Raw genomic sequence first — 57,671 nt, 5'->3', positions numbered from 1 at the left:
TTCGGCGCCATCGTTGAGAACGTGGCTATCGACGAGGAGACCCGGGAGCCGGACTACACCGACACCGCCATGACCGAAAACTCCCGCTGCGCCTACCCGCTGGAGCATGTGGAGAAACGGGTCATTGAGAACCGCGCTGGCGAGCCGTCCCACATCATCTTCCTGACCTGCGATATGACCGGCGTACTGCCGCCGGTATCGATCCTCAGCCGGGAAGCCGCCGCCTATCACTTCCTGAGCGGCTACACTGCGCTGGTGGGTTCCACTGAAATGGGCTCCTCCTCCAAGCTCAAGTCGACCTTCTCCACCTGCTTTGGCGCGCCCTTTTTCCCGCGTCCGGCCGGCGTCTACGCCGAGCTGCTGATGAAGCGGATTGACGAGTTCGGCAGCAAGGTTTTCCTGGTCAACACCGGCTGGACCGGCGGGCCCTTCGGTGAGGGCACACGGTTCAACATCCCGACCACTCGTGCCATCATCGCCGCCATCCAGAACGGTGACCTGGACGATGCCGAAACCGAGCACCTGGACACCCTGAATCTGGATGTCCCGAAACACGTGCCGGGTGTTGACAGCAACCTGCTGAATCCGCGTCAGACCTGGGTCAGCGAGGACTACTACGACGGCAAGGCCCAGGAACTGATCACCCAGTTCGTCGAGAACTTCAAGAAGTTTGACGTGGCAGACGCCATCGTCGAGGCCGGACCGAAGCTGAAATAACGCCTTCGGTAACGCCGGATAAAAAGCGCCCTGCGTCACAGCACGGCGCTTTTTTTATTTGCACAATCCGGTGTGAGACACTATAGATTGCTCCTACCGTCGGCCCGAAAGCCGGGCAGACGGCAAAGCAGACAAAGACAAAAACAGAACGAAAACGATAACAGGAGAAGCAGATGCGCAAACCTGAACTTGCCGCCGCGATTGCCGACCGGACGGATCTGACGCGGGAAAAAGCCAGCGAAGTTATCAACGCCTTTACCGACCAGATCTCCGCCGCCGCTGCCAGAGGCGAAGACGTTACCCTGATCGGCTTCGGCACCTTCAATATACGTGAACGTGAAGCCCGCAATGGCCGCAACCCGCAGACCGGCCAGACCATTCAGATTCCCGCCAGCAAGACGGTCGGCTTCAAGGCCGGCAAGGCCCTCAAGGACGCCATCCGCTAGCAACAAAAAAGCCCGCCATCGGCGGGCTTTTTCCTTACTGCACAAGTCCGTGCGGCTGGTTATCCGGCATCCGACCAGGCCACGCCACCCGCAACCAGAGTCAGCTTCATCCGGCCCGGCAGGGAACGGTCGAGCACCGGCCCATGGCGACCTTCAGAAAGCAGGGTCTGGGCGGATGGCAGCCATTGTCCCTCGCATTCAAACACACACAGATCCGCAGGCATGCCCTCGGCAATAGCCGCCCGGCGCTCCACCACCGAAGCCGGCCCCGAACTCAGTGCTTCCAGAAGCCGTGAAAGATCCAGCTCCCCTCGCTGGACCAGCTCCAGCCCCAGTGAGAGCACACTTTCGATGCTCGACAGGCCCGGCTCACTGGCCGCCAGAGGCGCCTGTTTGGCGGCGGAATCATGGGGCTGATGCTGGCTCACGATGGCGTCGATGACGCCCTCCCGGACCCCGGCTACCAGGGCTCGCCGGTCCGTTTCCGAGCGCAGAGGCGGACGTACGTGGAAACGGGAGTCAAAACCGGCCAGGGCCTGATCGGTGAACACCAACTGGTGCATGGCCACATCGGCCGTCACCGCGATTCCCCGCTGCCGGGCCTGGGCCAGCATCTCGACACTACGGGCACAGGACAGCTGGCTCAGATGCAGCCTGACGCCGGTTTCCTCGGCCAGCAGCAGCATTTCCATAACGGCTGCCGTCTCAGCCACTTCCGGAATACCGAGCAGACCCAGGCGGGTCGCCACCTGGCCGTCATGGGCATAGCCGTCCGCCGCCAGGGCCTGGTTCTCAGGACTGAACATCACCGTCAGGCCGAAGGTCTGGGCATAGGCCATGCACCGGCGCAGGGTACGGGCATTGATCACGCCCCGGGAGCCATTGCCGACCGCCACACAGCCCGCCGCCTTCAGTCCGGCCATATCACTGAGCAGTTCGCCCTGCAGCCCGCGGGTGATGGCACCAATGGGCAATACCCTGACCGCGCCGCGGCTGCTGGCCGCTTCACGGATCAGGTGGGTGACCGCACTGGAATCATTCACCGGTGACGTTTCCGGTGAGGCGCAGACGGTGGTGAAACCACCGTGGGCGGCGGCTCGGGTTTCGGAGGCAATGTTGCCCTTCTGACCGTTACCCGGCTCACGCAGATTGCAGCACAGATCGACAAAGCCGGGGGCGACCACACAACCGGTGGCGTCGTACTCGCTGTCGGCCCGGGCGGCCGCATCGCCGACGCCGGCCACCAGGCCACCCCGGATCAGCAGGCCGGGATTGTCACGAAGTTCGCCCTGGCCATCAAACAGGCGGCCACCGGTAATCCTCAGAGTCTGTTCTGTCGCGTTCATTGGGCGGCCTCCCCGGTGTCCGAGAGTTTCTGCTGGCGCTCGGCCGTCTGGCCGCTCATGGCCATGGACATGACCGCCATCCGTATGGCAATGCCGTTGGTCACCTGATTGAGAATCACCGATTGCGGTCCATCCGCCACCGCCGACTCAATCTCAACGCCCCGGTTGATCGGCCCCGGATGCATGACAATGCAGTCCGGTTTGGCCAGCGCCAGCTTTTCCTGGTTCAGGCCATAGAGACGGTAGAATTCCCGTTCGCTGGGCAGCAGCGCCCCCTCCATGCGCTCTTTCTGCAGTCGCAGCATCATCACCACGTCCAGATCTTTCATGCCCCGCGCCATGTCGTATTCAACAGTGCAGCCCAGAGACTCCACATCCGTCGGCAACAGGGTGGCCGGGGCAATCGCCCGGACTTCAGCGGCGCCCAGCTCGTTGAGGGCGCGGATCTGGGAACGGGCAACCCGGGAATGCAGGATGTCGCCGACAATGGCCACCTTCAGCCCCTCAAAACCGCCCTTGTGCTGCCGGATAGTCAGCATGTCCAGCATGGCCTGGGTGGGGTGGGCGTGGCGGCCATCGCCGGCATTGATGATGGCGACACCCGGCGTGACACTCTCGGCAATAAAGTGCTGGGCCCCGCTCTGGGAGTGACGCACCACGAACATGTCACTGGCCATGGCCTCAAGGTTCAGCAGGGTATCGGAGAGCGATTCCCCCTTGGAGGTGGATGACGTGGAGATATCGAGGTTCAGCACATCCGCCGACAGGCGCTTGGCAGCCAGCTCGAAGGTGCTCCGGGTGCGGGTACTGGACTCGAAGAACAGGTTAACCACGGTACGCCCCCGCAACAGCGGGACCTTCTTGATCCGGCGTTCCCCCACCTCGATGAAGGAATCGGCGGTGTCGAGAATGTCGGTCAGCAGTTCGCGGTCAAGACCGTCCAGGGTCAGGAAGTGCCGCAACTGACCATCCCGGGTCAGCTGCAGGTGATTCGGGGAAGGGTCATTCGCGGTCATGGTCTGCCTGTTATCGGTTGGAGAGGATTACTGTCCGGATGACTGGAGTTCGATATGCAGTGGCTCGGGGCCCCGCAGCTTGACTCTCTGGTCACTGCTGAGCGCCAGGGTCCTGCCGGTTACATCCGGCTGAATGGGCAGTTCCCGGGCCCCCAGGTCGATCAGGGTCGCCAGTATGATACTGGCCGGTCGACCGTAATCGAAGATCTCATTCATGGCGGCACGGATGGTGCGCCCGCTCATGATCACGTCGTCGATCAGGATGATGTCCCTGCCCTCGGTGTCGAAAGGCAGGCTCGAAGGTTTGACTTTCGGGTTCAGGCCAATGCGGCTGAAATCATCCCGGTAGAACGAGATATCCAGCTCGCCGAAAGGCTCATCAATGCCCAGGCGTTTGCCGAGGATATCCGCCAGCCAGACGCCACCGGTCCGGATACCAATCAATGCCGGATGAGCCACTCCCCGGTCTTCGAGTAGTTGGCGCAAGCCGTTTTCCAGTTCACCCAGTAACTGGTCGATCTCAAGCAATGCGGTCATCTCAGCCTCATCAGTCAGGTTGGGGAGCCTGCTCCCGGCACCAGGTTTCCAGAATCAATACCGCCGCCCGGTCGTCCACCCCGTGGCGACCAAAGTCACGGCTGCCGCCACTGGCCATGACCTCACCCTTGGCTTCAAAGCTGGTCAGGCGCTCGTCAACCATGTCCACCGGAACATGGTAGCGGCCGTGCAGCCGCTTGCCGAACTTGCGTGCGCGGGCACACATATCGTTCTCGGTATCGTCCATATTCAGCGGCAGACCCACCAGTACCAGGTCCGGCTGCCACTCCGCCAGCAGCCGACCTACGTGGTCCCAGTCCGGAATGCCGTCACGGGCGGGAATCATCGCCACCGGCTGGCCGGTACCCAGCATTTCCTGACCGGACGCGACCCCGATTCGACGGGTGCCGAAATCAAAGGCCAGTAGTCGCCGGTTGCCATTCTTTTCAGGCATGGCCCACCGAATCACTGAGCTGGTTCAGGTCAATGCCCATCAGTCGGAGCACCGCATCGTAGCGTTTGGAGGCCGGCGTGCGGAACAGGATATCGGTGCTGGCCGGACAGGTCAGCCAGGCATTACCCGCCAGTTCTTCCTCCAGCTGCCCCTCACTCCAGCCGGAATACCCCAGCGCCACCAGGAACGACTCGGGGCCTTCGTCCCGGCCAATCCCCTCCAGCACATCCCGGGAGGTCGTCAACAACACATCCTCTGCCACGGGGGCCGTGTTCTGCCAGTACTGTTCCGGGGAATGCAGAACAAATCCGCGCTCGGGCTGGACCGGGCCGCCGGAATACACCGGCAGGTCCATCTCGCCCCCGTGCATGTCCAGCTGTTCGAGTATCTCACCCAGGTGGATGCTCATGGGGTGGTTGATCATCAGGCCCAGGGCTCCCTCGGCGGAGTGCTCGCAGATGTAGATCACGCCGCCGTGAAACTGCGGATCCGCCAGCCAGGGCGAAGCCACCAGGAAATGATGCCTCAGGCTTGAGGGTTCAGTCTTGTTGTCTGTCATCCGGATGTCAGCCCCCGTTTCTGGAATGACCAGGTCCGTATGATCTCCAGTACGTCGATGTTTTCGCGCATGTTGTCCGGGAAAGGCGCAAACGGCGCCGCCATGCGCACAATCTGGATGGCCGCGTCATCCAGCACGGTACTGCCGGATGACTGCAGGATCGCCAGTTCCTTGATTGTGCCATCTTTGCGCAGGGAAACCAGCAACCGGAGGTTGCCGTGAATACCTCCCTGCCTTGCGGCCTGCGGGTAATTGCGGTTGCCCACCCGGGTCACCTTGTCGACCCAGTTCTGGACATACCAGGCATTGCTGGATTTCAGGGTCGACACCGCCGTTACCCGCTTCACCCGCGGGCGCCGGGCATAGGCCTGTTGCTGCTCGGCCAGGCGTGCCTCCAGGGAGGCGATTTCCAGGCTGCGCTCCATCAGGCTTTTCTTCTCGGCGCGGGGCAGCGGTTCCGGATCCGGCTCGACCTGCTCCTGAGGCTGCTCAACCTGCCGGCTGGAGCGGCTCTCGGTCTTTACCACCGTCCTTTCCTGCCGGGGCTCGGGCTCGGTGGTGGTTTGGGGCTGGGGCTGAACCTGGGCCACTTCCGGCTGGTTCAGCTCCGAAGGCTGGGGCGAGGTGATTTCCCTGGCCTCGGACTGGTCACCACTGCCCTGCTGATTGCTCTGGGCCAGGAAATCCGCATCCTCCGGGGCCTGCTTGTCCTCGAACCGGGAAAGGGTGATTTCCATGGTCTGCGCCGCCGGCTGTGGATCCTCCGGGGAAAAAGTGATTCCCAGCCCGACGATGGCATGCAGGGCCAGCGCCATGAACAGCGTGAAGGAGAATCGGTCGAAGTCGCTTACCTGAACAGCCATGGATTATTCCTGGTACCTGCCTACCCCTCAGGCCTGGCCAAGCCGCCGCTCGATGGCATCCATCAGCATGCCGGAGATATCAATTCCGAACGCGGCGTCCAGCTCCCTGACACAGGTAGGACTGGTCACGTTGATTTCCGTCAGGTAGTCACCAATCACATCAAGCCCGACGAACATCAGTCCCTTTTCCTTGATCACCGGCGCCACACGCGCACAGATCTCCCGGTCGCGGTCGGTCAGTTCGCGGCCCTCGCCACGACCACCGGCCGCCAGATTGCCGCGATTCTCTCCCTGGGAGGGAATTCGTGCAAGGGCATAGGGCACAGGTTCGCCCTCAATCAGCAAAATACGCTTGTCCCCGTCGAGAATCTCCGGGATGTATTTCTGGGCCATGGCCTGGTGCGTACCGTAGTTGGTCAGGGTTTCGATGATGACCCCCAGGTTGGCGTCGTTTTCCTTCACCCGGAAAATGGAGTGCCCGCCCATGCCGTCAACCGGCTTCATGATGACATCGCCGTGTTTGGCATAGAATTCCCGGAAGCGCTGGGAGGAACGGGACACCAGCAGCGGCGGGGTCAGGTCCTCGAACTGGGTGGCAAACAGTTTCTCGTTGCAGTCCCGGAGCGTATCGGACGGGTTCACCACCAGCGCGCCCTGGCGTTCGGCCGCCTCAAGAATAAAGGTGGCCATCAGGAATTCCCGGTCAACCGGCGGATCCTTGCGCATCAGGATGACGTCCAGGTCGCCCAGGGCCCGGTCCTGGGAAGGACCGAACCGGTACCAGTCCTCCGGGTCCATATGGACAGTCAGGCTGCGGGTGTGAGCCCGGGCCTGGCCGCCATCCAGGTACATGTCCGGGAGTTCCATGTATTCAATCTCCCAGCCACGGTTCTGGGCCGCCCACAGCATGGCCAGTGAGGTGTCTTTCTTGAAGTGAATGTCAGCGATGGGATCCATCACAATACCGAGGCGGACGGTCATAGAAACTCCTGAATCTGTCGGTCGATGATGCCAGGACGGCGGAAACGAAAACACGAACCGGTGCGCAGAGCGGACCGGTCATTAGCTGCTATGCTGGAATACCAGATAGTATTGTACCGGAGCATCAAATGCATCCGGAGAAGTCCCAGATCAATTTCCCAAGTCGGGGGCACGGATACAATGGCATCAGGTACAGTTTTGTGCTTGAGATCCATTAAGTAGCCACGGCTTATAGAACAACCCGGAGTATTGTGTTAAAACCCGGATTGCAACTAATCACAGTCGCTGGAGCGCAAAGGCAGTTGGACAATGGATGACAACTTCGAAAACCTGAAGATTATGGTGATCGACGACAGCAAAACAATCCGTCGCACCGCAGAAACCCTTCTGAAAAAGGTGGGCTGTGAGGTCATCACTGCCACCGACGGCTTTGACGCTCTGGCCAAGATCGCCGATACCCAGCCGGACATCATTTTTGTCGACATCATGATGCCCCGGCTGGACGGCTACCAGACCTGCGCGCTGATCAAGAACAACGCCTCCTTCAAACGGACGCCGGTGATCATGCTGTCAAGCAAGGACGGCCTGTTCGACAAGGCCAAGGGTCGGATAGTAGGCTCCGATCAGTATCTGACCAAGCCGTTCAGCAAGGATGAGTTGCTCAATACCATCCGCCAGTACATGCCACAGGCTGAACAGTAAACCTGCCGACACCAAGAACCATCGAGGAAAACATGGCCCGCATTCTGATTGTTGACGACTCGCCAACCGAAGTTAAGAAAATCTCCAGCCTTCTGGAAAAACACCAGCACGAAGTCCTGACCGCCGACAATGGCGCGGATGGGGTTGCCAAAGCCCGCTCCGAGACCCCGGACCTGGTGCTGATGGATGTTGTCATGCCGGGCCTCAACGGCTTCCAGGCCACCCGTCAACTGACCCGCGCGCCGGAAACGGCTTCCATCCCGGTTGTCATCGTCACGACCAAGGATCAGGAAACCGACCGGGTATGGGGCACCCGCCAGGGCGCCAAGGGTTATCTGGTCAAGCCCGTCAACGAAGATGACCTGATCAAGACAATCAGCTCCCTGATTGCCTGACAACAACCCGGAGTACGCATGTCTGCCCAGGCCAGTCCGTTTTCGGTACTGAAGGATATTGCCCAGCGCAGCCGGGCTCTGGCGGTCGGCCTGCCGGAGCAGCAGGAAGCCGTCGAACTGTGGAACGGTATCGGTTTTATCCTGGCCGGTGAGCGTTACGTGGCACCCATGGGCGAGGTCACGGAAATCCTGCACGTCCCCCGTTTCACCCACATTCCCGGCGTGCGCTCATTCATGATGGGCGCGGCGAATGTGCGGGGCCGCCTGTTGCCGCTGGTGGATCTGGCCACCTTTTTCGACCTCCCCCTGCCCTCCCGGAGCCAGCGTGAACGACGCGTTCTGGTGGTCGAGGAAGGGGACATTTTCAGTGGCCTGGTCGTCGATACCGTGCTGGGCATGCAGTACTTCGCAACGGAAAGTTTCAGGGCGGATCCCGGAAGGGTGCCCGACCGCGTTCGGCCGTTCGTCAACGGCAGCTATGAGCGCGATGACGAGATCTGGAAAGTGTTCTCCGCCAGGGATCTGGTGATTGATGAGCATTTTCTCGATGTCGCTCAGTGGCAGGGGTGATGACAACAGGCAGTAGCATCCCACTGACCACCAGTAACCCGCTACAACACTAGCCAACTCAGGAATCGAGGCCGGGAGCCAGAAAATGAAAAGCAGAGCCGGAATTAAGGGACAGGGAGGCAACAAGCTGGTTGCCGGCCTGACCGCTGCGCTGATTGCGCTCACCGTCCTGCTCGTTGTCGTGCTGTTCATGATCAACCAGAACAGCCAGAACGATCAGGAATACATCGCCGACACCGCGGAGATGCGTGTCCTTTCGCAGGAAATCGCAAAGAACGCCACGGAAGCGGCCGGGGGTACCGAGTCAGCGTTTGCCCAGCTACGTCGTTCCAGGGATGAGTTCCAGCGACTCTGGAGCAACGTCACCGAGGGCAACCCCGAGACCGGCCTGCCTGCCAGTGAGATGGCCCGGAACAGCGGCGTTCAGGATCGCTGGGAACAGGTTCGTGAGAACGCCGATGTCATTCTCTCCACCCGCGAAGGCGTTCTTGGCCTCCATGACGTGGCTCGTAACCTGAACGAGACCATTCCGCAGCTGCAGGTGGAGTACGAAGACATCGTACAGATCCTGCTGGACAACAATGCCCCGGCCAGCCAGATCGCCCTGGCCCAGCGCCAGTCCCTGCTGGCAGAGCGCATCCTGCGCTCGGTCAACGCGGTTCTTTCCGGTGACGAGGACGCCGTCATCGCCGCCGACCGCTTCGGCCGGGACGCCAGCCTGTTTGGCCGTGTTCTGGAAGGCCAGCTCAATGGCAACCAGGCCATGGGCATCCCCCAGGTGACGGATGAGGCCGCCCTCAACGCCCTGGGATCGGTCAACGAACAATTCCAGTACGTCTCCGAAAACGTCAACGCGATCCTTGAAGCCTCTCCCGACCTCTTCAGGGTGCGTAACGCCGCCGGCGAAATCTTCCAGAACTCCGAAGACCTTCTGGCCCAGCTCTCCGAACTGGCCGAATCCTTCACCGTGCAGGCAGAGACCCGGCTGCTCAGCCCGACCCTGGCCTTCGCCATCCTGGCCATCATGGTCGTGATCGTCATCTTCATCGGTATTACCCTGTACCGGGAAGCCCAGGAACGCCTGGCAGCCACCCAGACCCAGAACGAGCAGAACCAGAATGCGATCCTGCGACTGCTGGACGAACTGGCGGACCTGGCGGATGGTGACCTCACGGCCGAGGCCACGGTTACCGAGGACTTCACAGGCGCCATCGCTGACTCCATCAACTACGCGATCGACCAGATGCGCGGCCTGGTACAGGCCATCCGGGGCACCGCCGTGCGGGTAGCCGGTGCGGCTCAGGAAACACAGTCCACAGCGATGCATCTGGCGGACGCTTCCGAGCACCAGGCGCAGGAAATCGCCGGCGCCTCTGCCGCCGTTAACGAAATGGCGGTTTCCATCGACCAGGTATCCTCCAACGCCGCGGAATCCTCGGCGGTTGCGGAGCGCTCGGTTGCCATCGCCAAGAAAGGCACCGAGGTGGTACAGAACACCATCCGGGGCATGGACAACATCCGTGAGCAGATTCAGGAAACCTCCAAGCGGATCAAACGTCTGGGTGAATCCTCCCAGGAAATCGGCGACATCGTATCCCTGATCAACGACATCGCCGACCAGACCAACATCCTGTCCCTGAACGCGGCGATCCAGGCCTCCATGGCCGGCGACGCGGGCCGGGGCTTCGCGGTGGTTGCGGACGAGGTTCAGCGACTGGCGGAACGTTCCTCCGCGGCTACCAAGCAGATTGAAGCGCTGGTTAAGACGATCCAGTCGGATACCAACGAAGCCGTTATCTCCATGGAACACACCACCGCCGAGGTGGTCCGTGGTGCCCGACTGGCCCAGGATGCGGGTATCGCCCTTGAGGAAATCGAGAACGTATCCACCAGTCTGGCGGAACTGATCCAGAACATCTCCAACGCCGCCCGTCAGCAGTCGTCGTCTGCGGCGCACATTTCCAACACGATGAACGTCATCCAGGAAATCACCTCCCAGACTTCCTCTGGCACCAACGCCACCGCGAAGTCCATCGGTAACCTGGCTGAAATGGCATCTGAACTGCGGTCCTCTGTAGCCGGCTTCACCCTGCCCGACGAGGACATTACGGACCAGGACGAAGAGGCAGACAGCAACGTTCCGGTGGTCAGTTGACCACCGGGCCCGGGCAGATAGCGGTCTATGTCGCAAACGTATGATCAACTGCCAGCGGCTGGAAGCTTCTGGTCCATGCGCCGGCTGCCGGACATGGATGAGGCCCAGTTCAGCCAGTGGCAGAACCTGCTGGAACACCGTACCGGGATAACCCTGACGACAGAGAGGCGATCCTTTCTGGAGACCAACCTGGGAATCCGTATGCGGGAAATCGGCTGCGGCAGCTACCAGGACTACTACAACCAGATCGTCTCCGGGCCGGGGGCCATTCGGGAATGGACGATCCTGGTGGATCGCCTGACCGTGCAGGAGACACGCTTTTTCCGGGATGCTGATGCCTTCCGGCTGGTTGCCGATTACGTTCTGACCCGACCCCGGGAACAGCTTCGCAAAGGCCCTCTTGAAGCCTGGAGTGTCGGCTGCTCAACAGGGGAGGAGCCCTATACGCTGGCCATGATCCTGAACGAATGCATGGCACAGCTCGCGTTGAAGCCTCTGTTTGGCGTGACTGGCTCGGACATTAGCCAACCGGTGCTGGACAAGGCCCGCAGAGGTCGCTTCAGCCAACGCAAGCTGCAGGGCATGGATCCCGACCGCCAGGCCCGGTACTTCAGCCAGACGGACCAGAATACTGTGGAAATTGTGAGAGGCATCCGCGACCGGGTGTGCTTTGCCAGACTTAATGTACTGGATCTGGACCGGGCGCCTATGCACGGCATGAACATCATTTTCTGCCAGAACCTGCTGATCTACTTTCGCCGCTGGCGTCGGCGCGAGATCGTCAGGAAGCTTGCAGGTTACCTGGCTCCCGGGGGCTTACTGGTGCTCGGCCAGGGCGAACTGACCGACTGGCAGCCCCCTGAGCTGCAGCGGGTACCCTCGGAACATGTGCTGGCGTGGATCAAACGCAGCACCGACGAAGAATAACCGGAGTGGTTATGGGCAATCACCATGACAGCATCGCCCTCGACTGGGTTCGGGGAGAGATACAGGACACGCTGACCGAAGCCAGGCATGCGCTGGAGGCCTATGCCGGCAACCGCGATGACGCCGCACGCCTGCGCTTCTGCCTGAACTACCTGCACCAGGTTCATGGCACCCTGCAAATGGTGGAGCTCTATGGCGCTGCCCTGCTTAGCGAGGAAATGGAAGCACTGACCCGAGCCATTCTCGAAGACGCCGTCAGCAATACTGACGAGGCCGTCAACGTGCTGATGCAGGCCATCCTGCAACTGCCCCAGTACCTTGAGCACCTGGACAGCACCCGGGATGACTTCCCCATGGTACTGCTGCCTTTGCTCAACGATCTGCGGGCCGCCAGGGGCGAACCCCTGCTATCCGACACCTCGCTGTTCAAACCCGACCTGGCGCCATCCCAGGTAGCCGTCAGCACCCGCTCGCTGGAACGATTTAAGGGTCCGAAGGTGGCTGGCCACCTGCGCAAACTGCGCCAGATGTACCAGTTTGCCCTGGTGGGCGTGGTGCGCGAGGAAAACCTCGCTGAACACTTTGATTACATCCAGAAGGTTGTGGAGCGTCTGGTTCGCCTGTGTGGTGACAGCCCCAGAGGCGAACTCTGGAAAGCCGCCGGCGCTTTTGTCGAGACCCTGCAGGCCGGACTCAACCCGGTCAACAGCGCCGCCAAGTCGCTACTCCGGGAACTGGATTCCGAAATCCGCCTGCTAAAAGATCAGCAGGCCGCGGCACTGGAACAGCCACTGCCGGAAGCTTTGTTCAAACACCTGCTGTATTACGTAGCCCGCGCCCGGGACCTCGACACTCCCGGGGTAAAAGCCCTGCGCGAGGCCTATCAGTTGGACAGTGCCCTGCCCTCTGATGAAGATGTGGACTCGGCCCGCACCCGCGCCTCCAGTCCCAGCCGTGACGCGATCCATTCAGTGGTCAGCGCCCTGAACGAGGAACTGGCCGGGCTCAAGGACCAGTTGGACCTGTTTGTCCGGGCCCAGAGCCGGGAGAACAGCGAACTGGAAGAGCTGTTGCCAGGCATGCGCCAGGTTGCCAACACCCTGGCGGTACTGGGACTGGGCATTCCCCGCAAGGTGGTCACCGAACAGGTAGAACTGGTTGAAAAACTGTCCGCACAGGCCGACGGCGTGGATGACGGCACGCTAATGGATATCGCTGGCGCCCTGCTGTACGTGGAGGCCAGCCTGGCCGGTCTGGACAGCGAACGGCACCATGAGGAAACGCCGGCACAGCCGGACAACGAAGACTCCATCGATTTTGGATCCCATGAACTGGGAGAAGCCAGCGCCGCCCTGATCCGCGAATCCCGCAACACCCTTGAACAGGTCAAATCGGCGATCATCAACTTCATCGCCTCTCAATGGGACGTCCGGGAGATCGATCACGTCCCCAGCCTGCTACACAGCATCCGAGGCGGCCTGACCCTGGTACCACTTAACCAGGTGGCCAGCATGCTGGCCTCGGCCGAACGCTATGTCGTGGACGTACTGCTCGAAGGCAAGCAGGTACCGGACTGGAAACAGCTGGACACCCTGGCGGACGCTGTCACCAGTATTGAGTATTACCTGGAGCGGCTGGCTGAAGGCATCAGTAACAACGAAGCGATTCTTCGGGTAGCCGAAGACAGCCTGGCCAGTCTCGGCTTTCCGGTTGGCGCAGAGCCCACCTGGCAGGCGACGGCCGAGCAAGAGCCCGAGGACGACGGGGAACCGGCCACGGAATCCCCCGAAACCGGCGACGCGGTGCAGGGCTCCGACGAAGAACTTCTGGACGACGAAATCCTTGAAGTCTTCATCGAAGAGGCGGGAGAGGTTCTGGAAACCATCCACGAATATTATCCACGACTGAGACAGGACCATGAGGACGAGGAGGCCCTGACGGAAGTCCGGCGGGCCTTCCATACCCTCAAAGGCAGCGGCCGCCTGGTCGGTGCCATCAGCATCGGTGAGATGGCCTGGTCCGTGGAAAATCTGCTCAACCGGGTGATTGATCGCAGCGTCAAGCCAACCGACGACATGTTCACTCTGATTGATGAAGTGAACGACCGCATTCCGTCGCTGATCGAGGAGTTCCGCACCGGCCACGGGGACGGCGATGTTGAGCACCTTATTGCCCGGGCCGAGGCCCTCGCCACCACCCGGAAGACGGAAGCTCCAGAGACCGCCGGCGAAGAGGCACCCCCACTCGCCGAGGTCGTAGAAGAAGCCGAGCCCGGGACCGATGCAGAGCCAGCAGCAGACACAGTCGATACCGCTCCAGCGGATGGCAGTGACGATCTGATCGACGACGATATTCTGGAAATCTTCATCGAGGAAGCGGGCGAAGTCCTCGAGACCATCCGTGAATACCTGCCAATGCTGCTGCGCCGCCATGATGATCGCAGTGCACTGGCAGAAGTCCGCCGCGCCTTCCATACCCTCAAGGGCAGCGGCCGCATGGTCGGTGCCAGTACTATTGGCGAGCTCGCCTGGGCCATTGAGAACATGCTGAACCGGGTCATCGACGGCAGCATTTTCATGAATGATGACATCGCCGGCCTGCTTGAAGAGGTCACCGCCGAGATTCCGGGCCTGGTGACCGACTTCGAGAACCGCCGCGCAGCCGGTATTGATACCGCGCCTCTGGAGGCCCGGGCCAATGCGCTGGCCGACGGGGAAATCCCCGACGCCACCCTGATGCCAGAGGCCGAACCAGGCACTGCAACGCCGGAAGACTCCGGAGTAACAGCGGACGCTGTTGAAGAAACCAACACCGACGAGGAAGAAGAGATTGATCCGGTGCTGCTCGAAATCTTCGAGACAGAAACCGAGACCCATCTTCAGACCATCGACGCGTTTCTCCAGGAAGCCGGTGACCGCTCATCCACCGCCTATACCGATGAGCTGTCACGGGCCCTGCACACGCTCAAGGGCAGTGCCAACACGGCGGGCATTACGCCCATTGCGACAGTCATCACGCCCCTGGAACACTTCGTCAAGGAAGCCCGTGCCCAGAACAAACGGGCCGACCAGGATGTCCTGCAACTGATTTCCGACGCCCGCAGTTTCCTGACCCGCGGCCTGGCCCAGTTGAACGACAACCCCCGGGCGCCGCTGGACGGCACCGACGAATTCCTCGAACGCCTGGAGACGGTGAAGCAGACAACCCTGCACACCCGGCAACAGGCCGAACAGCCCACCAGTTCCACACCGGACTCGTCCCAGCTTGTACAGCTGTTCCTGGGCGAAGGCCTGGATATCGTGCTGGATGCGGAATCCATTCTCGAGGAATGGTCCGAACAGCCCGAGAAGCGGGAGTCCGTCGACAAACTGCACAGTGAGCTTGAGCAACTCTCCCGGGGCGCCTCCGAAGCCAACCTCAAGGACGTCGCCGAGCTTGCGGACGCCCTGGACGCGGCCTACACAGCCGTGGCCAAAGCCGGAATCACACCGGATCAGGGTTTCTTCGACACCGTCCATTCCGGCCACGAACAACTGATCAATCTGATGGACCAGGTTGCCGCCGGGCTGGCAACCGAACCCAGCGAATCACTTATCCGGAATCTGGAAAACCTGGCGGACAGCATTCGCCAGGACGGATCCGCAAGTGACACTGACGCCCCTGCTGCAGGGACAACCCCCGAAGATGAGGCACCCACGCCGGAAGAACCCGAAGCCGCCGGCCAGGAAGAACTGGACGACGAACTGCTCGAAATCTTCCTGGAAGAAGCCCGGGAACTGATCGACAGCACCGGCGAAGCCCTGCAGGCCTGGAGCGATAACACGGGCAATACCGACAGCCTGCGCATGCTCCAGCGCGACCTGCATACCCTCAAAGGCGGTGCCCGGCTGGCAGGTATCCCCGCGGTTGGGGACTTCTCCCATGAGCTGGAGAATCTGTTCGAGGGGCTTGCCGAGCAGAAATTTACCGCCAGTGATGACCTCTCGGACCTGCTGTTCCGCTGCCACGATCGGCTGGCCGGCATGGTCGACGCCCTGGAATCCGGTGAGCCACCACGACCGGCCCCCGACCTGATCGCCGAGATCCAGGCCTTTGTCAAAGGCACAGGTGCACAGCCGGAGGCCGCAGAACCTCTGCCCGAGGCTGAGGTCGAGGAAACACCCGAGACCACCGAAACAGTATCCACGGCGCCCAGCGAACCGACCGAAGACGAATCGGAACTGGACCCGGAACTGGTCGGCATCTTCCTGGAAGAAGCCTACGATCTGATCAACTCCACCGGCAGTGCCCTGCACGCCTGGAGTGAGGATCCCTCCAACCGGGAGGTTGCCGCCGAACTGCAGCGCGATGTGCACACCCTCAAAGGGGGTGCCCGCATGGCCGGCGCAGACGCCATCGGGGATCTTTCCCACAAACTCGAAGACCTGTTCGAGAAAGTGGCCGGCGGCCAGTTGAAGGCCGATGCCGGCATGCTCGAACTGCTCTTTGCCTGCCATGACCGGCTGGCGGAAATGGTCGAGCAGGTCGCCACCCAGAAACCCTGCCCGCCCGCCGACGAACTGGTCAGCCAGGTGGAAGCCATTATCAAGGGCGAGGTGGCCGAATCCTCCGGGGCAGAACCCGCCCCGGCTGAGCCTGAGGCGCCGGCAGAAGCACCAGCCGATGACGATGACGCGCTGTCCGAGATGTTCCTGGACGAAGCCCGGGAGATTCACGACAACCTGGCAGCCATACTGGAGCACTGGCGCGAAGAGCCGGAGGAGCTTGCCCTCCTGACCCAACTGCTCCAGGAACTCCAGACCCTGAAAAGCGGCGCCCGGCTGGCGGATGTCGATCCCCTCGCGGATCTGGCCGGTGCCTGGGCCCAGGCCCTGGACCAGGTGGTGGCCGGCGAACGCCAGCCGGGGCCGGTGCAGACCCTCAGCGATCAAGCCAGCCAGGCCCTCAAGGGCATGCTGGATACGCTGGCCGAGGGCGGCAAGCCCGCCCCGGTACCGGAAATGATCGCCGCATTCGGCGAAACCCCGGCGTCCGGAGAAGAAAGCGATAAAGCCGGGGCCGAAACGCCCCGTCAGGATACCGAGGCGCCGGCGCCAACACCGGCACCCCAGACCGAGGCATCTGCCGGCACCGGCAAAAAGCCGAAAGCACGGAAAACCGGGAAGGCCGCAGATCACCAGCGCGCCAGCCAGGAAACCATCCGGGTCTCCGCGCCCCTGCTCGACGAACTGGTCAACCTCGCAGGCGAAACCAGTATCACCCGGGGCCGCCTGGAACAGCAGACCAGCGACTTCAGCTACACCCTGGACGAAATGGCCGCCACCATCGAGCGTCTGCGTGAGCAGCTCCGCCGGATGGAAATCGAGACCGAGGCCCAGATCCTGTTCCGGGCCGAACAGGAACACGGCCCGGGCTACATCGACGACTTCGATCCGCTGGAGATGGACCGCTATTCCTCCATCCAGCAGTTGTCCCGGGCGTTGACCGAATCCACCTCGGATCTGGCCGACCTGCGTGAAACCCTGTCGGACCGGGTCCGAGATACCGATACCCTGCTGGTCCAGCAGTCGCGCATCAACACGGAACTCCAGGAAGGTCTGATGAAGACCCGGATGGTGCCGTTTACCTCGATGGTGCCGCGACTGAGGCGGATTGTCCGGCAGATCAGCGGTGAGGTTGGCAAAAAGGTCAACTTCGATATCCGTAACGCCGAAGGCGAAATGGACCGCAACATCCTCGAACGCATGGTGGCGCCGCTGGAGCATATGCTGCGTAATGCGGTGGACCACGGCATTGAGGCCCCGGAAGAACGTCAGGCCTCCAGCAAGCCCGATACCGGCAGCCTCACCCTGTCACTCTCCCGTGAAGGCGGTGATGTGGTGCTGCGGATGACCGATGACGGACGAGGCATTCCCGCCGGGGTCATCCGGGACAAGGCCATACATCAGGGCCTGATGAACGCCGATGAAGATCTGTCCCGCCGGGAAATCCTGCAGTTTATCCTGCAACCCGGCTTCTCCACGGCCAAGAAAGTCACCCAGATTTCCGGGCGTGGCGTGGGCATGGACGTAGTTGCCAGCGAGATCAAGGAACTCGGTGGCAGCCTGGATATCGATTCCACCGAGGGTCAGGGCAGCACCTTTACCGTCCGGCTGCCGTTTACCGTATCGGTGAACCGCGCCCTGATGGTGGCCACCGGTGAGGATTTCTACGCCATCCCGCTGAACACCATTGAGGGCATTGTCCGGGTCAGCACCTACGAGCTGGAAGAGTATTACAAACCGGACGCTCCGCTTTACGAGTACGCCGGCCAGCAGTACCGCCTCCAGTATCTGGGCGCACTGCTCAACAGTGATCACCAGCCCAAGCTGCAGGGGCAGGCGCTGCCGTTGCCGGTGATTCTGGTGCGGGGTACCGAAGAACCGGTGGCCCTGCAGGTTGACCAACTGATGGGCAGCCGGGAAATCGTGGTGAAATCCCTCGGCCCGCAGTTCAACTCCGTGCGGGGCGTCTCCGGTGCCACCATTCTCGGGGACGGTAACGTGGTGGTGATTCTCGATCTGCCGGCCATGATCCGCTCCGACATGCTGTCCGAGCGCCAGCGCCTGGCCAATCTTGAGAAAGGTCGTGACTCCGCCCGTTACCGCGAGCAGGTTACCCGGGTGATGGTGGTGGATGACTCCGTCACCGTGCGCAAAGTGACCTCCCGGCTGCTGGAACGTAATGGCATGGATGTGCTGACCGCCAAAGACGGTGTCGACGCAGTCGCCCAGCTACAGGACCATCGGCCGGACGTCATCCTTCTGGACATCGAAATGCCACGCATGGACGGCTTCGAAGTCGCCAGCTTTATCCGTCACGATGACACTCTCAGGGAGACCCCCATCTGCATGATCACGTCGCGGACGGGCGAAAAACACAGGGAAAGGGCGTTGGCTATCGGAGTCAATGAATACCTTGGCAAGCCATTCCAGGAAACCGAGCTGCTCGACACCATCCGGCGGCTCACCGGAGAAGGGTAATGGCCAGTGCTCCGGGCGTCGGAATCGTCGCCGATGCGGTCCTCCAGCGTCACCGGCTGCAGTCGGCGGCAGGCAAATTCGGCGTCGAGGTGAGTTTTTCCGGGGACCCGGAGCGACTGTTAGGGTACCCCGGGTTTCCCGAAGCCTGCCTGTGGCTGGTTACCCTGCGGGACGAATCCGATCACTCGCAGCTGTTTGATCACCTGCTTGAGAACACCGAGGCGCCGGTACTGTTCGGCGTCGACCAGGCCCCCGCACCCGGAGGCATTGATTACTCCCGCTGGGAACGCCGCCTGCTGGGCAAACTGGAGCAGCAACTGGGTCAGCTTGAACAGCTGGACAGCGCCTCGGATATCGAGGAACTGGCGGACATGGACCGGTCCGTGGAAGCCCCCCTCGAGCTGTCGAGCTGGATCACCCCGGCTGCCGCGGACAGCCCTGCCCGGGAAGTCTGGGTGTTGGGTGCCTCCCTCGGAGGCCCGGCTGCGGTGAAGACCTTTCTGGACAACCTGCCCGCCGGATTACCGGTCGGATTTGTCTATGCCCAGCACATCGACAGCCATTTCACCCAGGTGCTCACCCGCATTCTGGGAAGACATGCCCATTATCAGTTGAAAGCCGCCGAGGAAGGCACCGTCATCTGCAACGGTGATGTGGTGCTGATGCCGGTGGAACAGGAGTGGTCGTTTACCAGTGACGGCAAACTGACCCGCACCGGTCGGCCCTGGCCGGGCCCCTATGGCCCCTCCATCGACCAGGTTCTGCTGAATGTCGCCGAACACTATCAGGATCACTGCCACGCCGTGATCTTTTCAGGCATGGGTAATGATGGCGCCATCGCCGCCCCAATGATCAACAGCCATGGCAGCCGGATCTGGGTCCAGGAAAGTTCAAGCTGCGGCAACAGCTCCATGCCTGAATCCGTCGCGGCCACCGGTTGCGCCGGTTTCAGTGGCACCCCTGAGCAACTGGCCGGCGAACTGGTCAGGACCATCGAGAATCACTGCCTGCTCCGTAACAGACAACAACGGGATTCCGCCTGAGGACATCAACCATGAACGAGAACAGCCAAGCCCTCCAATGCGTCATGATCCCCGTGACCGGTCGCCAGCTGTTGCTGCCCAACGTCTCCATTGCCGAGGTGGTGGACTTTGACAGCGCGGACGCCGGCGCCAACACGCCGGACTGGCTGGTGGGCCATCTCGACTGGCGGGGACTCCGGCTGCCGGTCGTCTCCTACGATGCTGCCAATGGCGGGCAACTCGTTGTTCCCGGGGATAACCGGGGCCGCATCATTGTGCTCAATACCATCGGCCCGAATCACACTCGCGCACCGTTCATGGCCCTGGTGACCCAGGGGATTCCCAGCCAGGCCCGCCTGGAAGAGGAGCAGATGCGCCAGCTTGACGGCGAAAACGGTCCGGCCGACCTGATGCAGGTGGAAGTGGACGGAGACACCGCCTGGATTCCCAACCTCGAATACCTTGAATCACTGGCCCTGGAAGGCACAGAAACCGCCAGCTGATCCCCGGCTGGCCAGGCACCACAGGTGTTCCGTTCAGCAACAAATGTTATAATGTTGCAAACTTTGTCGGAACCCGAGTCATGCCTGAACGAGCCCTGCCCTACCGCCCCCACAACCATGACGTGTGTGTCAGTCAGGCCCTGGCAGATGCCCGCGATATCTGCCGGGACCATAATGCCCGCCTGACCGCCATCCGGGAGCGGGTACTGGAACTGATCTGGCAGTCCCACAAACCCCTGGGCGCCTATGACATCCTCGCCCGGCTGGGCGACGAGGGCCACAATGCAGCGCCACCGACGGTCTACCGGGCGCTGGATTTTCTGCTCCAGTATGGACTGGTTCACCGGATTGCCTCGCTTAATGCCTTTGTCGGCTGCCCCCATGCCGGGGAGCATCACCGGGGTGCCTTCCTGATCTGCCGCCAGTGCGGTACCGCTCTGGAACTGGACGCTCCGGCCCTGTCCGATGCCATAGAGTCCGCGGCCCGGGCGCAGTCGTTCCTGCCAGAAGACATCACCCTCGAGGTCTCCGGACTCTGCCCGGTCTGCCAGGAGGCCGCGCGCGATGACTGACCCTCTGGTTCAGCTTGAGCAACTGACCATCCGCTTTGATGATCGCGTGGCCGTGGACCACGTCAATCTGACCGTCAGCCGGGGCGACATCGTGACCATCATCGGCCCCAACGGCGCCGGCAAGACGACGCTGATCAAGGCCATCCTGGGCCTTCAAAAAGCCACCACCGGGCGCATCCGGGTAACTCCCGGGCTCGTCGTCGGCTATGTGCCCCAGCATCTGTCTCTGGAAACCACGCTGCCGCTGAGTGTCCGACGCTTTATGGCGCTCACTGGGCGCAATGCCACCGACTGCGAAAAGGCACTGGAACGTACCGGTGTCCGTCACCTTCTCAATGCCTCCATCCACCATCTTTCCGGCGGTGAGCGCCAGCGCCTGCTGCTGGCCCGGGCGCTGGCCAGACAACCGGATCTGCTGGTGCTGGATGAGCCGGCCCAGGGTGTCGACATCAACGGTCAGGCGGCACTGTACGAACTGATCCGGGAGTTGCGGGACGAACTCCACTGCGGTGTGATCATGATCTCCCATGATCTGCACCTGGTGATGGCCGCCACCGACCACGTCATCTGTCTGAACCAGCATGTCTGCTGCAGCGGCTATCCGGCGGATATTTCCACCGATCCGGCGTTTGTCGAAACCTTTGGCCAGCGGGTGGCCGAGTCACTGGCGGTATACCATCACCATCACAATCACCGGCATAACCTGCATGGCGATGTGGTGCCCGCCGGTAGCCATCAAGGGGGCTGCCAGCATGACCATGGTTGACGCCATCCTGGGTGATTTTTTCTGGCGGGCGCTGCTTGGCGGGCTGGGAGTCGCGGTCGTCGCCGGTCCGCTGGGCTGTTTCGTGGTCTGGCGCCGCATGGCCTACTTCGGCGATACCCTCGCCCATTCCGCGCTGCTGGGTATTGCCCTCAGTTTCCTGATCAGCCTGCCACTGAACCTGGCCGTGATTGTCACCTGTGTCGGTATCGCGCTCCTGCTGGTGCTGCTGTCGCGCACCCGGGTGCTGGCCACCGACACATTGCTGGGTATTCTCGCCCACAGCACCCTGGCCATTGGTCTCGTGGCCATCAGTTTCATGCCGGACGTCCGGGTGGACCTGACCGGGCTTCTGTTCGGCGATCTGCTGGCGATGACCCGCAATGACCTGCTCTGGATTTACGGTGGTGCAGTCGTGGTTCTGACCCTGCTGATCGTACTCTGGCGGGGCCTGCTGATGAGCACCATCCATGAAGAACTGGCCCGGGTGGAAGGCGTGCCGGTGGAGCGCCTGCGTCTGGCCTTGATGCTGATGTTCTCGCTGGTGATCGCCGTGGCCATGAAAATCGTTGGCGTACTGCTGATCACGGCCCTGCTGGTGATTCCGGCAGCAACCGCCCGCCGGCTGGCCCGTAACCCGGAGCATATGGTGGGGCTGGCCATCATGTTCGGATTCATAGCGGTGTCAGGAGGGCTGGCAATGTCGTGGTATCTGGACACGCCGGCGGGGCCATCGGTGGTTGTCACCGCCTTTCTGGCGTTCCTGCTGGTGTACGCCGGCGCCCGCAACCGCCACGACTGACACCAGCGCCGGGCAGGCCGGTCTGGCTTCTACAGGGGCTGGATCTGTTCCGCCAGCCGGCCGGTTTCCAGCAGCTCCATGAACTCATCACCCAGCCGGTCACTTTCGGCCACGGCTTTGCGCCAGGCCCGCTCGCGGGCATCGTCCTGGTCCAGATAGATCCGGAAATCTTTCCGGTCGGGCAGTTTGCGGTCCGGCAGCCGGTCAATGTACTCCCGGGAGGGAGACACCAGCAGCACATCCTGCAGACGCCGGGCATCCCCGTTGCGCCACTTCAGGGCCTTGTCGAACCAGCCGGGCACCACCCGGTCGGTAAAGTGCGGGTACAGGATAATGCCCGGCTGATGCCAGGGCAGGTCCAGGTGATAATCCAGCAGTCCGCCGTCCCGGTAGACTCCGCCCGGAGCCCCCGGAATATCACGGACCCCGACCATGACCAGCGGTATGGAGGCTGAGGCCAGCAAGGAAGGGATCAGGTTGTCGCGGGTCAGCTCGATGGTGTGGCTTGGGAAGTCCAGCAACTCGGACACAGGCGCACCGGCCCGGACATCGGTCACAATCCCCCGCTCCATGAAACGCCCGAGGAAACGCCGGTTCATCAGGTTGGCACTGATGGCCCCCATCAGCCCCAGCCCGAGCCGGCCGCGGGTGTCATGCTGGAGCAGTCCCAGGCTCCGGATAACCACCACGCTGAGACGATACCAGGGGTGATTCAGCAGCGTGTCCTCGCGGCCCCCGAGCAGTTCCTGCAGAAACAGCTCACTGCGCCGGCTGATCTCGGCGGCATCGACATCCCGGTCAAAGCGCTGGATCGTGTAAAGTTCCGCCAGTTTCGCCAGTTGCGATTTCGGGTCATCACCGGAAGCAACGGCGGCAAAGCGCCAGCTGCCAATGGACGAGCCGATCAGCGCCCGTTGCTGTTGCACCCGGGGCAGCCAGTCACCAAAAATGGCCTTGTCCAGACCGCTGATGCCCAGAGCCTTGGGGCCACCAGCCGCGCCGGGAATCACGTGAACATCATCCGGTGTCAGGTTCTTTTCCTGCAGCCGTTGCAGGGCGCGCTGGCCAGCCCGGATGGTCAACGCCGGTGCACTGGTATGGATGGCAGTCATTCACTATCCTCTAATCTGAAGCCAGCAGTTTATCGAACCCGGTGGATGGCGCCAAACCTCATGGGGTCTCAACAGCCCCGGCTTAGGGATGGACAAACGGTCCCAGGCATCAGTAGCGGGGCAGAATTCACAGACCGTGCTAGACTCGGTTGCCTATAATTCCAACAACAATGTCATGGACGTGCCAACCAGCAGGAGCAAGGTGTGAATCTCTTTATTTCGCCGGATGCCCTGGCGACCAACCCCACCAAGGCGGTGCTGGGTTTCAGGCGCCAGCTGGTGTATCACCTGCATATCTGGGCCCTGATTGCGGTCGCACCACTCATTGTTATCCAGTGGCACCAACACCACATCCTGCTCTCAGGCATGCTCGCTCTGTTCTGCCTGAACGCTGTCCTGGTCATCGCCTTTCTGCGCTTCAAGGGTTCCTATTTTCTCCATGGCTGGCTGTTCCCACTGCTCGCCGCCATCTGCGCTACCTATTCCACCTATATCAACGGCTATGCCGGTCTGTACTGGGCCTATCCGGCGTCTATTGCCCTGTTCTTCCTGCTCCCCCTGCGCCAGGCCATTGTCTTCAGCGTTATCTTCATCGGGGCCATGGCTCTGGTGTCATCGATGAAGTTCGCGGTCGCGGATTTCTGGCGAATCTGCTTTTCCCTGGGGCTGAGTTGCCTGTTTGCCATGACTTTCGCCTGGCTGGTGGGGAAGCTGCAACGGGAACTGACCCGGCTGGCGACCACCGATCCTCTGACCGGCTGTTTGAACCGATCGCAGATGGCCGACGTAATGAATCATCACATAACGCTTAGGGAACGCTATGAACGGGTGTCGAGCCTGGTGTTGATCGATCTGGATTACTTCAAGAGCATCAACGACCAATGGGGCCATCTGGCGGGTGACCGGGTGCTCAAGGATATGGCGCTCAGGCTGCGGGCCAGGCTGCGGGACAGTGACCAGCTGTTTCGCATCGGGGGCGAGGAGTTCATGCTGGTACTACCGGAAACCCGGCAGAAAGATGCCGACAGACTGGCCCACCAGCTACTCGACACCATCAGTGCCCGCCCCTTCCTGGATGATCTGCGGGTCACCGCCAGCGCCAGTGTCGCCGAGGTGGAGCCCGGAGACAGCTGGTCAAGCTGGCTGAATCGAGCGGACCAGGCACTTTATGAGGCCAAAGCCGCAGGGCGGGACCAGGTGATCAATGTTCCGAGACAACCGGCCATGGCGAAAACACCCGAATTCCCTTAAGCTTCGCCTTTTGCCAGCTACAGCTACACACGATCGGAAGCCACTATGTCACGACCGCTAGAAGACCTCGCCAGCCATTTTCGTGCCGTTATTGAAGGCCTCGGCGAGGACCCTGACCGTGAGGGCCTGCAGGACACGCCCATGCGTGCCGCCAAAGCCATGCAGTTCCTGACTCACGGCTATCACCAGAATCTGGACGAACTCGTCAATAACGCCGTCTTCGAGTCCACCATGGACGAGATGGTGGTGGTTCAGGACATCGAGCTTTACAGCATGTGTGAGCACCATATGCTGCCGTTTATCGGCAAATGCCACATCGCCTATCTGCCCCAGGGCAAGGTGCTGGGCCTGTCCAAATTCGCCCGTATCGTGGACATGTACGCCCGCCGGCTGCAGATCCAGGAAAATCTGACCCGCCAGATCGCCGAAGCCATTGAAAGCGTCACCGGCGCCAACGGCGTGGCCGTGGTCATCGAAGCCCAGCATATGTGCATGATGATGCGGGGCGTGGAAAAACAGAACTCCCGCATGAAAACCTCCATGATGCTGGGTACCTTCCGCAAGTCCCAGGCCACGCGTACCGAGTTCCTCAATCTCATCCGCAGCAATCACTGATCCCCTTTATCCCCGACCAGGGAGGCTTCATGGCAAACGTTACCGGAGACAGTCTGGCCCGTGTCCGCATCAAGAATCTGTTGCTCAGGGCCTACATCGGCATCAAGGAAGAGGAAATCAACAACCAGCAGAATGTCGTGATCAATGTTGAGCTCACCTACGATGCCAGCGAGGCCATTGACCGTAATGAGATTTCTGCTGCACTCAACTACCGGACCATCACCAAGCAGATCATTGCCCACGTGGACGGCAACCGGTTTGCCCTGCTGGAGCGGCTGACCCATGAGGTACTCGATATCGTGATGTCCCACCAGGCGGTACGCTGGGCACAGGTCGAGATCGACAAACCCCACGCCCTGCGCTATGCCGAATCGGTTTCGGTGTGCCTGGAAGACCAACGCTGATCCCGGGAGGCCAGCATGCTGAACAACGAGCCGGATCAGATCCGGGATATCCTTGAGGGTGTGCGCACCATTGCCCTGGTCGGTGCCAGTGAGAAAACCAATCGCCCCTCTCACGAAGTCATGGCGTATCTGCAGAACCAGGGCTATCGCGTCATCCCGGTCAATCCCCGGCTCGCCGGTCAGCAGTTGCTGGGCGAAACGGTGGTTGCCGATCTGAACGCCCTGCCCGAACCGGTGGACATGGCAGACCTGTTTCTTGCCCCGGAACGCACCGACCCGGTGATTGACCAGGCCATTGATCTGCAGATCCCCGTTCTCTGGCTGCAACTGGGCGTCATCAACCCGGCCGGTGCCGAGCGCGCGGGTAACGCCGGACTCAAGGTCGTCATGGACCGCTGCCCGAAACAGGAAATTCCACGCCTGAACATCCAGACACCCCGGCAGACCGGATAATGGGCGCCCATCGCTGCTCCGGCATTACGGTTTCTACGTACCTCTGTTAACAATCCGACCACTCTGACATACTTGCCTGATAACAATCAGAAGAATGAAAGAGCCGTACACCGCGGAGCACAGTGTGGAAAAACCCCAAGCGACCATAAGAGTGATCGTGCGTCTGATGATGAGCCCGGTGTTTCCGGTGGTCATTTTTCTGGTTTTTCTCACCATTGCCACCGCACTACGCAGCGGCCTGGTGCAGCAGAACACCCGGCAGATCCAGGCCAACCTGCAGGACGAAGCCCGTGCGCTTGTGGACAATCTCGAGCGGGAATTCATGGTCCACACCCTGGCTATCGGCAGACTGGCCGCCCGCCTGGAATCCAATCCGGAACTTCCCGAATCAGAATGGCGCTCGGATGCCAGCAACTACCTGAGAGATTTTGGCGTCTATCAGGCCATTGAGTGGATCGACCGGAATTACATTGTTCGATGGCTCGAACCCCTGACCGGCAATCAGGACGCTCTGGGCTACAACGTCGCCTTCAATGATCAACGCCGACAGGCCCTCGAACAATCCGCCGCCAACGGCCACCCGGACATCTCCGGCATCATCGGTCTGCGCCAGGGCGGTACTGGCATGGTGATCTATCACCCGGTAGGTACCGGTGAAAACAACAACGGTTTCATGGCCGGCGTGTTCAAGATGGATGTTCTGGCCCAGCAGCTTCTGACCAACCGGGTTCTGGAAAACTTCCAGATCGTCATCCACCACGGCCAGCGGGCGGTCCATCAGCTCAACGCCGATGTCGATATCAACAACGCGTTCAGTTATACCGAGCCGGTGGAACTGCCGACACTGGACTGGCGCCTCACCCTTCGTCCCAGCGAAGTCTGGGTCAGCACCCAACGCAGTGGCTGGCCCAACCTGACCTTTGCCAGTCTGTTGATGATGGGGCTGCTCACCAGCCTGACCACCGTTCTGGTGCAGCTGATTCTCAAGCGCAACCAGGCTTTGCTGAAAACCCGCTTCGAGCTGGAGCAGGAAATCGATCAGCGCCATGCCATGCAGGTGGACCTTGAGCGGCTGGAATCCACCGACACCCTGACCGGCCTGGCCAACCGCCGGTTTTTCATGGAAGACCTGACCCATACGCTGAACATCGCGGATCGCCAGATGCGTCAGGTGGGGCTGATCATGATGGATCTTGACCGCTTCCAGATGCTCAACGATTCCCTGGGCCACCAGTTTGGCGATGAGCTCCTGATCAAGGTATCGGAACGTTTGAACGGGCTGTCCAACGAGCGGGTTCTGGTTGCCTATTCCGGCGGTGACGAGTTCATGGTGTGCCAGCAGCAGGTGGACGACATCGACGATGTGATTCACCTGCTGGGCCTGGTCAAGCAGTGCTTTGACCGCCCGTTTGAGGTCCAGGGCGAGGCCCACAGCATCACCGCCACCATGGGTGTTGCCGTCTATCCCCAGAGCGGCCTGGACGCGGACACCCTGATGCGTAACGCTGACATCGCACTTTACCGCGCCAAGGAACAGGGCCGTAACACCTATCAGTTCTACACCGAGGGCATGCAGGACCGTGAGGTCATGCGCCTGGAGCTCGACAAGGATCTGAGCAAGGCCCTGGCCAACGACGAATTTGTGCTGTTCTTCCAGCCGCAACTGGATCTGGAAAGCGGGGATGTCACCAGCGTCGAAGCGCTGATTCGTTGGCAGCACCCGCGCCGGGGCCTGCTGTCACCCGTCGAATTCATTCCCCTGGCCGAAGAAAGCGGGCGCATCACTGATATCGGGCGCTGGGTCATACTCGCCGCCTGTCGGCAACTGGGCCGCTGGAAAAACGGCCAGTGCCGGAACCTGCGCATCGCCATCAACCTGTCCGGCCTGGAACTGAACGACGATTCCCTGGTGGATCATGTCCGCAATGCCCTGCGCTCCGAACAGGTGGATCCGTCCAAGCTGGAAGTTGAGCTGACCGAGGAAATCTTCATCCAGAACATTGAACACAACCTCAACCAGCTGTCCAAACTTCGACAGCTGGGTGTGCAGTTGGCCATTGATGACTTCGGCGTGGGCTACTCGTCCCTGGGTTACCTGCGGGATTTCCCGGTCGACCTGCTGAAAATCGACCGCTCGTTCATCACCGACGTCACCGAAAGGCACGACGACGCCGTCATCACCCGCGCAGTGATCAACCTGGCCCACAACCTGGGTATCCGGGTCATCGCCGAGGGCGTGGAAACCGAGGAGCAGTTACAGTTCCTCAGGGACCATCGCTGTAACATGGCCCAGGGCTATCTGATCAGCCGGCCGGTGCCAGCCCGGGATCTCGAGAAGGCCCTCGCCAAAGGCATTCTTTCCACCGGACTGCCGGCGGACCTGTGATTGCAATTGGTGTAACCTGTCCCCAGACTCTTCTCTGAATAGAATACGTCCGGCGAGTGCCTGTTATGTCTGCAAAGTATCTGACTCCGGATCAGGATGCCCGGCTCCGGCGCTGGGAGCGCTGGAACCGGAACTACTTCCTGTTCGCTTTTGTGGCACTGATCATTGTACTGGTGTTCAGCAGCCAGCTTGGCCTGTCCTCCGGCAATGACTGGGGTGGCCTCGGCGTCCTGATTGCCCTTCTCATCACGCCGATCATCGTCCTGCAGCTGCGCCTGAAGTGTCCGGCCTGTGGCACCTCCATCGGCTGGCAGGCAAAACTGATGGCGCCCGACCAGTGCAAGTCGTGCGGTGCCTTCCTACGGGCCAAAAACACGTCTTCCTGAAAAACCTTTGACCTATGAGTAACTCATAGGTTCTATTCTTTCTAAACTGGTGGTTTGGGAGATTGCCGCGCAGGTGTGGGTAATGCTTCCGAAAACCGCTGCAAGTACGTCCATGTACGCTTGCTTTCAGCCATCCATGGCTTCAAGCATTTTCGGAAGCATTACCCACGTCTGCGCTCCGCAACATCTGAGTTACCTCTGATCCACCCAACGACTTGTTTGGGAATTCGAGATTATGAAAGTCAAAGACATCGCCACCGCAGCCGACGTGACCCCGGATACCGTCCGGTTCTACACGCGGGAAGGTCTGCTGCAGCCCACTCGCAACCCGGACAACAATTACCAGCAGTACGACGCCGAAGACCTGCGCCGGCTGCGGTTTGCCAGAAAGGCCCGGCAACTGGGTTTTTCGCTGGTGGAGGTGCGGCAGATTCTGGACCAGGCGGACGAGCATCATTCCCCCTGCCCGATGGTCCGGGATGTATTCCAGAAACGCCTGGCGGCGGTCGAAGAGGAAATAGCCCAACTGCAGCAACTGCGCGAACGCATGATTTCCGCCCTGTCGGCCTGGCAGGACATGCCCGACGGCATGCCGGACGGACACAACATCTGCCGGCTGATTGAACGCTGGGACGAATCCGCCACCGACAGACACGGTAAGGAGCTAAGCCATGAGTAACGAAACACAGGAACTGACACCCCGGCTGAGCATTTCCGGGGCCTCCTGCCAGGGCTGTGCCAAGAAAATCCGTAATGCCCTGGAGCCGTTAACCGGCAGCACCGAGAAGGTCGAGGTGGACCTGGAGGCACAGACAGTCGCACTTCCGGAAGATGTGGATATCGACGAGGCAGCCCGCATCGTGACAGACACCGGCTATCCGGCAGAACCACTGGAACAGGAGCAGGCCGACAGTTGCTGCTTGGCCAAAGCGTCCTGCTGCAGTAGCCAGTCCGGGCCGAAGGAAACCGGCCAGAAACAGCACAGCAGCAACCCGGACCATCAGGACGCACCGACCAAAGCCGTTTCCGGCGGTGACAGTGATCAGATCACCCTCTCCGTCACCGGCGCCACCTGTGCATCCTGCGTCAACACCATCGAAAAGGCATTGATGTCGGTTTCCGGGGTCAGTCACGCCCACATGAACCTGGCAGACAACACCGCCACGGCCAGTGGCAACGCCGATCCCCAGGCGCTGGTGGATGCGGTGGAAAGTGCCGGCTACGGCGCCAGCGTTATTGAGGATGAAGACGCGGCGGACGAACGCCGCCAGGAGCAGGACCGCCGGCAATATCGAACCCTGCTGGCCAAAATGGCGGTCAGCCTGGGTCTCGGTCTGGGGCTGATGATCTGGGGTATGGGGTTTGATTCCATCCTCGTGTCAGAAGCCAACCAGGGCACCTGGCTCGGCCTTGGCCTGCTGACACTGGTCGTCATGATGGCCACTGGCGGCCACTTCTACGTGGGTGCCTGGAAAGCATTTCGTCACCATAACGCCAACATGGATACGCTTATCGCCTTGGGCACCGGCACCGCCTGGGTGTATTCCATGGCGGTTTCGGCGTTTCCTGGCGCGTTGCCGGAGATGGCCCGACACGTCTATTTCGAGGCGTCGGCCATGATCATCGGTCTGATCAACCTCGGCCAGGCTCTGGAGCTGCGGGCCAAGGGCAAGACCTCGGAGGCGGTGCGGCGTCTGCTTGACCTGCGCGCCAAGACCGCCCGGGTGATCCGCGAGGGCGAGGAACAGGACATTCCCGTCGAGGACGTTCAGAAAGGCGATCACATCCGGGTTCGTCCCGGGGAAAAACTGCCGGTGGATGGTGTCATTCTCGAAGGCAGTACCCGCATTGACGAGAGCATGCTGACCGGCGAGCCCATGCCCGTCAGCAAAGGCGAAGAGGACGAGGTGTCCGCCGGCACCCTGAACACCCATGGTTCGATCGTGTACGAGGCCACCCGGGTGGGCAGCGAGACGGCACTGGCCCAGATCATCAAACTGGTCAAGAAAGCCCAGGGCTCCAAACCTGCCATCGGGCGCCTGGCCGACCGGATCTCCTCGGTGTTCGTGCCTACCGTCATCCTGATTGCCATTGCCGCGGCGCTGGTCTGGTACAACGTCGGTCCGGAACCGGCCGTGGTCCATATGATGGTGGCAGCCACCACGGTGCTGATCATTGCCTGCCCCTGTGCATTGGGCCTGGCAACCCCCATGTCAGTGATGGTCGGGGTGGGCAAGGCTGCCGAATACGGCGCCCTGATCCGCCAGGGCGATGCCCTGCAGACCGCCGGCAAGCTGGACCTGGTGATCCTGGATAAAACCGGCACCATCACCGAAGGGCATCCCACGGTGACCCGGGTGCATGCCGCAGACGAGGATGAACATCACCTGCTGGCACTGGCCGCCGGGATTGAACAGCATTCCGAACACCCCTTGGCCGAAGCGGTTCTGGCGAAGGCCAGTGAGGCCGGCGTCAGCCCGTTGGCCGTGAGTGGTTTCGAAGCACTCAATGGCAAGGGTGTACAGGGCGAATACGAGAGCCAGACGCTGCGCCTTGGTAATCGCCGGTGGCTGGAACACGAGGGCCTGTCGGCCTCAGGACTGGACCAGGCCGCTGACACCATTACCGGCGAGGCCGGCACACCACTGTTCCTGGCGCTGGGCGACAAGGTACTGGGCGTGATTGGCGTTGCCGATGCCATCAAACCGGACTCCCAGGCCGCGATCCGGCGCCTGCATGAAGCCGGGATACGGGTCATGATGGTGACCGGCGACGTGGATGCGACCGCGCGGGCCATCTCGGAGAAAGCCGGCATTGATGATTACCGGGCCGAAGTTCTGCCACAGGACAAGGCGGAAGTGGTCAGTGAAATGCGCGGCCAGGGCTACACAGTGGCCATGGTCGGCGACGGCATCAACGATGCCCCGGCCCTGGCGGCGGCCGATGTTGGCTTCGCCATCGGGACCGGCACCGATGTAGCCATTGAAAGCGCCGCCATCACGCTGATGCGCGGCTCCCTGCACGGCGTGCCCGACGCCATAGAAATTTCCCGGGCGACGGTCAAGAACATTCATCAGAACCTGTTCGGCGCCTTCATTTACAACAGCCTTGGCATCCCGATCGCCGCCGGTGTGCTCTATCCGCTGTGGGGCGTTCTGATGAGCCCGATCCTGGCCGGCGCCGCCATGTCACTGTCTTCGGTCACGGTGGTGACCAATGCCAACCGGTTGCGACTGTTCCGAACCAGTCAGCAACCGCAAGCCGCTGAACAGAAGGAGTGAAACCAATGCTGGATTTTCTGGTCAATGCCGGAGGAATTGCGCTGATGGCCGCCACCATCTGGTGGTTCTGGCTGTCAGGCTCCGACACGCCGTCAAACGAACAGCACCAACACCATCACTGAGGTCAACATCATGAACCGACACACCCTGGCCCTTGGCCTCACCGCCGCCCTCGGCTTCAGCACCACCGCCCTGGCCGGCGGTGCGGCCCAGAGCATCCATGTCTACAAGTCGCCGACTTGTGGCTGCTGCGAGGCCTGGATTGAGCACATGGAAGACAATGGTTTTGACGTCACTGCCACCGACAGCAACAACATGGGGCGGGTCAAGGCGGAGGCGGGGCTGTTTCCCGGGCTGGGCAGCTGCCACACCGCCTTTGTCGGCGACTATGTGATTGAAGGCCATGTGCCGGCCCAGGACGTGAAACGCCTGCTCAGTGAGGCCCCGGAAGCCACCGGTCTGAGTGCGCCCGGTATGCCCCTGGGTTCACCCGGCATGGAAATGGGCGGCCGCAAGGATCATTACAAGGTCATTCTGTTTAACGATCAGGGCCAGACCCGGGTGTTTTCCCAATACAATTAATCGGTATGGGGGTTACTCAAAAGCCCCCTATTCCGCAGCGGGGGCTTTCCGGATGGGCTATTATTGAGGTGATTGTCCGGAAACTTCCCGAAAAGGTCAGGATTTGAGTCTCAAAACCCGTATTCTCGCGCTGCTTGCCGCGTTGATCGTTGTCGCCGGTTCGGCGTCCCTGCTTGCCTACCGCGAGCTGTCCGCCGGTATCATCGAGCGCTGGGGCAAGCATGTCGCAGAGATACAGGTCCGCTACGACAGCGCCCGCCTCCTGCAGTCACTGGAACGCGAAATTGGCCTGGCCCGCCAGATGGCGAAATCCTCGGCCCTGGTGCAATGGGCCCGAACCCCAGACAGCCCCGGGCTGGAGGCGGCGGCCATTCGCCAGATGGAGAGTTTCCGCACCAACTTCCGCGACAACAGCTACTTTGTCGCCCTGAAGAACAACGGGCATTACTACTACAACAACGCCGCCAACGAGTTCGCCGGCAATCAGTTCCGCTACGTGCTGGATCCGGAAAAGCCCGAGGATGCCTGGTTTTACCGACTGATTGACGAAGGCCGGGACTTCCATCTGAACGTCAATCCGGATACCGAGTTGGGCGTCACCAAGCTCTGGATCGACGTCCTGATGCGCGACCAGAACAGCAACATTGTCGGCATGGTCGGCACCGGCCTGAACCTGGATGACTTTCTGCAGGACATCGTGGACATCGGCCAGGAAGGCATCACCACCCTGTTTGTCGACTACAACGGCGCCATCCAGCTCTACCGCGATCGCAACTACATCGATTTTGCCACCATCATAAAACCCGAAGGCCAGAAGAACACGGTCGACCTCCTGTTCGATAACCCGCAGGACAAACGGCAGATCCTGGGCATGCTGCAGATGCTGAAACAGCGCGATGGTGAAACCGGCGCCGTGGAGAGCGGATTTGTCACCGTCGATGGTCGCGAACACCTGGCCGGCGTGGCCTTCCTGCCGGCCATTGGCTGGTTTGAAATCACCCTGCTGGATCTCAATACCCTGCTGCCGGTCAGTTACCTGTGGCCACTACTGGCGGTGTTCATCATCAGCCTTCTGATCACCCTGGCGCTGTTCCACCACGTCATCCAGTCCCGCATCCTGCGGCCGGTCATCAGTCTGGAGAGTGCGGTACACCGGGTCCGTGAAGGCCGTTTCGACCTGCCCTACCTGCCCAAGCCCGACAATGAAATCGGCCGGCTGGTGGACCACTTCGAGAAAATGGCCGGAACCGTGCAGGACACCACCCGGGAACTGGAAGCAAAGGTCGCCAGCCGGACCGAAGAGCTGCACCGGCTGGCCCGGGTGGATGCCCTGACCGGCCTGAAGAACCGGCGCGGTCTGGACGAGTTGATGGCCGAAGAAATCCAGCGCGCCCATCGTGAGCAGAAAGGCTTCGGCCTTATCTGGCTGGACGTGGACCACTTCAAGGCCATCAACGACAACTTCGGCCATCAGACCGGCGACGACATCCTGTGTCGGGTCGCCCTCTGGCTGAAAGCCTCGGTCCGCCCTTACGATCACCCCGGGCGCTGGGGTGGCGACGAATTTGTTGTGGTGCTCTCACCCTGCGAGGCCGAGGATCTGGAACAGATCGCTCACCGGATTCGCACCGATGTGGAACGGGAAAGCAGTCAGACCGGCACCCCGGTCACCGTCAGCGTTGGCGGCTACTACAGCCTGCCCGGCGACAGCATCGAAACCCTGCTGCGCAAGGCCGACCAGGCCCTCTATACGGCCAAGCGGGAGGGCCGGAACCGGGTCGTCATCCAGAAGCCGGATGCCGCCGAAGCCGACACGGTCTGATGGGTCTGACTCATACCGGCATAACCGGTATACTCCGCCCATAATCCATTTGTCAGTCAGGTTATCACTCCATGCTCAATGCCGACGCCCTGAACCAGTTGCGCCAGCTCAAAACCGACATCAAGGAGAACAAGGTGGTCTTTGCCGGCACCGTCAAAGCCACCAACGGGCGCTTCGGTTTTGTGGCCCTGGACGAAGGCCGGGACGTGTTCCTGCCGCCCGAGGAAATGCAGAAAGTCCTGCCGGGTGATCGCGTCAATGTCACCGAACACGAGGCCGACAAGGGCAAAACCCAGGGCGTGGTGGATGAGTTGCTGGAAACCCACCTGACCACCTTCGTGGGCCGATACCTGGTCAAGGGCAAGGGCCACTTCGTGGTGCCGGAAACGCCGGGTATTAACCGCTGGATTTTCATCCCGCCCAGAGAGCGCAAAAACGCCGAGGCCGGTGATTTCATCTATTGCCAGATTCATCGCCACCCGATCAAGGACGGCAAGGGCCAGGCCCGCGTTCTTCGGGTCATCGGCAAGGAAGGCGAGCCCGGCATCGAACGCGCTTTTACCCTGGCCAACTTCGATCTGGCGGACACCTGGCCGGACGAAGTCACCCAGCAGGCCGACAGCCTGAGCGAAGACACACTCGCGGCCCATACCGACCAGCGCGAAGACCGCAGCGAGCAGCCCTACGTCACCATCGACAGCCCGGGCACCCAGGACATGGACGACGCCCTGATGGCCACGCCCAATGCCACCGGCTGGCAGTTATCCATCGCCATTGCCGACCCGACAACGGTTGTCGAGCCGGGCAGCCCCGCCGAGGAAGAGGCGTTCAACCGGGCCACTGCCATCTATTTTCCGGGCGAACCCCTGCCCATGCTGCCGGAGGCCATCAGCACCCGCCTGTGCTCACTGATGCCCAACGCCCGGCGGCTGGCCCTGGTGTGCGACCTGCAGGTGAACAACGATGGCAGCCTGGGCGAATACAGCTTCCACCGGGCGGTTATCCAGTCCCAGAGCAAACTCAGTTACGACCTGGTGGCCCACCTCATCGAAGGGCGTGAAGACGACGACATCAAGGCCCTGCCGGATGCCGTGGCCAACAGCCTGGATCAGTTGCACCAGGCCGCCACGGCCCTGCGCAAATGGCGCTCCGAACATGCCCTGCTCAGCCCGGACCGGCCGGAATTCCGGCTGCGCCTGGATGAGAACAAGCGCGTGCGCCTGATCGAGCCGGCCACCCAGAATGAAGCCCACCGACTGGTCGAGGAATGCATGGTGGCCGCCAACCGCTGTGCCGCTGACTTCCTCCACCAGCAGGGCGAAGGGCTGTTTATCCAGCACCCGGGGCTGCGGGACGACCGTACTGAGAACATCCGCAAGCTGCTTGAGGGTTATGCCCCGCACCTGGCTGAAGTGGATACCGGTTCGGCCGAGGGCTTCCGCAAGCTGATGCTCGAGAGTGGCGAGGTGGAGGCCGACGTGCCGGTGAAGTCGATCCTGTCCCGGCAACTGGCCCGGGCGGAGCTGGCCTTTGAGCCGGCCCCGCACCAGGGCATGGGGCTGGCCAGCTACACCACGTTCACCTCGCCGCTCCGGAAGTTTGCCGATTTCTACGTGCACCGGCTGATCAAGGCGGCACTGTGGGACGAGCCGATGAAGGCCCTGAACAGCCAGCAACTGGAGACGCTCCAGTCCAGCCAGATCCGGGCCCGACAAGCCGCCAACACCCTGGAGAACTGGCTCAAGAGCGACTTCGCCAAGGGCCTGCCCGGGGATCCGATGGAAGGCAGCATCAGCCGCACCATGCCCACCGGTTTCTACGTCAGGCTGGACAGCAACGGGCTGGAAGGCTTCGTCAGTTGCCGGGACCTGGACGGCAAATACAGTTTTGATCCGGTCACCCTGCGCCTGGTTCACAACAAGAACGGTCGCATCTTCCAGCTGGAACAGCGCGTCACCGTCAGCTTTGACGGCGTGGACGACGAGCGCCGGCAGATCCGCTTCAAGCTGATTGAAGGTGGACAAGCGCCGTCTGAACCGCAGGAAAACAGCCAGAACGACTAACCGGCACTGAAGATCCGGCTCAATATATCGTACAATTCATTCATGAATCCGATCGATATATTGAGTCTCGACCTACGGGCACTGGCAACGTTCGTTACCGTGCTGGATGAAGGCAGCGTGTCCCGGGCCGCCGTGCGGCTCGGTGTCAGCCAGTCGGCGGTCAGCCATACCCTGGAACGGCTACGCCAGGCGTTCGGCGACCCCCTGTTCGTAAAATCCGGCCGGGGCATCGTACCAACCCGCTACGCCCTCCAGGCCGGCCCCCACATCCGCCAGTTGCTGGACGAACTGCGTACGCTGCCGTCCGGCCCGCCGTTTGACCCCGCCACCGCGGAATTCACCTTCACCATCGCAGCCAATGATTACCAGCGGGATCTGCTGCTGCCCGGCCTGATGCGCCAGCTGCGTGAACAGTCACCGGGCATCAGCCTGCAGGTTATCCCCTCCGGCATCCCCCGTGCCGACCTGTTACGCAAGGAAGCCTGCGATCTGGTGATCACACCGCACGCACCCGAGGCGACCGACATCATGCAACGCGGCCTGATGGCCGACCGGATGGTGGTGTTCTATGACCCGGACATGCGGTCCGCGCCGGCAGATCTGGCGGACTACCTGAAGTCGGAGCACATCAGCCTGATGTTCGCCACCGGTGAGAAGCCGGCACTGGAAAACACCCTGGCGGCACGGGGCATGAACCGGCGCAACCGGGTCACCGTGTCGAATTTCTCCGGCCTGCCCGAGTTCCTGCGGGGCACCGACATGCTGGCCGCTGCGCCCGAAAGGCTGGCCAATGGCCTGATGCGAGACTTTGCCTACGCTCCCCTGCCGTTCGACTACAAACCGTTTACCCTGCTCATGCTCTGGCACAGCCGGCATCAAAATGACCCGGCACACCGCTGGATGCGCAATCAGGTGAACGCGGTGGCTGCCACCATGAACGGGCTGAATAAGACGCACCAGAAGATCAATTAGTTTTGCTCATATATTGCATGAGGGGGTCGGGCATTATCTTCCGGCGTCTGTCTCCCTACACTTCAGCCCGCTAGTTCACTCTCATCGTTAATTGCCGGAATCACCATGCTCGCACTGACCAGCATCTGGACCACTCTCTTACTGGCGGCCGCCTGCGCGCTCGGGCCGATTGCGATCGACATGTATCTGCCGGCATTTCCCCAGATAGGGGCCGATTTTGGCGCCGGCGCTGACGATGTCCAACTGACCCTCAGCCTGTACCTGGCCGGTTTTGCCGTGGCGCAACTGGTCTGTGGCCCGCTGGCGGACCGGTTCGGCCGCAAACCGATCATGGTCGGCGGCTTTCTGCTGTTTGCCATGGCCAGCATTGGCTGCGCCATGGCCAGCAACATTGAATCCCTGCAGTTGTTCCGCTTCCTCCAGGCACTGGGTGGCTCGGCCGGGCCGGTGCTGGGTCGCGCGGTGATCCGCGACGTTTACACGCCCAGAGAAGCGGCAAAAATCCTGGCCCTGCTGGCCAGCCTGATGGCCATGGCACCGGCGGTGGCGCCGACACTTGGCGGGTTTATGGTCAGCGCCCTGAACTGGCACTGGATCTTCATCGCCATGGGCACCTACGCGCTGGTGATGGCCGGAGTCATTGCTTTCGGCATTCCCGAGCCCCTGCGCCGGGATTATCGCCAGCCGCTCAGACCCGCCAGCCTGTTTGGCAACTACCGCCGGATTCTGGGCGACGCCAGTTTTCTGGGCTATACCCTGACCAATGCGGCGGTCTACGGCGCCCTGTTTGCCTTCCTGTCCGGTGCTGCCTTTGTCCTGATCGATGTCCTGGGGGTTGCCCCGGAACACTTCGGGCTGTACTTCGCCGCCATGGTGGTCGGTTACGTTGCCGGCAACCTGGGGTCGATCCGGCTGGCGCGCTTCCTGGTTCCGGACCAGATCCTGCTGTACGGCCTGATCATTGCCACCGCCAGCGGCGCGAGCATGGCCGGCTTTGCCCTCCAGGGCGTTCACAACGTCTGGGCCGTGATGCTGCCCCAGTCGCTGCTGATGGTCGGTACCGGCATGATCCTGCCCCAGACCATGGCCGGAGCCCTGGCGAATTTCCCGTCCATGGCCGGTTCTGCGTCTGCCCTGTTCGGCTTCATCCAGATGGCCACAGCCGCCGCTGCCGGCGCGCTCGTGGGCCAGCTGCACGACGGCACACCGTTAGTGATGGCCGCGATCATCGCCGGTTTTGCGGCATTGGCTCTGGTTTTCTATCTTTTCCTTGTGCAACGATATCCGGCCCCAGGGTTCGAAGCCCAGGGTGCAAATTCCCGATAAAAGTCATCCAGACCGGGTTTTAGGGAGTAGACTCTCTGATAACACCCTCGATGACCATCAAGGAGCAGACCATGAGCAAAGTAACGCTGGACGGAAACCCGATTGAAGTCAGTGGCAAGTTTCCCGAAGTCGGAGATAACGTTCCCCCGTTTACCCTGACCAACAGTGGCCTGGAAGACGTGAAGCTCGACCACTGGCAGGGCAAACGCAAGATCCTGAACATCATTCCCAGCATTGATACCGGCGTCTGCGCCGCTTCAACCCGAAAATTCAACGAGAAGGCCGGCAACCTGGAAAACACCGTGGTTCTGGTCATCTCCGCAGACCTGCCGTTCGCCGCCTCCCGTTTCTGCGGCGCGGAAGGCCTGAAGAATGTGGAAACCCTGTCCACCTTCCGCAACTACAGCTTCCAGCAGGATTACGGTGTCGCGATGCAGGATGGCCCACTGGCCGGTCTGTGCGCCCGGGCTGTGATCGTGCTGGACGAGAACGACAAAGTCCTGCACAGCCAGTTGGTTGACGAAATCAAGGACGAACCGGACTACGACGCCGCCCTGCAGGCGCTCTGATTTGCCCCGCCCGGGCCGCTTTGCAACTGAAGCGGCCCGAACCGCGCTGACAGACCGTGCAATACGCCCGTTTTCCGGGCCGCGGCTGTCAGCCGCTTTTCATCATTAGCTGTTAGAATCCCCGGCCAAACCCGAACCAAGGCCCTCAGACCCGACGTGCAAAACAACCTGCAAAACGCCTCCCTTGCCCGACAACTGTTCAGCATGACCTGGCCAATGCTGTTCGGGGTGCTGTCGCTGATGACGTTTCAGTTGACTGACAGCGCCTTCATCGGCCAGCTCGGTCGTGATCCACTGGCGGCCCTGGGTTTTACCGTGCCCATGCAGCAACTGATCACCGGTATGTACGTGGGACTGGGCATCGCCACCACCGCCATCATTTCCAGAACACTGGGCCAGGGTGAAAGTCTGCACGCCCAGCGCCTGGGCGGGCTGGTCATCACCATCGGCGCCACGCTGGCGGTGCTGCTGTGCCTGTCGGTCTGGCTGTTTCAGGAGCCGATACTGGACCTGCTGGGTGCCGAGACGGAACTGCGCCCGGTCATCCGGGGCTACTGGGCCCCATGGCTGGTCTCTGCCTGGACCGGGGCGGCCCTGTATTTTAGCTATGCCGTGTGCCGGGCCAACGGCGATACCCGGCTGCCCGGCTACATGATGGTCGCCACCAGTCTGATCAATATAGCCCTGGACCCTCTCTATATTTTTGTCTTCGGCTGGGGACTGCCCGGCGCGGCCTGGGCCACCATCACCGCCTTTGCCCTGGGTGCCCTGGTGGTTTACCCGACGCTCACCCGCCGCCAGTGGCTGCGTTTTGATCTGCTCCAGCTGCAACTGGTCCAGGCCATCCGTCGCCTGGTCGGCATCATGGCGCCGGCCATGGTCAGCCAGTTGATGCCACCGATCTCCGCCATGCTGGCCACCGCCCTGGTCGCCGGTTTCGGCTCTGCCGCCGTGGCTGCCTGGGGCCTGGGTACCCGGCTGGAGTTTTTCTCCATCGTCGTGGTTCTGGCCCTGACCATGTCCATGCCACCGATGGTGGGCCGCATGCTGGGCGCCGGGGAACTGGAGAAGGTTCGCCGCCTGGTGCGGCTGGCTGTGCGTTTCATCGTCCTCTGGCAGTTGGCCATCGGCCTGATCTGGCTGGTGGCCTCGGGCTTTGTGGCCGAACTGTTCAGCCGGGATGGCCATGTTCAGGAGATCATGGTCAGCTACCTGCTCAGGGTACCACTGAGCTACAGCGGTCTGGGTGTCTGTATCCTGATGGTGTCCATCAACAACGCCCTGGGTATGCCCATGCGAGCCTTGCTGATTTCCACGCTCAGGCTTTTCGCCTGCTATCTTCCGATGCTCTGGCTGGGCGCTCAATTGGCTGGCCTGCCGGGGCTGATGACCGGTGCGCTGGTGGGCAACCTGGCAGCTGGCGGCATGGCCTATCTTCTGTACCGGCAGGGCATGCGCCAGCTCCGGGCCCAGGTTTAGGAAGCCTCGGGCTCTGCTTCGAACCTGGCCCGAAAGCCCTCCGGCAGGGGCGTGACTTCCCGACTGCGGTAATTGAAGAAGACAAAACCGTACTTGGCCATGGCCACCGGCTGGCCACTGTCGGCCTTGGTGACGCGAAACACGAAATCGGCTCCGTAGCGATTAAAGTCGGCAATGCCCACCTCGAAACGCAGCACGTCCGGGTAGAAGGATTCGCCCTGGTACATCGTGGCCAGGTCGGTGACGATGATACCGATGCCGTCTTCCCCCATTTCCCGGATGCCCCGGGCCGCGAGAAACCGCGCTCGGGCCTCCGACAGCATGGAAATCAGGGCGTCATTGCCCAGGTGATTGGCCGCGTTAATATCGGTGATACGGACCGGCATGCGGGTTTCGAAATGGAAAACATGATCCGGGAATTCGAGCTTGATTCTGGCCACGGCGCGTCCTGACTGGGTCTGTTGAAGCGGAGTGATCATGATAACCGCCCGGGGCAGACTGTTCATCCTGCATCGGGATCGGGTATCTTGGAAAAAACGACAAAAAGAGACTGCTATGGATATTCGCCCAGCCGCCACTCTGGTTCTGACCCGGGACACGCCACACGGCCTTGAGGTCCTGCTGATGCAGAGGACCTGGGATGCCGCCTTCCTGCCCGGCTATTTTGTCTTCCCCGGCGGTGCGGTGGATACCCGGGAAACCGAAGCCCGGGCCCATGCCGCCGGCGCCGCAGACACCGAAATCAGCCACACCATGAGCCTGGACGAAGGCGGTGCCGACTATATGCTGGCCGCTATTCGAGAGTGCTTCGAGGAATCGGGCATCCTGCTGGCCTGCGACGCCAGCGGTGCCCTGATTACAGGTGACCATGATGCCCTTGGCCACCGTGACGCCGTGTACCGTAGCGACATGGCCCTGGCCGATGTCTGCCACCGGCACGGACTGACCATCCCGCTGGACCGGCTGGCCTATCTGAGCCACTGGATCACGCCGCCGGGCCCGTCCCGCCGTTTCGATACCCTTTTTTTTGTGGCGGTGGCCCCGGCCGGACAGACCGCCAGCCATGATGGTCAGGAGACCATTGATCATGCCTGGATCGCACCGGCGGACGCTCTCGACGACCATCGCGCCGGACGCCGCCTGCTGAGCATGCCGACCATCCGCACCCTGCGCATGCTCACCGATTTCAGTGACACGGCGGCGATGATGCGTTATGCCCACGCCAACCCGCCAGAGCCCATTCCCAGCAAGCCCTGGCCAGCCATCAAGGGCGGCGAACCCGTCACGCTGGAACCGGGCGCCCCGGCCTACGACGAAGCAGTCAAACTGGACCCGGAAGGCGAAGGCCGCACCCGGGCGGAGATCCTGCCCGGCGAGGCCGTGGAAGTCGCCGCCGGTGTCATCCGGCTGACCGCCCCCAACGCCGGCATCATGACCGGCCCGGGCACCAACACCTATCTGCTTGGCCATGACCGGTTCACGGTGATTGATCCGGGCCCGGTGGATGAGGCGCACATCGAACGCATCCTCGAGGTGACCGGCGGGCGCATTGACCGGGTACTGGTGACCCACACCCACCGCGATCACTCACCCGGTGCCCAGACCCTGCGCGAGCGTACCGGCTGCCCTGTTGCCGGCTGGCCGGCACCACCGGGCATCGAGCACGATCAGGACTTCCAGCCGGACGAACAACCACAGCCGGACTCCGCCATCACCACCGAAGCGGGCACCCTGAAGGTCCTGCACACGCCCGGGCATGCCTGCAACCACCTGTGCTACCTGCTGACCGAGCAGGAGATCCTGTTCTCCGGCGATCACATCATGCAGGGCTCCACGGTGATCATTAACCCGCCGGATGGCGACATGAAGGCCTATATTGAATCCCTGTACGGGCTTCTGAATGAGCCAACGCGTTTTATCGCGCCGGCCCACGGTTTCCTGATGGCGCGGCCGGAGGCGGTGATCGACTTCCTGATCACCCACCGCCTGTCACGGGAACACAAAGTGGCCCGCGCTCTGGAGGAACTGGCTCCGGTGGGACTGCAGGCGCTGACGGCCCGCGCTTATGACGACGTGCCCAGGGCCATGCAGAGCATTGCCGCCCGCTCGGCCCTGGCGCACCTGCTCAAACTGGAGGCTGAACACCGGGCCTTTCAGGAACAGGACCTCTGGCACGCGTTGCAACCGGGGTAGGAAGGGTTACTTCTTCGCGATCACCCAGACCGCATGGACGATACCGGGGATATAGCCAAGGATGGTGAGCAGGATGTTGATCCAGAAATGCTTACCGATACCCACCTGCAGGAAGACGCCCAGCGGCGGCAGTAAAATAGAGAACAGAATTCGAATAAGATCCATGGATTTCTCTCCTTATCGGGCGTTATCGCCCTGTGATCATGCAACATAGCATCGTGCGTTCAGTTGGACACAGGATGCCGCGCCCTGACGGCATGTTCATGAAAGCGGCATTAAACCTGTGTCACGGCGGTATTCAAGCCAGAAACCGGGCCCTATCCTTGGGGCCATTCAACCGAAATCCGAGGACTTATGCTGTTTGCCCGAACGTCACAAGCCACTCTGAAGCCCTTTGCCATCTGCCTTCTGGCCACCTGCTTTGCCATGCCGGCCTGGGCAGCCAACGAACAGAATCCGGACCAGCCGGTTCCGCCGTCGGCTCAATTGCCGGAGGATGAAAACGTTGAGGATGTTGAACGCTCGGAGCCCAGAGCAGACGCCCAGCCGGCAGAAGCCGGTGAAAAACCGGCCGCCAAAGAGAGCGCGGCGGGCGAAGGCTCCCAGCAGGCTCCGGACGCCAAGGGCGATGTGAAAGACCAGACGCCGGATTCCGGCAAGGTCGCCCCCAACATCGATCTCAAGGAAGTCGCCCCCATGCCGGAGCCTGAACCTGAGCCCGCGAAGGAATCCGAATCCGATCCCGAAGCGAGTGCGCCGGAGCAGGCCCCGGATGAAACCGGCGATAAAGCCGATGCATCACCCGAGCAGGCCGCCCCGGAGACTGACACTGCAGAAACCGGAGACGAGCCATCAGAAACCACGGACACCCAGGATGAGGCGCAACCGGAAACCGAAGCCGAAGCGAAGGCCGCCGGCAGCTTTTCCCTGCTCGGCAAGGAGATCCTGCCCGGTACGTCCACGCGCCTGGCGTGGTCTCCCGGCATCCAGATTGCCGGCCTGTCGCAGATCACCCCGGTGCTGGTGGTGAACGGCGCCTGGCAGGGGCCGACCCTGTGCCTGACCGGTGCCATCCACGGAGATGAGCTCAATGGCATCGAAATTATCCGGCGTACCATGTACGACCTGGACCCGGAGAAACTCACCGGCCGGGTCATCGGCGTGCCCATCGTCAACCTGACCGGCTTCCAGCAGGGCACCCGCTACCTGCCGGATCGGCGCGACCTGAACCGTCACTTCCCCGGCCGGGAGGACGGCACCCTGGCGGACCGGGTCGCCCATTCGCTGTTCAAGAACGTGATCCAGCGCTGTGACATGCTGGTGGACATTCATACCGGTTCACTCAAGCGCACCAACCTGCCCCAGTTGCGGGCCGACATGAACAATCCCCAGGTGGCCGAATTCACCCGTGGCTTCGACAGCATGGCGGTGGTGCACAGCAGCGGCTCGGAAGGCATGCTTCGCACGGCGGCCACTGAAGCGGGCATTCGCACGGTGACCCTGGAGGCTGGCGAATCCCTGCGGATTCAGGAGCACCAGATCGAAGCCGGGGTAAACAGCCTGCACAGCCTGATGGAAAAACACGGGATGATTTCCCGCATGTTCGTGTGGGGTGACCCCGAACCGGTCTACTACGACTCCACCTGGGTCCGGGCGGCCCATGGCGGCATCCTGTTCAGCGACGTGGAGCTGGGTGACCGGGTCAGCGAAGGCGAGATCCTGGGCTATGTTTCCGACCCCATCACCAACGCCCAGCATCCCATCCGCTCATCGGCTGAAGGCCGGGTGATCGGTATGGCGGTGGATCAGGTGGTGATGGCCGGCTTTGCCGCCTACCACATTGGTACGGAGGCAGAAGTGCCCGGAGAGTAGTATGCTACGCGTTTGACCCGACAAGCACGTAGCAGAAGGAGCGAGTGTGTCTTCGGAAAACGCACAAACGGCGCCCCGCATGCCGGGGCTGGCCTATGTTGGCCTGGTTCTCACCCCCTTGTTCTGGGCCGGCAACGCGGTTGTGGCGCGGGGGACGGTGGAAAACATCCCGCCGTTGTCCATGTCATTCTGGCGCTGGGTCATCGCCCTGGCGATCCTGCTGCCGTTCGGCCTGCCCGGGATCCTGCGCCACCGCCAGACCATTGCCCGGCATCTGGGCTCCATGCTGGCACTGGCTACGTTCAGTGTCGCCGCCTTCAACTCTCTACTGTACTTCGCTGCCGTCACCACCACGGCGACCAACATCGCCCTGATCAACGCAACCATCCCCATTTTCGTGGCCCTGCTGGCCTGGCTGTTACTGGGCGACCGGACCCGGCCACTGCAGGCCATGGGCATTGCGCTGGCCCTGCTCGGCATACTGACCGTGGTGGCAAGGGGCGATATCTTGGTGCTGACCGGCCTTCAGGCCCAGTCTGGCGACCTGATCATGGTGGCGGCGGTGTTCAGTTGGGGACTGTTCTCGGTGCTGCTACGCCGCCAGGCCGTGCCCCTGCCGCCGCTGACGTTCCTAACCACCCAGATCCTGTTCGGTACGCTGATCATCCTGCCGTTCTACCTGGCCGACCTGGTGTGGTTCAGTGGCGGCTTTGAGTTGTCCAAAGGCACGGCCATGCCGCTGCTCTATTTTGCGATCTTCCCGGGCATTCTGGCCTACGGCTTCTGGAATCACGGCGTCCACACGATTGGCCCCGCCAAAGCGGCGATCTTCATGTACCTGACCCCGGTCTTCGCCTCCGTGCTGGCCGGCATTTTCCTGGACGAATCCCTGGGTCTGTTCCATGTGATCGGCGGCGGACTGATTCTCGCCGGCCTGCTGCTGGCCACCCGCACCGGCCAGCCCCGGGGGAACTACCGCTAGCGCCGGGCGAGGGCATCCTCGATCCGGCCCAGCGCCTGCCGGAGCACGGCAACCGGGCAGCCGATATTCACCCGCATGAAGCCGCTGCCCGGTTCACCAAAGGTCACCCCCGGGTTCATGCCCACGCCGGCTTCCTCGACAAAAAAGCGCTTGAGCCCGGCATCGTCCAGCCCCAGTGCCCGGCAATCCAGCCACATCAGGTAGGTGCCTTCCGGCGCGGTGGTCCGGATGCCCGGCAACTGCCGCGTGACAAAAGCCTCGACAAACTCCCGGTTGGATTGCAGGTACATCAGCAGTTCTTCCAGCCAGCCCGATCCGTGGCGATAGCCTGCCTCAAACCCGGCCGCACTGAACGGGTTGCACTGGGGCAGGTGCATGCTGTCGAACACCGTTTTCAGCGCCCGGCGCCGGGACTCGTCAGGAATCACCAGTGCTGACAGCCCCAGCCCGGGCATGTTGAAGGTCTTGCTGGGGGCGACCGCAGTCACCACGGCGTCCTCCGGGCCGGCCAGGGTGGCCAGTACGGTATGGGGCGGCCGGTCGGGATAGACCAGGTCGCAATGGATTTCATCAGACACCACTACCAACTGGTGACGGCGGGCGACGGCCAGTACCGCCTCCAGTTCTTCCTTCGTCCACACCCGGCCCACCGGGTTGTGGGGCGAGCACAGCAGCAGAACCCGGGCATCCGGCCGGGCGGCGCACTGCTCCAGGTGCTCCAGATCCATCCGGTAACGGCCATCCGCTTCCTCGATCAGCGGGTTTTCGATCACCTCGCGCCCGGCCTGGCGCACCGAGCTGAAAAACGGTGGGTACACCGGCGGCTGGATAATCACCCCTTCGCCCTCGTCGGCGTAGGCCATACAGGCAGCATTCAGGGACGGCACCACACCCGGCGCCATCAGTATCCACTCCCGGCGAATTGACCACTGGTGGTGCTCGGCAAACCAGTCGATCATGGCCTGATAGAGGCTGTCCGGGAACAGGCTGTAGCCGTAGACCGGGTGTTCCGCCCTGGCCTTCAGGGCCTCGGTCACCGCCCGGGGCGCCGGGAAGTCCATATCCGCCACCCAGACCGGAATCACGTCCTCCCGGCCAAAAACCGCTTTGCGGGCGTCGAACTTGACCGATCCGGTCCCTTCCCGGGCAATGGTTTTGTCAAACAGGCTGGACACGAGAAAACTCCCTGGGGCTTTGGGTGAAGGCTTATTGTGGAAGGCGGCAACCGGACTGGCAACCTGCGCCACCGACGGTCAGAGGCCACGGCTTTGGTCGAAAGGCCGGATTTTTCGCTTGCCGAGCGGGTGTGATACTTGCGAACCTAACCGCTTTGCTTTGCGACTGACAAGAACCATAACCGCTTTCGGAGCCTCTCAATGATTGGCCAGATCCTGTCGACCATGCTGCCGGTATTCCTGATTGCCGGCTGTGGGGCCCTCTACGGCCGCTATCGTTCCCCGGACATCCAGGGGCTGAATGTCCTGAACATGGAACTGTTCGTGCCCATGCTGGTGTTTGCCGTGCTGGCCGACCAGCAGGCGCCCCTGCAGGAATACGCCCGCCTGGCTCTGGCAGCGACCGTCGTGGTGCTGGGTTCCGGCCTGCTGCTGTATCCACTCGCTAAGGTCCTGAAACTCGATATCAAGACCTTCCTGCCGCCGATGATGTTCAACAACACCGGCAACATGGGCATCCCGATTATGGTACTGGCGTTCGGTGACCAGGCCCTGCCGGCCGCCATCGTGCTGTTCATTGTCGAAATGCTGCTGCATTTCTCGGTGGGACTGTACATGCTCGACCCTCACACCTCCCTGGTCCAGCGCCTGAAACTGCCGATTGTGTTTGCCAGCATCGCCGGCCTGCTGGTGAATTTCAGTGGCGTGGCCCTGCCGGGCTGGCTGCTCGAGAGCCTGAACATGCTGGGCGAGGTCTGCATCCCGCTGATGCTGTTCGCCCTGGGTGTGCGCATGCTGGAGGTGGATTTCACGGACTGGAAACTGGGCATACTGGGCGCCATCGCCTGCCCCGCCAGCGGCCTGCTGCTGGCCTGGCCCATGATTGCCCTGCTCGACCTGCCGGGCCTCCAGGTTGCCAGCCTCTGGGTTTTCGCAGCGCTGCCGCCGGCTGTGCTTAACTATATGGTAGCGGAACAGTACCGGCAGGAGCCCCATAAAGTCGCTTCGCTGGTATTATTGAGTAATCTGGGCAGTCTGGTGGTCATGCCGCTCGTTCTGGGACTGGTATTCGCTGCCGGCTATCTCTAAGTCGATGTTCAAAGACAGGGACGACTGATCGATGTCCGAAAGCGTTGCGGTGGTACGCTCCTCCCGGCCGAATTTCCTGATTCTGGCCCCACTCTGTGCCGGCCTGGGGCTGGCCGTTGCCTGGCAGCAGGGACTGCCGCCTTCACTGTTCCACACCCTGCTGGTGTTCATCGGCGCGGTGCTGGCCCATGCCGCCGTCAACCTGCTCAACGAGTATGAGGATTTCGTGTCCGGGCTGGACATGATGACCCGTCGCACGCCCTTCTCCGGGGGCAGCGGTTCCCTTCCGGAAATTCCGTCTGCAGCCCGGAGTGTGCTGGTAGCCGGCATAGGCACCCTGGCGCTGGTGGTGGCCATCGGCCTGTACTTCCTCTGGTTGCGGGGCCTGCCCATGCTGGTTCTGGGTGCCACCGGCGTGTTGCTAGTGATCACCTATACCCGCTGGATTACCCGTTCTCCCCTGTTGTGCCTGCTGGCGCCCGGCATGGGCTTCGGGCCGGTGATGGTCCTGGGCAGCGTGATCGCTCTGGGCGCCCGGCTGGATGCCATGGCCCTGGTGTGCGCCACCGTGGCCATGCTGCTGGTGAGCGAACTGCTGCTGATCAACCAGATCCCGGACGAGGAAGCAGACCGGAAGGCTGGCCGGCGCCACCTGGTGATCACCCTGGGCGCACGCTCCGCCAGCCGGCTGGTGGCGGATTTGCTACTGGCCAGCCATGGCCTGATTGTTCTGGCCATGCTGACCGGTGTTCTGCCACTTGGCAGCGCACTGGCTCTGCTGACTCTACCGCCGGCCCTGTGGATCACTCGGCGCCTGCCCAATGCCATTGATCACCCTGAAGACCTGAACCGGGTACTTGGCACCAATGTGGCCGTCCTGCTGGCAACACTGGCCTTGCTGATTCTCGGCATCAGTCTGTAACCGGCTTCCGCCCTTTGGTGAACGCAGCACCGGGCTTGCATGAGCCGACTGTATAGCCGAAGGTAAGAAGCAACACTCTGCGATTCCAGTGACGATAGGGAGGTCCACCCATGAGCGTCCTGCTTCTGGTTATCAGTGCCCTGGTGTTGATTTACTTCAGTATCGGCGGGAAAACCGCCGCCCTTGTGATGTCTGTGGCAACCCTGGTGGGTGTGGCCATGGACGACTGGCACATCGCCAGCTTCATCTTCGGGGGCATCCCTCTGGCCCTGGCGCTTCTGCTGGTGACGCCGGGGGATCTTCGTCTCAACAAACTCAGCCGCCCGCTGCTGTCCTGGGTTCGAAGCCGGTTGCCCAAGCTTTCAGACACCGAGGCGGAAGCCCTCAAATCCGGCTCCGTCGACTGGGACGGTGAACTCTTCTCCGGCAAGCCGGACTGGAACAAGCTGCTGGATGCCCAGCCCGCCCACCTCACCAGCGAGGAACAGGCATTTCTGGATGGCCCGGTTGAACAGCTGTGCAAAATGCTGGACGACTGGAAGATCACCCACGAACAGTACGATCTGCCGGACAAGGTCTGGAAGTTCATCCGGGAAAAGGGCTTTTTCGGGCTGGTGATCCCCAAGGAGGACGGCGGCCTGGGCTTTTCCAACACCGCCCACTCCGAGATCGTCATGAAAATCTCCACCCGCAGCGTGTCTGCGGCGGTCACGGTGATGGTGCCCAACTCCCTCGGGCCGGGCGAACTGCTCATGCACTACGGCACCGATGAGCAGAAACAGCACTATCTGCCAAGACTGGCCGGTGGCGAGGAAATCCCCTGCTTTGCCCTGACCTCCCCGGTCGCCGGCTCAGATGCCGGCGCCATCCCGGACAAGGGCCTGGTCTGCAAGGGCGAATGGAACGGCGAAGAGGTTCTGGGCCTGAAAGTCACCTGGAACAAGCGCTACATCACCCTGGCGCCGGTCGCCACGCTGATTGGCCTGGCCATCAAGGTGTACGACCCGGACCACCTGATCGGCGAACAGGACGACATTGGCGTGACCTGCGTGCTGGTGCCCCAGGATACCGACGGTGTCCATTCCGGCGCCCGTCACCTGCCGATGAACACTGTGTTCATGAACGGCCCCACCTGGGGCAACGAAGTGTTCATCCCCATGACCCAGGTGATTGGCGGCCAGGACATGCTCGGCAAGGGCTGGACCATGCTGCTTGAATGCCTGTCCATCGGCCGTTCCATTTCCCTGCCGGCCCTGGGCACCGGCGCCGGCAAACTGGCGAGCCTGGCCACCGGCTCCTATGCCTACACCCGGGAACAGTTCGGCCGGTCCATCAGCCAGTTCGAGGGCGTGCAGGAAGCCCTGGAACCCATTGCCGGCTACACCTACATGATGGACGCCGCCCGGCTGCTGACCTCCGGCATGCTCGACCGGGGCGTGCGGCCCTCGGTGCCCTCGGCGGTACTGAAATACCGCAACACCGACCTGATGCGGGAAGTCATCAACCACGCCATGGACGTGGTCGCCGGCCGCGGCGTAATTACCGGCCCGCGCAACTTCCTCGCACGGGCGTACCAGGCCGTGCCCATCGGCATCACGGTTGAGGGCGCCAATATCCTCACCCGCAGCCTGATGGTCTTCGGGCAGGGCGCCATCCGCTGCCACCCCTTCATTGTCGAGGAGATCGAAGCCGCCGGCATGGAAGACGAAGACAAGGCGGCGAAAAAATTCGACGGTATTTTCTATAAACACCTGGCTCACACCACCCGCAATGCCCTGCGGGCCTTCCTGCTGGGCCTCAGCCGCGGCTGGCTGGAACCGGCGCCGAAACAGGGCGATATCCAGGGCTGCTACCGTCAGCTCAGCCGCTTCTCGGCAGCCTTCGCACTGATGACCGACGTCACCCTGCTGAGCGTCGGCGGCGGCCTCAAGGCCCGACAGCGCCTGTCTGGCCGGATGGCGGATTGCCTGGTGCATCAGTACTACGCCACAGCGGTCATCAAACAGTGGCATGAGGAAGGGTATCCGGAAGACCAGCGCCCGCTGGTGGAATGGTGCCTGCGCAGTTGCCTGAGAGATCTCCAGGCCGCCATGCGTGAGGCCATCATCAACTTCCCGGTGCCGGCCCTGCGCTGGCCGTTGCGCCTGCTGGTCTTCCCGCTGGGCGCCACCGGCCTGAACGGCCCGGACGACCGGCTGGGCGCCAAGGTCGCCGCCAGTATTGTGGAAGACACCCCGGTTCGGGAACGGATCAGCCGTGGCACCTTCGTCACCGAGGATCCGGACGATCCTCTCGGTCGGGTCCTTAATGCCTACCGGCTGGCCAACGACACCGCCGATATGCGCCAGCGCCTGCATGAGGCGATCCGCAACCGCGACGAAGACCAGATTGACGGTATCGCCCTGCTGATGGGCCACCAGCGCAAGGAACTGGTGGACTGGGCCTGCGCCCAGGGCATTGTGACGGCGGATGAGTGCCCGAAACTCGAAGAGGCCCTGACCGCGCTTTATGATGTGATACGGGTGGATGCCTTCGATGCCGACGGCCTCAAGGCCCTGTCACGCTGCGCCAAGGGCAAACGCAAGGTGGTTGAACGCCCGGCCACCGAATAAGGCGGCCATCTTAACCGCAGAATCAGGCCTCCGGGGTTTCCGGCCTCAGACCGCCCCGGATGGCCTCATCCACCAGCCACCGCCGCAGAAGCTGGATGCCGCGCTCCCGGCGGCGGCTGGTTTTCCACGCGAAATAGAACTTGTCCCCGGTAATCACCGAGTGCGTCGGCAGGCGCACAAAGTCCTCCGAATCCTTCCGCGTGCTGAGCATGTAGTCGTTGGTCAGGGCGATGCCCTGGTGGAACCGTGCCGCTTCCAGCGCCAACAGCATGTGGCTGAAATGCTGCACCCGCGCCGAATCCGGGATGGCTTCGCCCACCTCCCGGTACCAGGCCTGCCAGTCGCCGGCCGGGCGATCAAAAATGCTGTGGGTGGACAGCAGGGGGAAGCGGGCCATGTCCTGGTGTGACACCGGCTGCTCGTCCCGCCCCTCAAACGCCATGTCCCGGCCCAATTCCCGGCGTATCCGTTGCCAGTAATCCTGACTGCACACCGGGAACAGTCGTTCGGTATAAAGCCATTCGTAGCTGTACGCGGCCACGTTGGGATAGATGGTGATAAAACAGTCCGCCACCCGATCCGACAGCACCGGGTTTTCACTGCTCATTTCCAGGGCCAGATCAATCTGGGGATGAACCCGCTGCAGCTCCGGCAACCGGGGCACCAGCCAGCGCACGGCAAAGGAACTGAACACCGACAACCGCAACCGGGACTGCTCATGGCCCAGTAACTCCTCGCTGGCCCTTTCAATCTGGAGCAGCGACGAGCCAATGGCATCAAAGTACTGGCGCCCCTCATCGGTCAGGGTGACAGACCGGCCGGAACGCCAGAACAGGCGCTCACCCAGGTAGCTTTCCAATTGCTTGATCTGGTGACTCACCGCGCTCTGGGTGATGGCCAGTTCATCCGCAGCGGCGGAAAAGCTCTTGAGCCGGGCCACGGCTTCAAACACTGGCAGGGCTTTGAGGGGAGGCAGCTTCATATCGAATTTTCTAATAGGTGGTCAATTATCATCATTTTATCGGATATTGCCTGCCCAGTAGAATCCCAATCAGAAAATTCAGGCCCGACCGGGCGACCACGCACCATCACATGAACAATAGGGAGGCAAAGACATGTCCGGCAAAACCGTCAACAGCGCCATTCTGCTGCTGGTCATCGGCAATGCCATGGCCATCGCCTCCGATGTGTTCATCAAACTGCTGGAACCCGGTGCGCCAATCTTCCAGTTTGCCTTCCTGCGCTGCGTGCTGACCCTGGCCTTCCTGCTGCCTATGGCGGGCCAACTGAACCGGGGGCAGCTGTTCAGCGGGCTGAAAATCCACACGCTGAGGGCTCACATTCACCTGGGCGGCATACTGTGCATGGTAGTCGCCCTGGGTAACCTGCCGCTGGCAACCGCCAACGCGCTTTTCTACGCCGCACCAATACTGGTAATGGTGCTTTCTGCGGTGGTTTTCCGGGAGCGGCTGACGCCCCTGAGCGTGCTGGCCGTATTCAGTGGCTTCACCGGCATTGTCGTCATCCTGCGCCCGGTGGAATTCAACTGGGCCGCCATCGCCGCCCTCGGCTCCGCGCTGGCTCTGGCCATCAACGCGGTGATGGTCCGGCAGTTGCCCAAACAGCAGTCCACCGTGCACAAGCTGTTCCTCAATTACCTGCTGATCCTGCCGGCAGCCGGTGCCCTGGCCCTATGGGAAGGCGCGGAATGGTCACCCGGCATACTGCTGAGCGCCGCCGGTTCCGCGTTCTTTATTCTCGGCTACAACATCACCGTACTGCTGGCCTACCGGCAGGTAGACGCCAACCAGGTGACCAGCGCCGAGTACACCGGCCTGATCTGGGCGGTGATGATTGGCTGGGTCGGCTTCAACGAAATGCCGGACCTCTGGTTTGCCGTCGGCAGCGCCATGATCGTCGTCCCGCTGATACTGGTGGGCCTGCATTCGCGCCAGCAGCACCAGAGAATGCGCCGGGCCCAGCCGGTGAATGCCTGAGGCCAAGGGGCGGCAGGTCTGCTCTGAAACCTGACCGCCTCTATCCCACCAGGCCTGCCAATCGACCCTCCACCCCACATCACCCTGTTTTTATACAGTGTTATTGACTGCGCGAATCAAAGACGTCAAATAATCACATGGCAAGCTACACAATGCTGGTCTATGCTGTTGTTTTATAAGCGCTAGATGGCAAAAGGATGCTCGTTTATTGCGGAATAATGACGCACTCAAATTTCTGTAATAATAGAGAGTGCTATCTAATCACTGTTAGCGCCCTTTCTACACATTGGAGGTTTTTAGCATGGATCGTCTTGAAGCACTGGAAAAGAACTTGAACATCACTTTGGGAAGAGTGAATGGTCTCCACTCGCTTCTGTACACGATCGCCAGGGAGCTTCCCCCAGAAGTTGCCGCCAAATGCGTCGAATCTGCAGAAGCCGCCCAAGAGAAAATTATTGCTGATGGCGTGGCAGCACCGGTGCCCGATGACATGATCAACGAAATGAACAGAGTAGTAGCTGAGGGTATCTTCGTCCTCAAGGCTGCGGCCAAGCAGCAAGGTTAAACATCACGGCAGCGTCGCTAACAAGTCGTTGTAGTACGTTCCGGCCCTTGCGGGCCTCCACCGGACCGGTTTTCCGGTGCGCTGCGCCTCCAAACCGGCCGCAGAACATTGGCGTTAGCTGGGCGCCCCCTACTAAGGAGTTCCACTGAATGTATGTGCCGAGCCACTTCAAGGAAGACGACATAGGCAAGCTTCAACAGTATATTCGTGACTACGGGTTCGGTCTGCTGGTAGTCGCGGATGAGGATGGAATTGAGGCAAACCATGTTCCATTTCACTTGGTTTCCGAAAAAGATGGCTCCCTTGGGCAGCTTCAGTGCCATCTGGCTCGAAGCAACCCTGTCTGGCATCGCCTGCATGATGGAGCTCGAGTTCTTGCGGTTTTTAAGGGGCCCGATGCCTACGTTTCACCCTCGTGGTATGCGACTAAGGCAGAAACAGGCAGGGTTGTTCCAACATGGAACTATTTGGCTGTCCATGCAAAAGGGACTGCTCGCGTTATTGAGGATTCAAACTGGCTGACACATCATCTCCATCGACTTACAGACCAACATGAGTCTGGCATGGGCAGCCCCTGGTCTGTTGATGACGCGCCAGCGGATTTCACCGAACGCTTGGTAAACGCGATCGTCGGTGTAGAGATCGAAATTGAGAGCCTGACAGGTAAGCTGAAGGCTAGTCAGAACCAACCAGAAAAGAACCGGACCGGTGTCAAAGCGGGTCTTGAGGCTGGAGAAGGAGCGCGCCACAGTACTATGGCTAAGTTCATCAGCTAACCAAGGGCTGTTGTCGGACGTTTTTTCCGTTGCTCCGCTCCTCCAAAACCGCCGCAAAGTCCGGCGTCAGAGCTGGTCGTAGTGTCCTCCAATGGCAAAAATATAAATAGATTTGTCATCGAACCGATATATCAGCCTGTCCTTCTGTGAGATGCGTCTTGACCACAAGCCTGATAAGTTGTGTTTGAGTGGTTCAGGTTTGCCGGTGCCAGCGGATGGATCTTCAGACCGTAGCATTTCTTTCAGCAGCTTGCGGAGGGCTTTGTGCAGCCTCTGGTCTTTTTCGCGCATCTTTTCATAAGCTTCCCAAGTGTTGCCCTCAAATACCAGTGATCTCATTCATCTGCTCATCATCAGGAGTGTATCCCTGGCCACGACTGTGAGTATCGAGGGAGGCCGCAATTTGTTGCATCAGGTCTCGATTTTGAAGGACATGGAGAGTTTCTTGCTCTCTTTCCCAGTCTTCAGCACTCATGATCACGAAAGCCTCCCCGGCACGACGTGTCACCTTGAGGGGCTCGTGTCTACTAATAACCTGTTCTACGAGGCTTTTCAGGTTGTCTCTGAATTTGTTGACACTGATGATATCCATAACTGCACCATTACGTACGGAAACTCCGTACAACTATAGCGCAGTAGCCCTAACAAGGCCAGTCACGGCGACGGCTTTTACATTGCGGCTGCGCCTCCATTTCAAAGCGGCGCGTGCTGGGCGGCGTTATGTGCTTTGGTCATGAACGAGAAACCGCGAGTTTTGCTAAAACTGGGCGTTGCCCTGATCGCTATCCCAACTGCCGTTACCCTGCTGGAATTGGGGTATTGTCGTTACGTCTTGGCGGGTGCAGTTGATGCCGATCAGGCGCTGAGCTATCGAAACGGGATCGCATTCGCCAATGACGGAAAAACGCCTTTCACTGGTGCTGCCTACAGTTCGGTGTGCGGAAGTGAATGCGGCTTCGCAGGCTGCTCTTTGCTACATTGGTACTCAAAGTTCGAGAAAGGCAAGATAACTGAGAGCCTCCTGCCGGAGTCAGGCAGAGCCAACGATTTTTTCAGCATTTCGCTATTCGGTGGATATCAGCGTGTTGAGTATGGTTCCGGTAAAGCAGCACATAGCCAGTCGTTGTAGTTCGTTCCGGGCGCCCATTGCGCTGCGCTCCATGGGCGCCGCTATACCTGTGCGTTAGGGCCAAAAACAAGGAGAGTTCGCTTGGCAACAAATTATGTCCTGATAGATTTTGAGAATGTACAGCCAAGTAACCTGGAGGTTCTCAAGCAGCACCCTTTCAAGGTGGTGGTTTTCGTTGGAGCCAACCAGGTAAAGATACCGTTTGATCTGGCTGAAGCGATGCAGGGTCTTGGGGATGCTGCGCGATATATTAAAATTACGGGTACCGGAAAAAACGCCCTCGATTTCCACATTGCCTATTACATTGGCGAGCTGGCGGCCAAGGATTCAGGCGCGTACTTCCACATCATTTCCCGAGATACCGGTTTTGACACGCTGATCAAGCATCTCAAGTCGCGTGGCATTAAAATCCAGCGTGAGCGAGATTTGGCAGAAATTCCTGTAGTAAGAATGTCCACGGCTACCTCTACCGACGATATGGTATCCGCCATCGTGAAAAACCTGGCAGGCAGGGGCCAATCTCGACCTCGCAAGGTGAAGACGCTCTCCAACACCATCAATTCTCTGTTCACAGAGAAGCTGTCTGAACAGCAGTTAAGCTCAATTGTGAAAGACCTTGAGCAGCGCAAGTACATAAAGGTGAACAATGGCAATGTCTCGTACCAATTGCCGCACTAGCCCATACAAGCGGCTGTTGCCGGAGGCACCTCCACTGGCGCTCCGGCGCGCCGCAAAGCCAGGGCGTCATGTGTGCAGTGCTACTATCACTATGGCTGCGTTATTGGGGGCTAGGAATGTTTGACTATACGATCCTACACTGGATGACCTTTTTGTCGACGGCGGTTCTTTTGAACCTTTCGCCTGGACCAGACATTGCCTTTATTTTGGGACAGACACTTCGCAATGGAAGGCGCCAGGGGCTCGCTGCTATGTTTGGCGCTTGGACAGGGGCCGGGCTGCATGTGGTTATGGCGGCAGTCGGACTTTCGGCAATCCTCGCAACGTCAGCGCTGGCTTTTTCGATCGTTAAATTGCTGGGCGCTGCTTATTTGATGTGGCTTGGAATCAAGATGCTGCTGTCGCGTGGCGACTCATTTGTTACGAATGACAGTTTAAACAATCAGAGCCGGCATTCCATTTATTGGCAAGGCGTGCTGGTTTCAGCGCTCAATCCAAAAGTGGCTATTTTCTTTCTCGCCTTCTTGCCACAGTGTAGTGGTTCAATGATTCCGGACACCAACGTAGGTGGTAAGGTTGCCACCATAAACGAGGTGTCTGATGACCAGAAAACGACGTTCCTTTACTC

Annotated in this window: 54 protein-coding genes (1 of these 54 running past the window's edge); 40 read left to right on the top strand and 14 right to left on the bottom strand. The window is 61.2% G+C overall.

Annotation, left to right across the window (positions count from 1 at the left end; translation table 11 throughout):
• A protein-coding gene (locus tag HNR38_RS00270) for a phosphoenolpyruvate carboxykinase (protein WP_183698591.1) crosses the window boundary here: on the top strand, positions 1-717 show its end. The gene continues 819 nt to the left of window position 1, outside the view; only the last 717 of its 1,536 coding nucleotides appear in the window; its start codon lies off the left edge, out of view; it ends in the stop codon at positions 715-717.
• Between the two features lie 173 nt (positions 718-890).
• A complete protein-coding gene (locus tag HNR38_RS00265) occupies positions 891-1,163 on the top strand; it encodes an HU family DNA-binding protein (RefSeq protein ID WP_183698589.1) in 273 nt (90 codons plus the stop codon).
• Between the two features lie 59 nt (positions 1,164-1,222).
• Here HNR38_RS00265 and HNR38_RS00260 read toward each other — a convergent pair whose 3' ends face one another.
• Genes HNR38_RS00260 through gshB form a run of 7 tightly spaced genes read right to left on the bottom strand, consistent with a single transcriptional unit; the run spans position 1,223 to position 6,919 of the window.
• Positions 1,223-2,509 (bottom strand): dihydroorotase, encoded by a 1,287-nt coding sequence (locus HNR38_RS00260; protein ID WP_183698587.1) that lies wholly within the window; start codon positions 2,507-2,509, stop codon positions 1,223-1,225.
• Entirely contained in the window at positions 2,506-3,525 is a 1,020-nt protein-coding gene (locus HNR38_RS00255; RefSeq protein ID WP_183698584.1) for an aspartate carbamoyltransferase catalytic subunit, read from the bottom strand. The genes HNR38_RS00260 and HNR38_RS00255 overlap by 4 nt, the downstream gene beginning before the upstream one ends.
• Before the next feature lie 27 nt (positions 3,526-3,552).
• Entirely contained in the window at positions 3,553-4,062 is a 510-nt protein-coding gene (gene pyrR, locus HNR38_RS00250; RefSeq protein ID WP_183698582.1) for a bifunctional pyr operon transcriptional regulator/uracil phosphoribosyltransferase PyrR, read from the bottom strand.
• Between the two features lie 10 nt (positions 4,063-4,072).
• A complete protein-coding gene (ruvX, locus tag HNR38_RS00245) occupies positions 4,073-4,516 on the bottom strand; it encodes a Holliday junction resolvase RuvX (RefSeq protein WP_183698580.1) in 444 nt (147 codons plus the stop codon).
• Positions 4,509-5,075 (bottom strand): YqgE/AlgH family protein, encoded by a 567-nt coding sequence (locus tag HNR38_RS00240; protein ID WP_183698578.1) that lies wholly within the window; start codon positions 5,073-5,075, stop codon positions 4,509-4,511. Before HNR38_RS00240 ends, ruvX begins: the two co-directional genes overlap by 8 nt.
• The gene (locus HNR38_RS00235; RefSeq protein WP_183698576.1) at positions 5,072-5,938 is read right to left on the bottom strand and encodes an energy transducer TonB; all 867 of its coding nucleotides are present in this window, start codon (positions 5,936-5,938) and stop codon (positions 5,072-5,074) included. The genes HNR38_RS00240 and HNR38_RS00235 overlap by 4 nt, the downstream gene beginning before the upstream one ends.
• A 27-nt stretch (positions 5,939-5,965) precedes the next feature.
• Positions 5,966-6,919, bottom strand: coding sequence for a glutathione synthase (gene gshB / locus HNR38_RS00230; RefSeq protein WP_183698574.1), 954 nt, complete (start codon positions 6,917-6,919; stop codon positions 5,966-5,968).
• 309 nt (positions 6,920-7,228) lie between these two features.
• Here gshB and pilG point away from each other — a divergent pair, with 309 nt between their 5' ends.
• The 11 genes from pilG (at position 7,229) to znuB (ending at position 22,352) form a co-directional block, all read left to right on the top strand.
• The gene (gene pilG, locus HNR38_RS00225) at positions 7,229-7,621 is read left to right on the top strand and encodes a twitching motility response regulator PilG (protein ID WP_183698572.1); all 393 of its coding nucleotides are present in this window, start codon (positions 7,229-7,231) and stop codon (positions 7,619-7,621) included.
• A gap of 32 nt (positions 7,622-7,653) precedes the next feature.
• The gene (gene pilH / locus HNR38_RS00220; RefSeq protein WP_183698570.1) at positions 7,654-8,016 is read left to right on the top strand and encodes a twitching motility response regulator PilH; all 363 of its coding nucleotides are present in this window, start codon (positions 7,654-7,656) and stop codon (positions 8,014-8,016) included.
• Between the two features lie 18 nt (positions 8,017-8,034).
• The gene (locus HNR38_RS00215) at positions 8,035-8,586 is read left to right on the top strand and encodes a chemotaxis protein CheW (protein WP_183698569.1); all 552 of its coding nucleotides are present in this window, start codon (positions 8,035-8,037) and stop codon (positions 8,584-8,586) included.
• 85 nt (positions 8,587-8,671) lie between these two features.
• Positions 8,672-10,741, top strand: a complete 2,070-nt coding sequence (locus HNR38_RS00210; RefSeq protein WP_183698567.1) for a methyl-accepting chemotaxis protein — start codon at positions 8,672-8,674, stop codon at positions 10,739-10,741.
• 27 nt (positions 10,742-10,768) lie between these two features.
• Entirely contained in the window at positions 10,769-11,668 is a 900-nt protein-coding gene (locus tag HNR38_RS00205) for a CheR family methyltransferase (RefSeq protein ID WP_183698565.1), read from the top strand.
• An 11-nt stretch (positions 11,669-11,679) separates the two neighbouring features.
• Positions 11,680-18,690, top strand: a complete 7,011-nt coding sequence (locus HNR38_RS00200; RefSeq protein WP_183698563.1) for a hybrid sensor histidine kinase/response regulator — start codon at positions 11,680-11,682, stop codon at positions 18,688-18,690.
• Positions 18,690-19,733 (top strand): chemotaxis protein CheB, encoded by a 1,044-nt coding sequence (locus tag HNR38_RS00195; RefSeq protein WP_183698561.1) that lies wholly within the window; start codon positions 18,690-18,692, stop codon positions 19,731-19,733. Before HNR38_RS00200 ends, HNR38_RS00195 begins: the two co-directional genes overlap by 1 nt.
• Before the next feature lie 11 nt (positions 19,734-19,744).
• Positions 19,745-20,215: a chemotaxis protein CheW gene (locus HNR38_RS00190; protein WP_183698558.1), complete on the top strand. Its 471-nt coding sequence runs from the start codon at positions 19,745-19,747 to the stop codon at positions 20,213-20,215.
• An 80-nt stretch (positions 20,216-20,295) separates the two neighbouring features.
• The gene (locus HNR38_RS00185; protein ID WP_183698556.1) at positions 20,296-20,787 is read left to right on the top strand and encodes a Fur family transcriptional regulator; all 492 of its coding nucleotides are present in this window, start codon (positions 20,296-20,298) and stop codon (positions 20,785-20,787) included.
• Positions 20,780-21,553 (top strand): zinc ABC transporter ATP-binding protein ZnuC, encoded by a 774-nt coding sequence (gene znuC / locus HNR38_RS00180; RefSeq protein WP_183698554.1) that lies wholly within the window; start codon positions 20,780-20,782, stop codon positions 21,551-21,553. Before HNR38_RS00185 ends, znuC begins: the two co-directional genes overlap by 8 nt.
• Positions 21,540-22,352 carry a zinc ABC transporter permease subunit ZnuB gene (gene znuB, locus HNR38_RS00175; RefSeq protein WP_183698552.1) on the top strand — a complete coding sequence of 271 codons (813 nt, stop codon included), beginning with the start codon at positions 21,540-21,542 and terminating at the stop codon, positions 22,350-22,352. The genes znuC and znuB overlap by 14 nt, the downstream gene beginning before the upstream one ends.
• A 29-nt stretch (positions 22,353-22,381) precedes the next feature.
• Here the strand turns inward: znuB and HNR38_RS00170 are convergent, their stop codons facing one another.
• The gene (locus HNR38_RS00170) at positions 22,382-23,464 is read right to left on the bottom strand and encodes a patatin-like phospholipase family protein (protein ID WP_183698550.1); all 1,083 of its coding nucleotides are present in this window, start codon (positions 23,462-23,464) and stop codon (positions 22,382-22,384) included.
• 204 nt (positions 23,465-23,668) lie between these two features.
• Here HNR38_RS00170 and HNR38_RS00165 point away from each other — a divergent pair, with 204 nt between their 5' ends.
• From HNR38_RS00165 to HNR38_RS00095, 15 genes are all read left to right on the top strand, one after another.
• Complete coding sequence (locus tag HNR38_RS00165) at positions 23,669-24,715, top strand: diguanylate cyclase (RefSeq protein ID WP_183698548.1); 1,047 nt, start codon at positions 23,669-23,671, stop codon at positions 24,713-24,715.
• A gap of 45 nt (positions 24,716-24,760) precedes the next feature.
• Positions 24,761-25,330, top strand: a complete 570-nt coding sequence (gene folE / locus HNR38_RS00160) for a GTP cyclohydrolase I FolE (protein ID WP_183698546.1) — start codon at positions 24,761-24,763, stop codon at positions 25,328-25,330.
• A gap of 29 nt (positions 25,331-25,359) precedes the next feature.
• On the top strand, positions 25,360-25,734 hold the full coding sequence (gene folX, locus HNR38_RS00155) for a dihydroneopterin triphosphate 2'-epimerase (protein ID WP_183698544.1): 375 nt from the start codon (positions 25,360-25,362) through the stop codon (positions 25,732-25,734).
• Between the two features lie 15 nt (positions 25,735-25,749).
• Entirely contained in the window at positions 25,750-26,187 is a 438-nt protein-coding gene (locus tag HNR38_RS00150; protein WP_183698542.1) for a CoA-binding protein, read from the top strand.
• Positions 26,188-26,353: 166 nt separating this feature from the next.
• A complete protein-coding gene (locus tag HNR38_RS00145; protein WP_183699677.1) occupies positions 26,354-28,573 on the top strand; it encodes a bifunctional diguanylate cyclase/phosphodiesterase in 2,220 nt (739 codons plus the stop codon).
• Positions 28,574-28,638: 65 nt separating this feature from the next.
• Positions 28,639-28,959 carry a hypothetical protein gene (locus HNR38_RS00140; RefSeq protein ID WP_183698540.1) on the top strand — a complete coding sequence of 107 codons (321 nt, stop codon included), beginning with the start codon at positions 28,639-28,641 and terminating at the stop codon, positions 28,957-28,959.
• A 235-nt stretch (positions 28,960-29,194) separates the two neighbouring features.
• Positions 29,195-29,638 carry a MerR family transcriptional regulator gene (locus HNR38_RS00135; RefSeq protein ID WP_183698538.1) on the top strand — a complete coding sequence of 148 codons (444 nt, stop codon included), beginning with the start codon at positions 29,195-29,197 and terminating at the stop codon, positions 29,636-29,638.
• The gene (locus tag HNR38_RS00130) at positions 29,631-32,240 is read left to right on the top strand and encodes a heavy metal translocating P-type ATPase (RefSeq protein WP_183698536.1); all 2,610 of its coding nucleotides are present in this window, start codon (positions 29,631-29,633) and stop codon (positions 32,238-32,240) included. Before HNR38_RS00135 ends, HNR38_RS00130 begins: the two co-directional genes overlap by 8 nt.
• A 132-nt stretch (positions 32,241-32,372) precedes the next feature.
• Positions 32,373-32,822, top strand: coding sequence for a DUF411 domain-containing protein (locus HNR38_RS00125; RefSeq protein ID WP_183698534.1), 450 nt, complete (start codon positions 32,373-32,375; stop codon positions 32,820-32,822).
• A 103-nt stretch (positions 32,823-32,925) separates the two neighbouring features.
• A complete protein-coding gene (locus HNR38_RS00120; RefSeq protein WP_183698532.1) occupies positions 32,926-34,644 on the top strand; it encodes a sensor domain-containing diguanylate cyclase in 1,719 nt (572 codons plus the stop codon).
• Between the two features lie 71 nt (positions 34,645-34,715).
• Positions 34,716-36,707 carry a ribonuclease R family protein gene (locus HNR38_RS00115; protein WP_183698530.1) on the top strand — a complete coding sequence of 664 codons (1,992 nt, stop codon included), beginning with the start codon at positions 34,716-34,718 and terminating at the stop codon, positions 36,705-36,707.
• A gap of 42 nt (positions 36,708-36,749) precedes the next feature.
• Entirely contained in the window at positions 36,750-37,679 is a 930-nt protein-coding gene (locus HNR38_RS00110) for a LysR family transcriptional regulator (RefSeq protein ID WP_183698528.1), read from the top strand.
• A 105-nt stretch (positions 37,680-37,784) separates the two neighbouring features.
• A complete protein-coding gene (locus tag HNR38_RS00105) occupies positions 37,785-39,005 on the top strand; it encodes a multidrug effflux MFS transporter (RefSeq protein WP_183698526.1) in 1,221 nt (406 codons plus the stop codon).
• A gap of 71 nt (positions 39,006-39,076) precedes the next feature.
• Positions 39,077-39,574: a thiol peroxidase gene (tpx, locus tag HNR38_RS00100; RefSeq protein WP_183698524.1), complete on the top strand. Its 498-nt coding sequence runs from the start codon at positions 39,077-39,079 to the stop codon at positions 39,572-39,574.
• Positions 39,575-39,730: 156 nt separating this feature from the next.
• A complete protein-coding gene (locus HNR38_RS00095; RefSeq protein ID WP_343068183.1) occupies positions 39,731-41,053 on the top strand; it encodes an MATE family efflux transporter in 1,323 nt (440 codons plus the stop codon).
• On the opposite strand, the gene HNR38_RS00090 is transcribed toward HNR38_RS00095, so the two are convergent.
• The gene (locus tag HNR38_RS00090) at positions 41,050-41,493 is read right to left on the bottom strand and encodes a thioesterase family protein (protein ID WP_183699675.1); all 444 of its coding nucleotides are present in this window, start codon (positions 41,491-41,493) and stop codon (positions 41,050-41,052) included. The two genes, HNR38_RS00095 and HNR38_RS00090, sit on opposite strands and share 4 nt — an antisense overlap.
• A 115-nt stretch (positions 41,494-41,608) precedes the next feature.
• Between HNR38_RS00090 and HNR38_RS00085 the strand changes: the two genes are divergently transcribed.
• The gene (locus HNR38_RS00085; RefSeq protein WP_183698522.1) at positions 41,609-43,246 is read left to right on the top strand and encodes an MBL fold metallo-hydrolase; all 1,638 of its coding nucleotides are present in this window, start codon (positions 41,609-41,611) and stop codon (positions 43,244-43,246) included.
• A 6-nt stretch (positions 43,247-43,252) separates the two neighbouring features.
• On the opposite strand, the gene HNR38_RS00080 is transcribed toward HNR38_RS00085, so the two are convergent.
• Complete coding sequence (locus HNR38_RS00080; protein ID WP_183698520.1) at positions 43,253-43,411, bottom strand: YqaE/Pmp3 family membrane protein; 159 nt, start codon at positions 43,409-43,411, stop codon at positions 43,253-43,255.
• 189 nt (positions 43,412-43,600) lie between these two features.
• Between HNR38_RS00080 and HNR38_RS00075 the strand changes: the two genes are divergently transcribed.
• Together HNR38_RS00075 and HNR38_RS00070 are read left to right on the top strand one after the other, a co-directional pair.
• Positions 43,601-45,118: a succinylglutamate desuccinylase/aspartoacylase domain-containing protein gene (locus tag HNR38_RS00075; RefSeq protein ID WP_379919085.1), complete on the top strand. Its 1,518-nt coding sequence runs from the start codon at positions 43,601-43,603 to the stop codon at positions 45,116-45,118.
• Between the two features lie 46 nt (positions 45,119-45,164).
• Positions 45,165-46,100, top strand: coding sequence for a DMT family transporter (locus HNR38_RS00070; RefSeq protein WP_343068182.1), 936 nt, complete (start codon positions 45,165-45,167; stop codon positions 46,098-46,100).
• Here the strand turns inward: HNR38_RS00070 and HNR38_RS00065 are convergent.
• Positions 46,097-47,275: a PatB family C-S lyase gene (locus HNR38_RS00065; RefSeq protein WP_183698518.1), complete on the bottom strand. Its 1,179-nt coding sequence runs from the start codon at positions 47,273-47,275 to the stop codon at positions 46,097-46,099. The two genes, HNR38_RS00070 and HNR38_RS00065, sit on opposite strands and share 4 nt — an antisense overlap.
• 201 nt (positions 47,276-47,476) lie before the next feature.
• Between HNR38_RS00065 and HNR38_RS00060 the strand changes: the two genes are divergently transcribed.
• The 3 genes from HNR38_RS00060 (at position 47,477) to HNR38_RS00050 (ending at position 51,898) form a co-directional block, all read left to right on the top strand.
• On the top strand, positions 47,477-48,364 hold the full coding sequence (locus tag HNR38_RS00060) for an AEC family transporter (protein WP_183698516.1): 888 nt from the start codon (positions 47,477-47,479) through the stop codon (positions 48,362-48,364).
• A 31-nt stretch (positions 48,365-48,395) separates the two neighbouring features.
• Positions 48,396-49,286, top strand: coding sequence for a prenyltransferase (locus HNR38_RS00055; protein ID WP_183698514.1), 891 nt, complete (start codon positions 48,396-48,398; stop codon positions 49,284-49,286).
• 110 nt (positions 49,287-49,396) lie between these two features.
• Positions 49,397-51,898: an acyl-CoA dehydrogenase gene (locus tag HNR38_RS00050; protein WP_183698512.1), complete on the top strand. Its 2,502-nt coding sequence runs from the start codon at positions 49,397-49,399 to the stop codon at positions 51,896-51,898.
• A gap of 22 nt (positions 51,899-51,920) precedes the next feature.
• Here HNR38_RS00050 and HNR38_RS00045 read toward each other — a convergent pair whose 3' ends face one another.
• The gene (locus tag HNR38_RS00045) at positions 51,921-52,880 is read right to left on the bottom strand and encodes a LysR family transcriptional regulator (RefSeq protein ID WP_183698510.1); all 960 of its coding nucleotides are present in this window, start codon (positions 52,878-52,880) and stop codon (positions 51,921-51,923) included.
• Between the two features lie 133 nt (positions 52,881-53,013).
• On the opposite strand from HNR38_RS00045, the gene HNR38_RS00040 reads away from it, so the two are divergent.
• From HNR38_RS00040 to HNR38_RS00030, 3 genes are all read left to right on the top strand, one after another.
• Entirely contained in the window at positions 53,014-53,895 is an 882-nt protein-coding gene (locus tag HNR38_RS00040) for a DMT family transporter (protein WP_183698508.1), read from the top strand.
• A 301-nt stretch (positions 53,896-54,196) separates the two neighbouring features.
• Positions 54,197-54,460 carry a hypothetical protein gene (locus HNR38_RS00035; protein ID WP_183698506.1) on the top strand — a complete coding sequence of 88 codons (264 nt, stop codon included), beginning with the start codon at positions 54,197-54,199 and terminating at the stop codon, positions 54,458-54,460.
• Between the two features lie 149 nt (positions 54,461-54,609).
• Positions 54,610-55,236 carry an FMN-binding negative transcriptional regulator gene (locus HNR38_RS00030; RefSeq protein WP_183698504.1) on the top strand — a complete coding sequence of 209 codons (627 nt, stop codon included), beginning with the start codon at positions 54,610-54,612 and terminating at the stop codon, positions 55,234-55,236.
• A 66-nt stretch (positions 55,237-55,302) separates the two neighbouring features.
• On the opposite strand, the gene HNR38_RS00025 is transcribed toward HNR38_RS00030, so the two are convergent.
• Positions 55,303-55,575 (bottom strand): Txe/YoeB family addiction module toxin, encoded by a 273-nt coding sequence (locus HNR38_RS00025; protein ID WP_183698502.1) that lies wholly within the window; start codon positions 55,573-55,575, stop codon positions 55,303-55,305.
• The gene (locus HNR38_RS00020; protein WP_183698500.1) at positions 55,556-55,828 is read right to left on the bottom strand and encodes a type II toxin-antitoxin system Phd/YefM family antitoxin; all 273 of its coding nucleotides are present in this window, start codon (positions 55,826-55,828) and stop codon (positions 55,556-55,558) included. The genes HNR38_RS00025 and HNR38_RS00020 overlap by 20 nt, the downstream gene beginning before the upstream one ends.
• 141 nt (positions 55,829-55,969) lie before the next feature.
• Here HNR38_RS00020 and HNR38_RS00015 point away from each other — a divergent pair, with 141 nt between their 5' ends.
• The 3 genes from HNR38_RS00015 to HNR38_RS00005 form a co-directional block, all read left to right on the top strand.
• On the top strand, positions 55,970-56,365 hold the full coding sequence (locus HNR38_RS00015) for a hypothetical protein (protein WP_183698499.1): 396 nt from the start codon (positions 55,970-55,972) through the stop codon (positions 56,363-56,365).
• Between the two features lie 81 nt (positions 56,366-56,446).
• A complete protein-coding gene (locus HNR38_RS00010) occupies positions 56,447-57,043 on the top strand; it encodes a PIN domain-containing protein (RefSeq protein WP_183698497.1) in 597 nt (198 codons plus the stop codon).
• 116 nt (positions 57,044-57,159) lie between these two features.
• A partial coding sequence (locus HNR38_RS00005; RefSeq protein ID WP_183698495.1) for a LysE family translocator occupies positions 57,160-57,671 on the top strand: 512 nt, incomplete at its 3' end.

It is taken from the genome of Marinobacter oulmenensis (assembly GCF_014201735.1).
Lineage (GTDB): Bacteria > Pseudomonadota > Gammaproteobacteria > Pseudomonadales > Oleiphilaceae > Marinobacter > Marinobacter oulmenensis.
This window is presented reverse-complemented; position numbering and strand designations above follow the sequence as displayed.

Excerpts from the sequence above, each read along its gene's own strand:
- HNR38_RS00080 (WP_183698520.1), bottom strand. The coding sequence starts at position 43,411 with ATGGATCTTATTCGAATTCTGTTCTCTATTTTACTGCCGCCGCTGGGC.
- HNR38_RS00215 (WP_183698569.1), top strand. The coding sequence starts at position 8,035 with ATGTCTGCCCAGGCCAGTCCGTTTTCGGTACTGAAGGATATTGCCCAG.
- HNR38_RS00185 (WP_183698556.1), top strand. The coding sequence starts at position 20,296 with ATGCCTGAACGAGCCCTGCCCTACCGCCCCCACAACCATGACGTGTGT.
- HNR38_RS00240 (WP_183698578.1), bottom strand. The coding sequence starts at position 5,075 with ATGACAGACAACAAGACTGAACCCTCAAGCCTGAGGCATCATTTCCTG.
- HNR38_RS00110 (WP_183698528.1), top strand. The coding sequence starts at position 36,750 with ATGAATCCGATCGATATATTGAGTCTCGACCTACGGGCACTGGCAACG.
- HNR38_RS00255 (WP_183698584.1), bottom strand. The coding sequence starts at position 3,525 with ATGACCGCGAATGACCCTTCCCCGAATCACCTGCAGCTGACCCGGGAT.
- pilH (WP_183698570.1), top strand. The coding sequence starts at position 7,654 with ATGGCCCGCATTCTGATTGTTGACGACTCGCCAACCGAAGTTAAGAAA.
- HNR38_RS00075 (WP_379919085.1), top strand. The coding sequence starts at position 43,601 with ATGCTGTTTGCCCGAACGTCACAAGCCACTCTGAAGCCCTTTGCCATC.
- HNR38_RS00135 (WP_183698538.1), top strand. The coding sequence starts at position 29,195 with ATGAAAGTCAAAGACATCGCCACCGCAGCCGACGTGACCCCGGATACC.
- HNR38_RS00020 (WP_183698500.1), bottom strand. The coding sequence starts at position 55,828 with ATGGATATCATCAGTGTCAACAAATTCAGAGACAACCTGAAAAGCCTC.
- znuB (WP_183698552.1), top strand. The coding sequence starts at position 21,540 with ATGACCATGGTTGACGCCATCCTGGGTGATTTTTTCTGGCGGGCGCTG.
- HNR38_RS00060 (WP_183698516.1), top strand. The coding sequence starts at position 47,477 with ATGATTGGCCAGATCCTGTCGACCATGCTGCCGGTATTCCTGATTGCC.
- HNR38_RS00150 (WP_183698542.1), top strand. The coding sequence starts at position 25,750 with ATGCTGAACAACGAGCCGGATCAGATCCGGGATATCCTTGAGGGTGTG.
- HNR38_RS00265 (WP_183698589.1), top strand. The coding sequence starts at position 891 with ATGCGCAAACCTGAACTTGCCGCCGCGATTGCCGACCGGACGGATCTG.
- pyrR (WP_183698582.1), bottom strand. The coding sequence starts at position 4,062 with ATGACCGCATTGCTTGAGATCGACCAGTTACTGGGTGAACTGGAAAAC.
- HNR38_RS00015 (WP_183698499.1), top strand. The coding sequence starts at position 55,970 with ATGAACGAGAAACCGCGAGTTTTGCTAAAACTGGGCGTTGCCCTGATC.
- HNR38_RS00025 (WP_183698502.1), bottom strand. The coding sequence starts at position 55,575 with ATGAGATCACTGGTATTTGAGGGCAACACTTGGGAAGCTTATGAAAAG.
- HNR38_RS00035 (WP_183698506.1), top strand. The coding sequence starts at position 54,197 with ATGGATCGTCTTGAAGCACTGGAAAAGAACTTGAACATCACTTTGGGA.
- HNR38_RS00030 (WP_183698504.1), top strand. The coding sequence starts at position 54,610 with ATGTATGTGCCGAGCCACTTCAAGGAAGACGACATAGGCAAGCTTCAA.
- HNR38_RS00105 (WP_183698526.1), top strand. The coding sequence starts at position 37,785 with ATGCTCGCACTGACCAGCATCTGGACCACTCTCTTACTGGCGGCCGCC.
- pilG (WP_183698572.1), top strand. The coding sequence starts at position 7,229 with ATGGATGACAACTTCGAAAACCTGAAGATTATGGTGATCGACGACAGC.
- HNR38_RS00050 (WP_183698512.1), top strand. The coding sequence starts at position 49,397 with ATGAGCGTCCTGCTTCTGGTTATCAGTGCCCTGGTGTTGATTTACTTC.
- HNR38_RS00040 (WP_183698508.1), top strand. The coding sequence starts at position 53,014 with ATGTCCGGCAAAACCGTCAACAGCGCCATTCTGCTGCTGGTCATCGGC.
- HNR38_RS00140 (WP_183698540.1), top strand. The coding sequence starts at position 28,639 with ATGTCTGCAAAGTATCTGACTCCGGATCAGGATGCCCGGCTCCGGCGC.
- HNR38_RS00205 (WP_183698565.1), top strand. The coding sequence starts at position 10,769 with ATGTCGCAAACGTATGATCAACTGCCAGCGGCTGGAAGCTTCTGGTCC.
- HNR38_RS00115 (WP_183698530.1), top strand. The coding sequence starts at position 34,716 with ATGCTCAATGCCGACGCCCTGAACCAGTTGCGCCAGCTCAAAACCGAC.
- HNR38_RS00085 (WP_183698522.1), top strand. The coding sequence starts at position 41,609 with ATGGATATTCGCCCAGCCGCCACTCTGGTTCTGACCCGGGACACGCCA.
- HNR38_RS00170 (WP_183698550.1), bottom strand. The coding sequence starts at position 23,464 with ATGACTGCCATCCATACCAGTGCACCGGCGTTGACCATCCGGGCTGGC.
- ruvX (WP_183698580.1), bottom strand. The coding sequence starts at position 4,516 with ATGCCTGAAAAGAATGGCAACCGGCGACTACTGGCCTTTGATTTCGGC.
- gshB (WP_183698574.1), bottom strand. The coding sequence starts at position 6,919 with ATGACCGTCCGCCTCGGTATTGTGATGGATCCCATCGCTGACATTCAC.
- HNR38_RS00190 (WP_183698558.1), top strand. The coding sequence starts at position 19,745 with ATGAACGAGAACAGCCAAGCCCTCCAATGCGTCATGATCCCCGTGACC.
- HNR38_RS00235 (WP_183698576.1), bottom strand. The coding sequence starts at position 5,938 with ATGGCTGTTCAGGTAAGCGACTTCGACCGATTCTCCTTCACGCTGTTC.
- folE (WP_183698546.1), top strand. The coding sequence starts at position 24,761 with ATGTCACGACCGCTAGAAGACCTCGCCAGCCATTTTCGTGCCGTTATT.
- HNR38_RS00195 (WP_183698561.1), top strand. The coding sequence starts at position 18,690 with ATGGCCAGTGCTCCGGGCGTCGGAATCGTCGCCGATGCGGTCCTCCAG.
- HNR38_RS00260 (WP_183698587.1), bottom strand. The coding sequence starts at position 2,509 with ATGAACGCGACAGAACAGACTCTGAGGATTACCGGTGGCCGCCTGTTT.
- HNR38_RS00145 (WP_183699677.1), top strand. The coding sequence starts at position 26,354 with ATGATGAGCCCGGTGTTTCCGGTGGTCATTTTTCTGGTTTTTCTCACC.
- HNR38_RS00210 (WP_183698567.1), top strand. The coding sequence starts at position 8,672 with ATGAAAAGCAGAGCCGGAATTAAGGGACAGGGAGGCAACAAGCTGGTT.
- HNR38_RS00055 (WP_183698514.1), top strand. The coding sequence starts at position 48,396 with ATGTCCGAAAGCGTTGCGGTGGTACGCTCCTCCCGGCCGAATTTCCTG.
- HNR38_RS00200 (WP_183698563.1), top strand. The coding sequence starts at position 11,680 with ATGGGCAATCACCATGACAGCATCGCCCTCGACTGGGTTCGGGGAGAG.
- znuC (WP_183698554.1), top strand. The coding sequence starts at position 20,780 with ATGACTGACCCTCTGGTTCAGCTTGAGCAACTGACCATCCGCTTTGAT.
- tpx (WP_183698524.1), top strand. The coding sequence starts at position 39,077 with ATGAGCAAAGTAACGCTGGACGGAAACCCGATTGAAGTCAGTGGCAAG.
- HNR38_RS00045 (WP_183698510.1), bottom strand. The coding sequence starts at position 52,880 with ATGAAGCTGCCTCCCCTCAAAGCCCTGCCAGTGTTTGAAGCCGTGGCC.
- HNR38_RS00130 (WP_183698536.1), top strand. The coding sequence starts at position 29,631 with ATGAGTAACGAAACACAGGAACTGACACCCCGGCTGAGCATTTCCGGG.
- HNR38_RS00125 (WP_183698534.1), top strand. The coding sequence starts at position 32,373 with ATGAACCGACACACCCTGGCCCTTGGCCTCACCGCCGCCCTCGGCTTC.
- folX (WP_183698544.1), top strand. The coding sequence starts at position 25,360 with ATGGCAAACGTTACCGGAGACAGTCTGGCCCGTGTCCGCATCAAGAAT.